Source organism: Streptomyces sp. NPDC058291, assembly GCF_042880855.1.
Lineage (GTDB): Bacteria > Actinomycetota > Actinomycetes > Streptomycetales > Streptomycetaceae > Streptomyces.
This window is the reverse complement of record NZ_JBHVYK010000058.1, coordinates 1-52556: the sequence shown is the minus strand read 5'-3', so window position 1 is coordinate 52556 and position 52556 is coordinate 1. Positions and strand designations below refer to the sequence as shown.

The window sequence follows — 52556 nt, the reverse complement described above, 5'->3', positions numbered from 1 at the left end:
CGTACAGGGCCCGCTCCCGCTCCACCAGCAGGGGCAGCGGCTCCGAAGCGGTGACCAGTTCGCGCAGCGGACGCCGCGCCAGGAGCGAGGTCACCTCCGGCGTCAGCGCCGCGGCGTAGCGCTCGGCCACCGGGGCCGAGTCGTCGAGCAGCCCCTTCGCCGCCTCCCGCAGCAGGGTGCGCTCCGGTCCGCGCGGCGCCCGGGCGGCCGCCCGTTCGTAGAGCCGGCCCCCTTCCTCCAGGACCAGACCGACGTCGATGCCCGCCGGGATCTTGACGTCCGCGTGCCGGCGCCAGGTGGCGATCGGGTCGCTCCAGGCCTCCACGGTGTACGTCCAGCGGCCCATGGCGTCCAGCGTGATGTCGGCGCCCCACCGGTCCGTGCCGGGGGCGAGCTCGCGCATCGGCGTCCAGGGCCCGCGGCCGCCGTCCGGGTTCTTGAGGACCACGTTGGCGCCGATGGCGTCGTGGCCCTCGCGAAACACCGTCGCGGAGATCCGCACCGTCTCCCCGATCACGGCTTTCGCCGGCCGCCGACCGCACTCCACGCGCGGTTCGACGTCCCGGACCGGGATACGGCCGATCGCCCTGGTGGACTTCACCTGTGCACCTCCGCTAGCTGAAACTGGCTTCATGGGACCCGAGCCGGTCGAACGACCCGCTGGACGCGGGGTGCTACATCTCGGCGGGCAGGCGGGGCAGGGACGACGTCACCGAGAGCCGCGTCACGCCGCTCCTGCGGGTCGTTCCCCTGCGTTCCCGCAGCCGGGACTCGGCGGTGGTCCGCAGGTACTGCTCGGCGGCGTCAGCGGCCTCCCGTGCGCAGCGCTTGCCCATCAGCACGCACAGGGTGTAACCGCAGTCCTCGAAGGCGGCCCGTGCCGAGCGGTCGCCCGGGTGCGCGAGCATGGCCCGCTCCCAGGCCCGGTACCCGCGCAGGGTTCTGGCGACTTCGGTCTTCGCTGGTTGCAGCATCGCGCAGTACACCTTTCGGGAGTTCACGAGGTACGCCGCTCACGACGAGCGGACCGGCCCTTTCCGCAGAGGTGCGAAAGCGTCCAACCTCCCGAGGCCTTCACTTATGGTGCACGGCGTATCACCCAACGTCCTGTTGGATCTTGATTGTGGTGCGCTCGTGTTGCACGAATGGCGTAGCAGCCTCACTGTGGTTGTGACTCTGAAGCGATTACCGCTCACGCTTCGTGTCGGGTACCCCCCGGCCCGTCGGGCCGAGGAGGAGTGTGAGCCTCGCCGGTGAGGAGCGAAACGACGATGAAGACCGCAGTCCCCTGCTACTACCACCTCGACGTGGACGTCTGTCCGGAACGGGTGGTTCAGGTCAGGCGCATCCTGGCCGCCCACCTGGCGTACTGGGACCTCGAGACGCTCGTCGAGCCCGTGTGCCGCGGCGTCGAGATGCTGCTGAAGGCCATCGACGAACACGCCGAGGACAAGCACACCTCGATCGAGATGTGGTGGAACGGCCAGCACCTGATCACCGCGGTCGGGGGCGACGACCGCCGGCTGCGCCCCGACCTCGACCTGCGCGCCTGCCTGGAGCGCATCGCCGCCATGAGCGACGGCTGGGGCTGCTGCGCCACCGACACCGGCAGCAAGGTCATCTGGTTCTCCCAGCGGGCCCGCGCCGGCGAGCGCGTGCCCCTGGTGCCGAGGGCGCCGTCGCCCAGCCTGCGGGAGGGGCTTCAGGTGCCCCGCGCGCTCACGATCGCCGAGGTGGCCGCCCGGGCGGACGACGAGCGGGTCCTGGAGGCCGCCCGGTGAGCTCACGCACGAGCCGCGCGCGCCACGGCGCAGGGGTGTCCGTGTGGGGCGGGCACCCCTACCCGCTGGGCGCCGACTTCGACGGACAGGGAACCAACTTCGCGCTGTTCAGCGAGGTCGCCGAACGCGTCGACCTCGTCCTCGTGGACGACGATGGCGCCGCCCGCACCGTCCAGCTGACCGAGGTGGACGGCTTCGTCTGGCACGCCTACCTGCCCGGGATCGGCCCCGGGCAGCGGTACGGCTACCGGGTGCAGGGACCGTGGAACCCGTCCGGCGGCGACCGCTGCAATCCGGCGAAGCTGCTGCTGGACCCCTACGCGCGCGCCGTCGACGGCCAGATCGACAACCACGCCGCCCTCTTCGAGCGGGCCGGCGAGCGGCCCGACCCCGCGGACAGCGCCGGCCACACCCTGCTGGGCGTGGTCACCGACCCCGCCTTCGACTGGGGCGACGACGAGCCGCCGCGCCGCCCGTACGCCGACACGGTGATCTACGAGGCGCATGTGCGGGGCCTGACCCGCACCCACCCCGACGTCCCGCCCGACCTGCGCGGCACCTACGCCGGGCTCGCCCACCCCGCGGTCACCTCGCACCTCACCTCGCTGGGCGTGACGGCGATCGAGCTGATGCCCGTGCACCAGTACGTCCAGGACGGCGTCCTGACCGACCGGGGGCTGTCCAACTACTGGGGCTACAACACCATCGGCTTCTTCGCCCCGCACAACGCCTACGCCGCCCGGGGCGCCCGCGGCGGACAGGTGAGCGAGTTCAAGGCCATGGTGAAGGCGCTGCACGCGGCCGGCCTCGAAGTGATCCTCGACGTGGTCTACAACCACACCGCCGAGGGCAACGAGATGGGCCCGACCCTCTCCTTCCGCGGCATCGACAACGCCTCCTACTACCGGCTCGTGGACGGCGACTGGGCGCACTACTACGACACCACCGGCACCGGCAACAGCCTGCTGATGCGCCACCCGCACGTCCTGCAGCTGATCATGGACTCGCTGCGGTACTGGGTGACGGAGATGCACGTCGACGGCTTCCGTTTCGACCTCGCGGCCACCCTCGCCCGGCAGTTCCACGAGGTGGACCGGCTGTCGGCGTTCTTCGACCTGATCCAGCAGGATCCGGTGATCAACCGCGTCAAACTGATCGCCGAGCCGTGGGACGTCGGCGAGGGCGGCTACCAGGTGGGCAACTTCCCGCCGCTGTGGTCGGAGTGGAACGGCCGCTACCGCGACGCCGTACGCGACTTCTGGCGCGCCGAGCCCGGTTCGCTGGGCGAGTTCGCCTCCCGGCTGACCGGCTCCTCCGACCTGTACGCGCACAGCAGGCGCCGTCCGCGCGCCAGCGTCAACTTCGTCACCGCGCACGACGGTTTCACCCTGCGCGACCTCGTGTCGTACAACGACAAGCACAATGAGGCCAACGGCGAGGACAACCAGGACGGCGAGAGCGACAACCGGTCGTGGAACTGCGGGGTCGAGGGTCCCACCGAGCGTCCCGCCGTCCTCGCGCTGCGGGCCCGCCAGCAGCGCAACCTGCTCGCCACGCTGCTGCTGTCCCAGGGCATCCCGATGCTGTCCCACGGCGACGAACTCGGCCGCACCCAGCTGGGCAACAACAACGCCTACTGCCAGGACAACGAAGTGTCCTGGATCGACTGGCGGTCGGCCGACGAGCAGCGGGAGCTGACCGATTTCTGCCGCCGCCTCGGCGCCCTGCGCGCCGCTCACCCCGTGTTGCGCCGGCGCCGCTTCTTCCGGGGCGAGACCGTCACCAGCGCGGGACAGCCGCTGCCGGACCTGGTGTGGCTGCGGCCGGACGCGGACGAGATGAGGGCCCGTGACTGGCAGCGCTCCGACGCGCACAGCGTCGGCGTGTTCCTCAACGGCGATGCCATCGCCGAACCGGATCCCCGCGGCCGGCCCGTCGTCGACGACTCGTTCCTGCTGCTGTTCAACGGTTTCTGGGAGCCGGTCGTCTTCCGGCTGCCCGACGCGCGTCACGGCGCGCGCTGGACCGTGTGCGTCGACACCGCGGAACCCGACGGCGCTCTGGACGAGAGCGAGTTCAAGGCGGACGCGGAGGTCACGTTGGAGCCCCGGAGCCTGCTGGTGCTCTCCCGGCCCCCGCTGCGCCGGCGCTGAGGCAGGCGGCGCTCGGCGCTGAGGCGGGCGGGCGCTCGGCGCTGAGGCGGGCGGGCGCTCGGCGCTGAGGCGGGCGGGCGCTCAGCGCTGGCGGTGCGACGTCACCGTGAACTGGGCGCCGTCCGGGTCCCGCAGCACGGCCTCGTGGGCGGTCTCGGCGAGCACGCTGCCGCCGTGCTTCTCCGCCGACCGGGCGCACACGGTCACGTCCGCCACGGCGAAGTGGACCTGCCAGTGCGGTCGGATGGTGGGGTCGGGCGCCGCTTCCAGCGCGCCCGACGTGATCCGCGCGACCACGTCGCCCCGGCTGCGCAGCACGACCTCGCCGGCCTCGTAGTGGACCTGGCAACCGCCGGGGCGGTCGGTCGCCCAGTCGAGGATCTCGCCGTAGAAGATGGCCGAGTCGAAGGCGTCACGGGTGTGCAGCCGGACGAACGCGGGGGCCGCCTGCCGCCAGGCCTCCCAGTTGCCGATCAGCTCGCCCTCCCAGATGCCGAAGGTCGCGCCGTCCCGGTCGGCCAGCAGGGCCGCCCGGCCCGGCGGCAGGGAGATGGGGCCCACGGCCACGGTCCCGCCGCGCTCCCGTGTCCGGGACGCCGCGTCGTCGGCGCTGGGGACGGCGAAGTAGGGCGTCCAGGCGACCGCCATCTGCCACATCGAGGCGACCGCGGCCACCCCCGCGACCGGCACGCCGCCCACCAGGGCCGTGCGGAAGTGGTCGCCGAGCGCGCCCCGCAGCCACTTCCAGCCCAGCACCGCCCGGTAGAAGTCCTGGGTGGCCTCCAGGTCACGGCTGGTCAGACTCACCCAGCAGGGGGCGCCGTACACCGAGTGCGTGGAGACCGCCGCACGGGCGCCGTGGGCGGATGTCGAATGGTGTTTCATGGCACTCGCGTTCCTGAGTCTGTCGGCCGGCGGGCGGCGGGGACGAGGGTCGCCCCCAGTGTCCGGCCGCGCCGGCCCGGGCCGCCTGGCGAGGACCGGGTGGTTCGATGGGGAGGCGGCCCGAGTACCGCGTGGGACAGGGGCGAAACGGCCCGGAGCGGCCCGGAGCGACCGGACCGTTCGGGTGACGCGGGACGTGAGCGGGGCGGTCGCCCGGCGGCGGGCGTCAGTCGCTCGCGGGCTCGGCCCCGGTCCCGCTCGCGGCCTCGGCGGTGATCTCCTCGCGCAGCCGCGCGAAACAGCCGCTCAGGAGCCGCGAGACGTGCATCTGCGAGATGCCCAGCTGTTCGGCGATCCGGCTCTGCGTCATGCCGCCGAAGAACCGCAGATACAGGATGGTCCGCTCGCGCTCCGGCAGGGCCCGCAGACAGGGCGCCACGGCCACCCGGTCCACGACGGTGTCGTAGCCGGGGTCGGCGTGGCCGAGGGCGTCCTCCAGCGCGTAGCCGTCCGTGCCGGGCAGCTCGGCCTCCAGCGACAGGGCGGTGAAGCACTCCAGCGCCTCCGCGCCGGTGCGCACCTCGTCCTCGGTGAGCTGCGCGTACGCGGCGATCTCGGCGATGGTCGGCGCTCGGCCGGGAGTGGTCTGGGACAGCTCCTTCGTCGCGTGGCGCACCCGGTTGCGCAGGTCCTGGACCCGGCGCGGCACGTGCAGCGTCCACATGTGGTCGCGGAAGTGCCGCTTGATCTCACCGGTGATCGTCGGCACCGCGTACGCCTCGAAGGCACGCCCGCGCTCGGGGTCGTAGTGGTCCACGGCCTTGACGAGTCCCAGGGCCGCCACCTGGTAAAGATCCTCCAGCGCCTCGCCGCGTCCGCGGAAACGGACGGCGATCCGCTCGGCCATGGGCAGCCAGAGCCGGACGAGTTCGTCCTTGAGCGCCTGTCGCTCGGGACCCGCGGGGAGCCCGGCGAGACGTTCGAAGGACTCGGTCGTGTCCGGGGCGTCGTCATGGGGGTGCTGCTTTGTTCGGACGATGGTACGCATCACGCGCGCCTCCCTCAGGAGGGTTGCCGATGGACGGGGGACACCGTGGGAACCGCTCGACCGGAGGGATTCGGGCACACCCGGGGCCGCCCGATCAGCGGGTCCGACGGACGTGCCTCCTCTCCGAAGCACTTACCTGCTGATGCCCGGAGCAGGGCGTATCGAAACAGTTTCTCCAGATATATCTCGTATCGTCCCTTGACCCGCTCTTGGACCGATCACCTCTCAGCCGGCTCGCCCACGCCTTCGGCGACACGAAGGCCGTCGACGGGCTCGACCTGACCGTCCGGGAAGGCGAGGTGTTCGGCCTGTGAGGACCCAACGGAACGGGCGAGACCACCGCCGTCCGGTGCATCACCACGCTGCTGCTGCCGGTCGCCGTCGGCATGGTGCGCGTCTTCGGCCACCACGCCGCCGGGGACCGCATGGCCGTACGACGGCTGCTCGGCTACGCCCCCCAGCAGCTGTCCGCCGACTCCGGGCTCACCGGCCGCGAGAACGTCTCGCGGTTCGCCCGCGTCTTCGACGTGCCGCGGCGCGAGCGCGCCGAACGCGTCGCCCAGGCCCTGGACGCCCTCGGCCTCACCGACGCCGCCGGCCGACCGGCCGGCACCTGCTCCGGCGGGATGGTCCGCCGGCTCGAGCTGACCCAGGCCCTGGTCAGCGCGCCCCGGGGTGCTCGCCGTGACCGCCGAGCTCGGGGTCACCGCCGGCCTCCTCGCTCCTGGGCCGACTGGCCCGCTGACGCGTCCCGGAGACGTGATGTGCGGCACCCCCCGGACGAGCCCTTTCGGCGTCCGCTCGCCGATTGTGCCTGCGCACGGCTTGATCAGCGATCAAACGGGATGAACACCCTGGCCACCGCTCATTCTGCTCATTTGACAGTGAGATCGGCACACGGATAGGAAGCAGCCGGTAGAAGTCGAGAGGTGGACTGTGCACGAGCCGAACGTGGTCGGGGACTGGCTGGAGTACGACGAGTACGCCGGTCTGCGGGTCCGCGTCCACCGACTGGAACAGAGCGAGCCGCCGCGGGGGCGTGACGACGCGGCGGAGGGGCTGACCTATTTCTGTCTGCGGGTGACCGTGGAGAACCGGGGCGGCCTGCACTCCACGATCCATCTGGAGGACGGTCAGATCGACGTGCGGCTCGGCCCCGACGGGGAGAGCGCGTTCATCGACTGGCGCAACTCGCAGTTCATCGAGGGCTTCGACGTCTATCCGCTGCGCCGGGCGACCGCCGTGCTGTACGCGGCGGGCCCCGAGGCCTGCCTCGGCCAGGTGGACGTCCAGATCCAGTTGCGCGTCGACGACGACTGGGCCGACCGCCGGCTGTGGACCGGCGGCATCGGACTGCACGAGGGCTCCGGCGGCGCCCAGACCGGCGCGGGACGCGACGACAGCCTGGCCCGCCAGGTGAGCAACTTCCTGCGCGACCAGGCCGAAGAGGGCACCGCCTGACGGATTTGGCGCCCTTCGGGAGCGCGTGCGGTCAGTGCGGGATGCCGTCGATGATCTCGCGCGCGCCCTGCCGCAGCAGCGCCACCGCCACCGACGTGCCGAGCGTCGCCGGGTCGAGCCGCCCCGCCCACTCGTGGGCGTTGAGCCGCGTCTTGCCGTCCGGGGTGAACACGCAGGCGCGCAGGGACAGTTCGCCGCTGCGGTCCACCCGCGCGTAGCCCGCGATCGGGCTGTTGCAGTGGCCCTGGAGCACGTGCAGGAACATGCGCTCCGCCGAGGCCTCCCGGTGGGTCGCCGGATCGCCGAGCCCGCTGACCGCGTCGATGAGCTCGCCGTCGCCCTCGCGGCACTGCAGGGCGAGGATGCCCGCGCCGATCGGCGGCATCATCGTCTCCGGGGACAACACCTCGCTGATCACGTCCCGCCGGTCGATGCGCTCCAGCCCGGACACCGCGAGCAGCAGCGCGTCGGCCTCGCCCGCCGCGAGCTTCTCCAGCCGCCGGTTGGCGTTGCCGCGGAACGGCACGCACCGCAGCTGGGGGTGGGTCGCGGCGAGTTGGGCGATCCGGCGCACCGAGGAGGTGCCGATGCGCGTCCCGGCCGGCAACTCGTCCAGAGTGCTGCCACCCGGGTGGACGAGGGCGTCGCGGACGTCGTCGCGCCGCAGGAACGCGGCGAACACCGTGCCCGCGGGCAGCGGCCGGTCTGCGGGGACGTCCTTGACGCAGTGCACCGCGAGGTCGGCGTCGCCGGCCAGCAGCGCCGCGTCGACCTCCTTGGTGAACGCGCCCTTCCCCTCGACCAGGGACAGATCGCCCATCCACTTGTCGCCGGTCGTCCGCACGGGGACGACCTCGGTGCGCACGCCGGGGTGCAGAGCGGCCAACTCCGTGCGTACCCGCTCCACTTGGGCCAGAGCCATGGGCGAGTCGCGGGAGACGATGCGGATGAGTTCCGGAACGGACATGCGGGACACGATAGACCCTCGTGACCCACGCCCCGCGCCGCTCACGGGTTTCGGCCACCGTTCGGCGGTTCAGGTGTCCAGTCGCATGCTGAAGCGCCGCTTGTCCGCTCCGAGAGCGCCGCGCCGGGCGTAGAAGCGGATCGCGCCCTCGTTCCAGACGGGGGTCTGCCACTGCACCTCGGCCAGCCCCAGACGCCGGGCCCGGTCCACCACCGCGTCCATCAGCAGGGCGCCCAGACCCAGGCCGCGATGGTCCGGGGCGAGGAACAGGCAGTCCATATGGAGATATTGGAGGCCCTCCCAGGTGGAGAGCGCCGGGGAACAGGTGGCGTAGCCGACGACCTCGCCCTCGGGCAGTTCGGCGACCAGGCACCCGAGCCGGGGTTCGGGCGCCTCGAACAGGAGCACGGCCAGGCGCTCGGCGAGGTCGGGCACGGGCGGTTCCACGCTCGTAGCGCGCGTGCTGCGCGGCCAGTTCCGCGACGCGCGGCAGGTCGGACCGCTCGGCGGGCCGCACCCGGCCGGCGCTCACCGGACCTCGCCCCCGGCCGCGTGGACACCCCGGACCGCGTCGGCCGGGTCGCGGGGACCGGCCGTGCGGACGACGCGCGGGCGAGGGGCCCCGGCGAGGGGATCCGGCGCCTTCTCCCTTGTCATGGACGGGAGTTCTCGAAGAAGATCCATCCGGTCATCATGCCCCGCGGACGGCCCCGGACGCCGGTCCGGGGCCGAACCCCGCGGCGGGCCTGCGCGGCCGGTCCGCCGGGGACGCCTACGCGTTGGGGTCGAAGGGAATCCCGGAGGGCTTCGCCGACGACAGGTTCCCGGCGAAACTGGCGTCCTTCAGACCGAAGTTGGCGCTGCCGAAGTCGTACGCGCTCAGCTTGTCCCGCAGTCCCGGGGCGTAGCCGTTCCAGCCGACCAGCGGGGGGTACTGCCAGGTGTGCTTGGCGTTCTCCGGCGGCTCGTCGTTGGAGTTGGCGATCCGGAAGCAGTGCGTACGGATGCCGTCCTTGTGGTACACCGCCTTCGCGTGGGTGCCCTCGAAGCGGACCGTGGACGCGGCGTGCACGGTGAACGAGCCGTGGTTGGACGTGGAGACGTACTGGACCTGGCCGTTCTGCACCCAGACCACGACGTGCTCCCAGTCGTTGCGGTGCCCGCCGATGCCGCTGCCCGCCACCGCCTGGTCCTTCTCGAAGTACAGGCTGTACATGTACGCGCACCAGCCGTTGTTGCACTTGTAGCGCGAGTAGCTGTTGGTGTTGTCGAGGTCCGAGGCGTCGTGGCAGTTGCCGTTGAGCGCCCCGCTGGGCTTCAGGCCGCCGTTGACCGTGCCGTCGGGGCCGATGGCGGGCGTGGAGTAGCACCCGTCCGTGTCGTAGTCGAACGCGGGCTGGTACGTCAGCTCCGCGGCCTCCGCGTTCTGCGGAAGCGCCTGGGGAGGAGCGGCGAAGGCGACCGAAGGGACGGCGACGACCAGCGCGGCGGCGCCGACGAGACCGGTGAGCCACCTCCTGCGGTGGACCTTGAACTGGGCTGAGGACACGGGGAGTTCTCCTCGGGCGCGGGCGCAGCCGAACGGCTGTGGGGGAAAAGGGAGTTCAGCTTCCACGCTTTTCCCTCCCGCGCCAAGGGGTCGCAGGCGTATCGGTGGTGAAGGACTGGCCAACACAAGGTCGCCGCGACCCGTCTCAGGCGGAAGTGTCCGGAACGTCGGCCGCCGACTCCTCGGGCCTCAGGTCGGGCCGCAGCCGCAGCCAGGACGGCTGGCGCAGCAGCCCCGCCCTGGTGCGGGTGCTGTAGCGGACCTCGCCGACCAGCCGGGGCGTCACCCAGCGCGCGCCCGCCGACCGCGGCACGGCGTCGAAGGGGCACACCTGCGTCGCGTCGGCCCGCAGCAGCGCCGCGAGTTCGGTCCGTTCGGCCTCGCTCCAGCCGGTGCCCACGCTGCCGACGTAGCGCAGTCCCGTCGTGGCGCGCTGCCCGACGAGGACGGCGCCGGGCAGCCCGGTCAGCCGCCCCTTGCCGGGCAGCCAGCCGCCCACCAGGACGTCCGCGACCCGCATGTTGCGGATCTTGATCCAGGCCCGCGAGCGCACGCCGGGCTCGTACGCCGAGTCCAGCCGCTTGCACACCAGGCCCTCCAGTCCGTGCGCACGGGTCGCCTCCAGGGCCTCGCGCCCGTGACCCACCAGGGCGCCGGGCGTCGACCAGAACGGCCCCTCCAGGCCCAGCTCCTCCAGCCGGGCCCGGCGCCGGGTGTAGGGCAGCGCGAGCAGGGAGCGTCCGGCCAGGTGCATCACGTCGAACAGGACGAGGTGCACCGGCGCCGTCGCGGCCAGCCGTGCCGCCTTGCCCGGCGCCTGGACCAGCCCCATGCGCGACTGCAGCAACTGGAAGTCGGCCCGGCCCTGCGCGTCCAGGGCGAGCACCTCCCCGTCCAGCACCGCCGGCGTGCCGCCGAGCGTGCCGCCCAGCGGCCGAAGCTCCGGGTAGGCGGCGGTGATGTCCTCGCCCGAGCGGGCCCGCAGGGTGACGGCCCCGTCCCCGGCGAGATACACCACGGCGCGCTGCCCGTCCTGCTTGGTCTCGTAGGCCCAGCGCGCGTCCTGGGCCACGGGCGGGAGGGAGCCGGGGGTGGCGAGCATGGGCGCGACGAGCGGGAGGGACATGGGTGAGGTGTCGACGCGCGGGCCCGCCGCCACGCGCGCGGCGCGCTCCTTTCCCCTGAACGGCGGCCACGGGCAGCTCACCGACGCGGGCAGCGCCGCCGTCGACCGCATCCGGGAGGCGGGCGCCAGGGGCATGCGGCCGGCGCTGTCCGACTGGGCCCCGGAGGACCTGCGCCCGCTCGCCACGCTCTTCCACCGCATGGTGGACGGCTTCCTCGCCTGTGCCGTCGAGGACGACGGCGAGCGGCAGGCCGCGGTCCCCGGCGTCTGACGTCCGCGTCCCGGGCGCGCCTCAGCAGCGCAGGTAGCCGCCGGTCCACTCGTCCTCGTCGAGCGTGTGCGCGTCGACCACGAAGCAGTCCGGCTCGTCGGCGAACCCCGGCAGGAGGCGTGCGCGGCGCATGCGCTCCTCGGCCCTCTCGGGCGTGGAGTAGACCCCGAGCAGCTTGACGTCGTCGCCGTCCTGCTCGTCGAGGTGGACCGTCTCCCCGTCGCGGTGCAGGGCCGCCCCGTTCTCGCCGGCCTCGTTGTGGTGCGCGACATGCCACAGCAGATGGACGATCATCGCCGCAGACTATCCGGGCCCGGCAACCGTGGCCACGCAGGGGCGAGTTGGACGTCGCTTCCGTCCCGGGACCCCGCCGGGCCACCCGGCTCTACCCTCCAGTAATGTCGGGCGCCAGCTCATCTGAGGAGGAACCGTGCCCCGGTCCGAACGCTCACCCCTGCTGCTGGCGGGCCTGCTGGCCGCAGCGGGCGCGGCCCACTTCGCCGTGCCGCGCCCGTTCGACGCGATCGTCCCGCGCGCGCTGCCCGGCTCGCCCAGGGCCTGGACGTACGCCGGCGGCGCCGCGGAACTGGCGCTGGCCGCTGGGGTGGCCCTGCCCCGGACCCGGAAGACGGCCGCCCTGGCCGCCGCCGCCCTCTTCGTCGGCGTCTTCCCGGCGAACGTCAAGATGGCGTGGGACTGGCGTCACCGTCCCGCCCCGCTCAGGGCCGCCGCCATCGGCCGTCTCCCCCTGCAGGCGCCTCTCGTGCTGTGGGCGCGCGCCGTCGCCGCGAGCGCCGGCGCTCCGCTGACCGCGGAGGCACGGGCATGAGCAAGGCTCTGGAGGTCGGCGACCTCGTCGAGGACTTCGCCCTGCCGGACGAGACGGGAGCCGTCCGCAGCCTGACCGATCTGCTCGCCGACGGGCCGGTGGTCCTCTTCTTCTACCCCGCCGCGCTCACCCCGGGCTGCACCGCGGAGGCCTGCCACTTCCGCGACCTGGCCGCGGAGTTCGCCGCCGTCGGCGCGCGGCCCGTCGGCATCAGCGGAGACTCCGTCGACCGCCAGCAGGAGTTCGCCGGCCGGCACACGCTCGGCATGCCGCTGCTGTCCGACGAGGACGGCTCGGTGCGCGAGCGGTTCGGCGTGAAGCGCGGCTTCTCCCTGGCCCCCACCAAGCGGGTCACCTTCGTCATCGGGCGCGACCGCACGGTCCTGGAGGTCGTGCGCAGCGAACTGCGCATGAACACCCACGCCGACCGCGCTCTGGACGTGCTGCGCGCCCAGCGTCCCTGAGGGTCGCGGACGGCCGGAGCGGGCGGCCCACCGCCCGCGCACACCTCCGGGCCCCTCGCCCCGACCGGCCGTCGCGGTTGATGCGCCGGGGCAAAGGGACCATTCTGGACGGCATGGAGCATGTCGTCGCTGCGGCGGTCATCGATGCGCAGGGCATCGTGACGGGCTGGAGCGAGGGGGCCCGTGTGCTGACCGGCCACCCGGCCGAGGAGGCCGTGGGCCGCAGGGCGACCGGCCTGCTCGCCGAGCCGCTGTCACGGCGCGCGGACGGCGAGTGGACCGGCCCCGTCGTGGTGCGCCACCGTGACGGCCACCCCATGACCCTGACCGTGACGGCCTGCCCCGTGCTGGGTCCCGACGGCCGGCCCGCCGGGTACGCGCTGAGCGCCGGGCTGCCCGCCTCCTTTGAGCCGACCCTGGCCGGGCGGGCCTTCCAGCAGGCGTCCATGTCGATGTCCGTCTTCGACACCCAGCAGCGCTACCTGCGGCTGAACGAGGTCGCGTGCAAGGTCATGGGCGTCTCCGAGGACGTCCTGCTCGGCCGCCGCTTCCCGGACACCGTCGAGGAGGCCGCGCACAGCCGGGGCTTCGACTGGCACCTCCGCCAGGTCGCGCAGACCGGCCGCCCGATCCGCTACGAGAGTTTCACCGGCGCCCCCTCCCTCAACCGCGAGCACGCCTGGACCACCGAGATGTGGCCCGTGCGGGACGCGTCCGGCGAGGTCGCCGGGGTCGCCCTGGCCGCGTTCGACAGCACCGAGCAGTACCTGGCCCGCCAGCGGCTCGTCCTGCTGAACGAGGCCGCGGCCTCCATCGGGACCACCCTCGACGTGGTGCGCACGGCCGAGGAAGTGGTCGAGCTCCTCGTCCCGAGGTTCGCCGACTTCGTCAGCGTCGACCTGCTGGACTGGGTGCTGGGCGCCGACGAGCCGCCCCCGGGCCCGGGCGGCGAGGTCGTGCTGCGCCGGGTCGCCCACGGCTCCGCGCACGAGGGCACCCCCGAGGCGGCCGTCCGCCTCGGCGAGACCGACGTCCATCCGCCCTTCAGCCCGCCCGCCCGCGCCCTGCGGGAGAGGCGCGCCGTGCGCATCCAGGCGGGCGAGCCCGAGTTCATGCGCTGGCTCGCCGAACGCAACGCGCGCGCTCCCGACGGCCGCCGCTTCCGCAGCGGGGTCCATTCGGTGCTCTCGGTGCCCCTGCGGGCTCGCGGCACCACCCTGGGCGTCCTGGTCGGCGTCCGCATCGCCCACCCCGACGCCTACGAGGCCGACGACGCCGTCTTCGCCGAGGAGCTGGCCAGCAGGGCCGCCGTCTGCATCGACAACGCCCGCCGCTTCGCCCGCGAGCGCACCACCGCCCTCGCCCTGCAGAACAGCCTGCTGCCGCGGGGCCTGTCCGGACAGGCCGCCGTCGAGGTGGCCCACCGCTACCTGCCCAGCGGCTCCACGGCGGGCGTCGGCGGCGACTGGTTCGACGTCATCCCGCTCTCCGGCAGCAGGGTCGCCCTCGTCGTCGGCGACGTCGTCGGACACGGCATCCCCTCCTCGGCGACCATGGGGCGCCTGTGCATGGCCGTGCGCACCCTCGCCGACGTGGACCTCCCGCCCGACGAGCTCCTCACCCACCTCGACGACCTCGTCACCCACCTGGCGGCCTACGACGAGGGCGGCGACGACGCCGCCGAACTCGGCGCCACCTGCCTCTACGCCGTCTACGACCCCGTCGGCCGCCGCCTGACGGCCGCCGCCGCGGGCCACCCGGCACCGGTCCTCGTCCTGCCCGACGGCACGGCGCGACCGATCGCCATGACCCCCGGCCCCCCGCTCGGCGTCGGAGGACTGCCCTTCGAGGCCGTAGAGCTGGAACTGCCCGAGGAGTCGGTCCTCGCCCTCTACACGGACGGTCTGGTCGAGGACCGCGACCGCGACGTCGACCGTGCCACCGGGGAACTGTGCAGCGCCCTCACCGCGCCCGCCGCCTCACTCGACGCCCTCTGCGACAGCGTCCTCAAGGCGGTCCTGCCGGAGGAGCCCGGCGACGACGTCGCTCTGCTGCTGGCCCGCACCCGGGCCCTGGGCGCGGACCGGGTCGCCACCTGGGACGTCGCCCCCGACCCCGCGCTGGTGGCCGCCACCCGGCAGGCGGCCATCGAGCAGCTCGCCGCGTGGGGCATGGCGGAGGCCGCGTTCGTGACCGAACTCGTCGTCAGCGAACTCGTCACCAACGCCATCCGCTACGGCGCGCCGCCCATCCAGCTGCGCCTGATCCGCGACCGGACCCTCATCTGCGAGGTCTCCGACGGCAGCTCCACCTCCCCGCACCTGCGCCGCGCCCACGCCTTCGACGAGGGCGGGCGCGGACTGCTGCTCGTCGCGCAGCTCACCCAGCGCTGGGGGAGCCGGCAGACGAGCCGCGGAAAGACGATCTGGGCGGAGCAGTCGCTGGACCCCGAGTGACCAAGGAGGCGGGGGTCTCCTCGTAGCCGCGGTGCCGGCCGGGCGGCTTCGTGGTCAGCACGATGTCCTCGCGCGCCACCCCGGCGCGGGTCACGCCCCGGCCGACCCCGGTCTCGTCGCGGTAGTCGGTCGCCGTGTCGACGAGCCGGAAGCCCAGGCCGAGCGCCCCGGCCACCGCCTCCTCGGCCTCCGCGTCGTCCATCGGCCAGGTGCCCAGCCCCACGGCGGGGAGCTTCGTGCCGTCGTTCAGCGAGTGCTGCGGGATGTCGATCACGATGAAGCCTTCCCTCGGCTGTGTCGTCCCCCCGGCCTCGGGGAAGAGGAGGCCGTCGACCGAACGGACACCCGGGGCGACGGCGGGAAAGGAGGCGGGGGGGATGAGGGGGATGTCGCGAGGCCGCCGGATCGCTGTCACGATCTTCCCGGTGCCGTGACCCACGACCACCACGAACGCAGACGAGCGGAGAGCCCATGACGACGGACAACCGGCCGGCCGGCCTCGACGACGCGGCGGTTGACGAGGCCGCGCGGGCGGCCGGAGTGCGGGTGCAGCCGGCGGCCGGGCACATCGGCGCCGAGATCGACGGCGTCGACCTGGCCGCCGGCCTCGACGACGCCCAGGTCGAGGCGATCAAGGGGGCGGTACGCCGCTGGAAGGTGGTGTTCTTCCGCGGGCAGCGTCTCGACCACGCCGGACATGTGGCGTTCGCGCGGCGGTTCGGCGAACCCGTCGTGCTGCGCAGGCGCGGCGGCGCCTCGCCGCCCGACTTCCCCGAGATCGAGACGACGGCCGACCGGCTCGAACTGGGCGAGAAGTTCGGCATGGAGCACGAGGAGTGGCTGCGGCGGCGCCGGCACACCCTGCTGCGCGGCTGGCACTGCGACCACGGCGCCCGCGTCGACCCGCCGGCCGCGACGATCCTGCGCGCCGAGACCGTGCCGCCCTACGGAGGCGACACGACCTGGTCCAACCTGGCCGCCGCCTACGCCGGACTGTCCGCGCCGGTAAGGGAGTTCGTGTCGGGGCTGCGCGCCGAGCACCGGCTCGGCGTCGGCTATCAGCCCCGCCCCGGGGACGACGCCTACGTCCGCCACCTCCTCGACCGCCAGGTCGCCTCGGTGCATCCGCTGGTGCGGGTCCACCCCGAGACGGGCGAGCGCGTGCTGTACGTCAACGGCTACTACGTCGAGCAGATCACCGATCTCTCGCGGGCCGAGAGCCGGGCGATCCTGGACATGCTGCTCGACGAGGCGACCCGCGCCGAGTACACGGTCCGCTTCCGCTGGGAACCCGGCAGCGTGGCCTTCTGGGACAACCGCGCCACCATCCATCTCGCGCCGGGCGACACCGCACACCTGGGCTTCCCGCGCACCATGCACCGGGTGATGCTCGCCGGCGAGGTCCCCGTCGGGGTGGACGGCAGGCCGTCCGAGGCGGTGACGGGAACCGAGCCGGGCCGCTGGTGAGGGGCCTCAGACCTCCGCGCCGGGCCGCCATCCCAGCGCCGGGCCGAGCTTCGTCGCCATGTCGGTGAGGATCTGCACGTAGTCCTCGTGTGCGAAGGTGAACGGCAGGGCGAAGGCCACCTCGTCGATCTCGCGGAACGCGACGTGGGCGTGCAGGCGCTCGGCGATCTCGTCCGAGGAGCCGACCAGGTCCGGGGCGAAGAGGAGCCGGGCCGGGCCCTGCGGGGAGGTCGTGCGGGGCAGCCGCCCGGCCGCGAACTCCTCGTACCGCGCGCGCTGTCGAGGCGAGGCGGAGTCCGTGGGGATGACCACGAGTCCCTGGGAGACGCGCGCCGCCTCGCCGTCGGGGTGCGCGGCCCGGAAGGCGCGGACGTGGGAGAGCTGGATCTCGGCGAAGTCCCTCGTGTCGTCCGGCCCCTCGGCCTTGACGACGCTGCTGGTGAGGAAGTTCATGCCGTGTTCCCCGGCCCACCGCGCCGACCTCGGGCTGCCGCCGCCGTACCACAGCCGGCGGCCCAGGCCGGGGGAGTGCGGCTGGACCCGGTCGGAGAACACCTCGAAACCCTCGACCCCGCTGAAGTCGGTGGCGGCCTCGCCCCGCACGAGGTCCAGCAGCCGCCGCACCCGCTCGTAGCCGAAGTCCTCGGCGTCGGCCGTGTCCGGGTACAGGGCCTCCTTGACCTGGTCGTAGTGCATGGGCAGGCCGACGCTGACCCCCGGGTTGAGCCGGCCCCCCGACAGGACGTCGACCGTCGCCAGGTCCTCCGCGAGGCGCAGGGGGTTCTCCCAGCCGAGCGGGATGACGGCGGTGCCGAGCTCGATGCGGCGGGTGCGCTGCGAGGCCGCCGCCAGGACGGCGACCGGTGAGGAGATGCCGTACTGCAGGTGCCGGTGGCGCACCCAGGCGCTGTCGAAGCCGAGTCGCTCGCCCAGTTCGATGATCTCCAGGGTGGTCTCGTGGCCCGGCCCCGGGTCTTCCCCGTCGAACAGCCCGATGGTGAGGAAGCCCAGTCTGCGCAGGGGGCGTGAGGTCGGGGGCACAGCTCCTCCGTCGTTCTCGGTGTGCACGGTCGTACCGTGGTCCTGACCGCATGATCCCAGGCGGGTCAGCCCAACGGGATGACGACCTCGTCCTCGACCGGTGGGTTGAGCTCCTGAGCGAGGTTGCCGGTCGCCGCGTGGCAGCGCAGCCGGATCGACTCCGGCGAGACGTCCAGGCGCAGGAAGCACTTGAAGAACGGCGGGCTGTAGGTGGCCGAGCCGGGCGAGAACAGCTGGGTGTAGATCTTGCGCACGGGCAGCCGGAACCGCTTGCGTCGCTCCGGGCGGCCGCCGGCGCCCAGCAGGGAGGCGATCAGCCGGATCCGTCGCGTCACCCGCACCCGCGGGCCCGGCGTACGGGTGGGCGCGATGCCCAGCCGCTCGGCGACGACCGCCTGGGCCTCCTCCTCGGTGAGGGCGAAGAACCGCCGTAGCCGCAGCCGGCGCCCGTAGAGCCGGCTGTAGAAGGCCAGCGAGTCGCCGCGCAGCGGATAGCAGCGGAAGTCGCCTTCCGTGACGCCGGCGACGGACACCCGGGGGATGGTGTGCGTGGCGTGCATGAAGGCGCCCCCGCCGCCCGCGACGACGTACTGCAGGGTGCGGCCGTCCGGGAGCCGCACCGGGTAGCGCTGGTAGTTGTGGATGTCGCCGCCTATCGCCGCCACGTAGTGGTGTGCGGGCGCGGTGACGATCTCGTCGACGGTGCCGCCGCCCTCGGTGGGGCACGGACGGCGTTCTCCGTCGACGTACAGGGGAGAGCCGGTGATCAGGATCTTCGGGCGCGGGCACCGGGACACCTCGCGCAGCCATGCGCCCTGTTCGGCGTCCAGGACGCCCAGCAGCCCGGTGTCGATGCCGATGATCCGGACGGGACCGGCGTCGATCGCCCAGTACGGGCCCGGCTGGACGGCCTGTTGGCCGGGGTTGCCGCGCAACTCCCGTGCGCGCTCCAGGCCTTGGCCGTCCTCGGGACGCGGCCGGTGCCACAGCAGCGAACGCAGCCAGGCGCGGGTCAGGGGGCGCGGCGCGGGCTCGGCGGGCAGGGGCGCGGCATCGTCGCAGAAGACCCGCATGAACGCGCCGAGGTCCTCGTACCAGTCGTGGTTGCCGGGTATCGCGTAGATCGGGGCGGGGTAGTCGCGGTACGGGCGGAAGAACTTGACCCCGTAGTCGTCGGCGCTGCCGACCGGATAGATGACGTCACTGGCCAGGACGGCGAAGGACGTGCCCTGACCGACCCTCAGGAAACCTGGCACCACGGCGTACTGGGGGTCGTCGCCCTCGCCCGTGTCGCCGATGACCATGAAGGAGAACTCGTCGGGGTCGGTGCGCCGGATCACCTTGTCGTCCGGTGCGCCGGCCGACGCCCGCCGCGCGACCAGGCGGCCGCGGGTGCGGCCCGTCGGGTCGCCGAACCAGGAGGCGAGCACTCCGTTGCGGGCGGCCCACAGCAGCCGGGGGTTCAGCCACGAGATCTTCTCGACCCTGCCCGGCATGAGCTGTCGGTACGCGCCTCGGTCGGCGTCGCCCCAGCCGGCGCCGGCGGCGGTATCGCGTGAGGAGTCAGACACCGGTGAACCGTAGCAATGACCCACCGTGCGGCCGGAGTCGGGTGACCGGCGAGGGCGCCGTGCGCGGCGAGCGCCGTCGCCGCGGTGTCCGGGTGCGCACCGGACAGCGAACGCACAGGTCGTTCACAGCCTGACCGGGGGCGGCGGCGTCGAGGGCGTCCGGCACCGAGGGATAACCCTTGAAGCGCCCCGGTCAGGCTGACATGCCACCGACAAGCCTGTCATTCTCCCACCGACTGCCGTACACCTGCGGCACGTCGCCCCCACCTGTTCACGGTCCCGCACCGCTCAGCTCGTCCCGGACAGCACACCCGTCTGCCCGGTCTGTCACCGGCCGATCCCACCGGCCGCCGCAGTAGGAGAACGAGTGAGACCCAACCCCCGCAAGCGGACCGCGGTCGGAGCAGCCCTGCTCTCCACCGCCGCCCTCCTGGCCCTCGGAGTCCAGTCGATTCCGGCGACCGCGGCCCCCGCGGCCCCCCACCCCGCACCCCTGCGCACCGGCGCCCTGCCCGCCGGCCTCACGCCCGCCCAGCACGCGACGTTGATCAGGGGCGCCGAGGCGAAGACGGCTCAGACGGCGCAGACCCTGGGCCTCGGCGCCCAGGAGAAGCTGGTCGTCAAGGACGTCGTGAAGGACAACGACGGCACCGTGCACACGCGTTACGAGCGCACCTACGCCGGGCTGCCCGTCCTCGGCGGCGACCTCGTCGTGCACACGCCCCCGGCCTCCCTGGCCGCGGGCACCGTGAGCACGACCTTCAACAACAACCGTCGTACCGTCTCGGTCCCGTCCACGACCGCCGCGTACAGCCAGGCGGCCGCCCGGACCAAGGCCCTCGCGGCCGCCAGGGCCCTCGACGCGAAGGACCCGGCCGCCCGCAGCGCCCGCAAGGTGGTCTGGGCCGGCTCGGGCGCCCCCAAGCTGGCCTGGGAGACCGTGGTCAGCGGTCTGCAGGACGACGGCACGCCGAGCAGACTGCACGTCGTCACCGACGCCACCACCGGCGCCGAGCTGTCCCGGTACGAGGGCGTGGAGACCGGCACCGGCAACACCCAGTACAGCGGCTCGGTCAGCCTGTCCACCACGCTGTCGGGGTCGACGTACCAGCTGTACGACACCACGCGCGGCGGTCACAAGACGTACAGCCTCAACAACGGCACCTCCGGTACCGGGACCCTGATGACGGACTCGGACGACGTGTGGGGCACCGGCTCCGGCTCCAACACCCAGACGGCCGGCGCGGACGCCGCCTACGGCGCCCAGGCCACCTGGGACTTCTACAAGAACACGTTCGGCCGCAGCGGCATCAAGAACGACGGCGTCGCCGCCTACTCGCGCGTCCACTACAGCACGGCGTACGTCAACGCGTTCTGGGACGACGACTGCTTCTGCATGACGTACGGCGACGGCACCGGCAGCACGCACGCGCTGACCTCGCTGGACGTGGCCGGCCACGAGATGAGCCACGGCGTCACGTCCAACACGGCGGGCCTGAACTACACCGGTGAGTCCGGCGGTCTGAACGAGGCCACCTCCGACATCTTCGGCACCGGCGTGGAGTTCTCCGCCAACAACTCCTCCGACGCGGGCGACTACCTCATCGGCGAGAAGATCGACATCAACGGCGACGGCACCCCGCTGCGCTACATGGACAAGCCCAGCAAGGACGGCGGCTCCGCCGACAGCTGGTACTCCGGCGTCGGAAACCTCGACGTGCACTACTCCTCGGGCCCGGCGAACCACATGTTCTACCTGCTCTCCGAGGGCAGCGGCAGCAAGACCATCAACGGCGTCACCTACAACAGCCCCACCTCCGACGGCGTCGCCGTCGCGGGCATCGGCCGGGCCGCCGCGCTGCAGATCTGGTACAAGGCGCTGACGACGTACATGACGTCCAGCACCGACTACGCGGGCGCGCGCACCGCCGCGCTCAACGCCGCCGCCGCGCTGTACGGCTCCGGCTCCGCCCAGTACGCCGGCGTGGGCAACGCGTTCGCCGGGATCAACGTCGGCAGCCACATCACGGTCCCGTCGACGGGCGTCTCGGTCACCAACCCGGGCAGCCGGACCGCCACGGTCGGCACCGCGGTGAGCCTGCAGATCTCGGCGAGCAGCACGAACAGCGGCGCCCTGACCTACGCGGCGACTGGTCTGCCCGCCGGCCTGTCGATCAACTCCTCCACCGGTCTGATCTCCGGGACTCCGACCACGGCCGGCTCGTCCAGCACCACCGTGACGGTGACCGACTCGACCGGCGCGACCGGCACCGCGGCCTTCACCTGGACGGTCAACGCATCCGGCGGCGGCTCCTGCACGGCCACACAGCTCCTGGGCAACGCGGGCTTCGAGTCGGGCAGCACCGTCTGGACCGCCTCCAGCGGTGTCATCACCAACTCCAGTGGCGAGGCGGCCCGCACCGGCTCCTACAAGGCGTGGCTCGACGGCTACGGCTCGACCCACACCGAAACGCTCTCGCAGTCGGTGGCGGTCCCGAGCGGCTGCACCAACACCACGTTCACCTTCTACCTGCACGTCGACACGGCCGAGACCACCAGCAGCTCCCAGTACGACAAGCTGACGGTCACCGCCGGTTCGACGACGCTGGCCACGTACTCCAACCTGAACGCGGCCTCCGGCTACGTGCAGAAGTCCTTCAGTCTCGGGTCCTTCGCGGGCTCGACCGTGACGCTGAAGTTCTCCGGCGTCGAGGACTCCTCGCTGCAGACCAGCTTCGTGGTGGACGACACCGCCGTCACCACCGGCTGATCCGCACCGCCCGACGACGTCCCGCACACGGGCTCTCTCCGTGTGCGGGACGTCGCCGTGTGCGCTCAGCTCAACGGGTCGAGCGTCAGGTACGCCTGGCGCGGGGATCCGTCGTGCACGAGCGACTCCTGGTGTCCGACGTCGTCGAAGGCGAAGGCGTAGGCCTTCCCGTCGGCCATCTGCGCGTGGATCTTGCGGGCGTAGTGGTTGGTCACCGCGTCCTCGTAGAAGCCGGCCGTCGTGGTGTCCGGCTGGGCCGGGTTCACCAGCAGGGTGGAGCGGTTGAAGCCCGCGCACAGGGTCCGGGAGATCGGCCCGCGCACGGTGTCGTTGGGGGCGTCCAGCAGTCGGTGACAGCCGAAGACGCTGGAGGCGTCAGGCTTCTGGAAGCTGGTGACCACCGCTCCGGAGGCGTTGGTGAAGTTCATGACCCCGCCCGAGACCCGGCCGTAGTACTTCGTGCCCGGCTGGTCGGCGAACGGCGTCACGGTCAGCGTCGTCGTCGTGTACTTCTGCCACACGCGGTTGACGTAGTCGTCCATGACGCCGGCCGGGAGCGCCCCGGTCTCCACTCCGTACAGGGGGGAGAGTGCGCGCAGCACGGTGCCGTCGGACCGGGTCTGGATCAGGTTCGCCCAGCCGCCGGGCTGGCCGCGCAGGGCGTCGAAGAAGCCGCTGTAGCCGCCTGGCCTGAGGTGCCCGGTGCTGACGGTGGCGCCGTCGGAGCGCTGCACCCCGACCGCGTACGGCGCGGAGAACATGTCGACCTGCGTGCTGTTGAGCCACAGCCCCGAGTCGTCGAGCGTGTACTCCGACCAGTTGAAGAGGATGTTGCGGTTGGGGTCGCTCGGGTTCTGCACGGCGGGCTGCACCAGCCCGCCGGTGGTCAGCCGGAAGTCGAGTTTCCGACCGTAGGAGAAGTAGATCCGGCCGGAGAACTCGGGCACCCGGATCGTGGTCGACTGCCCGGCGGCTGGGCCGGTGATCGACGCGTCCGGCGCCGGCGTGGGCGGGTTGCCGCCGGCGGGCCAGGCGTGGAAGCCGCCGTTGGCGTCCGCCCAGCCCTGGCGGCCGGACGACAGCTGGGTGCCGAGGTTGTACACGTAGACGGGTTCGCCGCGGCCCGAACTGTTGGTGATCTTCAGCGGGACGGTGTCCGGGACGGCGGCCCGGGCGGTCGTCGGTGGACCGAGGGTGAGCAGTGCGCCGACGAGCGCGCCTGCGCCCAGCAGTCTGAAGGTGATCCTGGTGAGCACTCTCCACCTCCGTGCGGGTAGGCCTGTGGGGTTGGTCCGTACCATCGTGAGAGCGCTCTCAAAGTCGCATCGGGGGGTGCTCATGTCAACAATTTCAACGAAAGCGACGTCAAGGCCGTCGAGGGACGTCGAGGGACGTCGAGGGACGTCAAGGGCCGTCGAGGGACGTCGAGGAGCGTCGAGGAGCGTCGAGGAGCGTCGAGGGACGTCGAGGAGCGTCGAGGAGCGTCGAGGGACGTCGAGGAGCGTCGAGGAACGTGGAGGAAGAAGGACGCCCGCGGCCTCTCCGGCCACGGGCGTCCCGGTCGTCGGCCGACCCGCTCAGAAGGTCCGCTTCAGCAGCTCCAGCAGTGCCGCCCAGTGCCGCTCGGAAGCCGCCTCGTCGTACGCGGACGTGTCGGCCTGCGTGTAACCGTGCGGGGCGCCGGAGTAGACCTCGCAGGTGTGCCGGACGCCGGCCGCGGTGAGCGCCTCCTCGAAGCGTTCGATCTGCTCGGGCGGCAGCCCCGGGTCGTCGTCGGCGTGGCCGAAGTAGACCTCGGCCGTGATGTGCTCGGCGGCCAGGTGAGGGCTGTCCGGCGCGTCGGTCACCAGACGGCTGCCGTGGAAACCGGCCGCAGCCGCGACCCGGTCCGGATGGGCCCCGGCGGTCGGCAGGACGAGCCGGGCGCCCATGCAGTAGCCGGTCACCGCGACCGGACCGTCCGCGACCAGCGCGTGCTCCTCCAGCCACCGCAGATACGCGGCGGCGTCCCGGACGATCAGTTCGGGCGTGAGGGCCAGCACGAGCGGGTACAGCCTCTCGAAGATCTCCGGCCGCGCGGCCGGGTCGATGAAGTCGGGCAACTCCATGACGGGCGCGCGTCCGTGGCGGTAGAACAGGTTGGGAACCAGCACCGCGTAGCCGGCCGCGGCGAGCCGGTCGGCCATCGCCCGCAGTTGCGGACGCAGTCCGAAGGCGTCCTGGTAGAGCAGTACGCCCGGGCGGGGCGCGCCGTCGCCGGGATGCGCCAGATAGGCGTCGGCGACGCCGTCCTCGGTGGGGATGTCCACTGCTGTTCCCTGTACGGAGGTCATGGGGGAGCTCCTAAGCACGGTGCATGGCGACGAGCGAACGTTCGGCCCGGCCGGGCCGGGCAGCGCCCATCGTTGCATGCGCCATTGATCTCCTCTCGACGACCCCGGCGCGGGCGGCGCTACTCGAACCGTGAGGTGTCGCCCGCCCCGTGCCGCACGATCTGCGCCTCGCCCTCGGAGAAGTCGATCACCGTCGTCGGCTCGGTTCCGCAGTCCCCGGAGTCGAGCACGCCGTCCACCACGTGGTCCAGCGTGTCCTTGATCTCCCAGCCCTGGGTCATCGGCTCCTCCTCGCCGGGCAGCAGCAGCGTGCTGGACAGCAGCGGTTCGCCGAGCTCGGCCAGCAGGGCCTGGGTGACGGCATGGTCCGGGATGCGCACGCCCACCGTCTTCTTCTTCGGGTGCTGGAGCATGCGCGGCACCTCCTTCGTCGCCGGGAGGATGAAGGTGTAACTGCCGGGCGTCGACGCCTTGATCGCCCGGAACACGTCCTTGTCGACCCGGACGAACTGGCCGAGCTGCGCGAAGTCCTGGCAGACCAGGGTGAAATGGTGCCGGTCGTCGAGATTGCGGATCGACCGGATCCGGTCGATGCCGTCCTTGCTGCCGAGCCGGCAGCCGAGGGCGTAGCAGGAATCCGTCGGATACGCGATCAGCGCGCCCGCCCGGATGGCGGCCGCGACCTGGGAGATGGTGCGCGGCTGGGGGTTGTCGGGGTGCACGTCGTAGTACTTCGCCATTGCCTGAGCTTATGCCGTGCCGAGGGGCGCGACCGCGCCGGACCGCCCCGCGGCGCCCTTCCGGAGCCTCGACCACGTGGCCGGGGGCTCGCGGCCCGCCTCCCCGCGCCGCACCGGGAGCCTCGACGCCGACGGCCTGGATCTTGTGCGGCGGTGCGAGTGCCCGGACCGCCGCGGCCGGCGACGCCGAGCCCGCCACGGAGGCGTCGACCGCCCACGCGCCGGGCGTGCGCGCGCCGACCGTCCGTGGAAAACGTCCGCAGCGGCGAACCGGTCCTCGAACGCCGACCCCTCGCGTCCGGCGGCGACCGCTGCGAGGCGGTCCTCGCCGATCCGGCGGCTCGGGGAACCGCGGGGGGCACGACCAGGACGCGGGCCGGTCACCTCTCCGTGTGCGCTCAGCCGCGCAGCCGGACCGGGATCTCCTGCCAGCCGCTCGCGATGAACGAGGGCACCTGCCGCAGCTCCCCGTCCCCGGTGTCCAGCCGCAGGCCGGGGAACCGGTCGAACAGCGCGGGCAGCGCCGTCAGAGCCTCCATGCGGGCCAGCGGCGCTCCGATGCACCGGTGCACGCCGATCCCGAAGGCCAGATGGTCCTCCGCGCCGCGGGCCGCGTCGAACTCCTCCGCGTCCGGCCCGTAATGGGCCGGGTCCGCGTTCGCGGCCGCGTAGGTCGTGATGATGGCGTCGCCGGCCGGGATCGTCACGTCGCCGATCGTGAGGTCGCTGACGGCGAAGCGCAGCGGCAGCGTGGCGATCGACGGGTACAGCCGCAGCGTCTCGTCCACGACGGCGTCCCAGCCGATCTCGCCCCGGCGCACCGCCGCCAGCTGCTCGGGCCGGCGCAGCAGCGCAACCGCCGCGTTCCCGACGAGGTTCACGGTCGTCTCGAAGCCGGCTCCGATGACCAGCAGCAGCGTGTAGAGCAGCTCCTCGTCGCTGAGCCGGTCGCCCTCCTCGTCGCGCACCCGGATCAGCTCGGTCGTCAGGTCGTCGCCGGGCTGCTCGCTCTTGACCGCGATGAGCGAGCCCAGCACCGTGCCGATCTGCTCCTGCACGAACGCGGCGTGCTCCGGACTCGGGTCCGAGGTGTCCATGATCGCCGCGATGAGCCGGCCGGTGGCCGGCCTCAACTCCTCGGGTACGCCGAAGAGTTCGCAGATGATCCGCATCGGCAGCGGGTGCGCGAACGCGGCCTTGAGATCCACCGCCTCCTCGTCACCGCCCTGGTCGAGGGCGTCGAGCAGCTCCGTGGTGATGGCCTCCACCCGCTCGCGCAGCGCCTCGGTGCGCCGGTGCGTGAAGCTCGGCGCCACCAGCTTGCGCAGCCGCGCGTGGTCGGCGCCGTAGGTCGAGAGCATGTTGATCACGCCGACCCAGCCCAGTATCCAGCCCCAGGAGGGATGGGCGGCCAGCTCAGGCCAGTGCCGCCAGTGCCGTCGCGGGTCCTTGCTGACCTGCGGGTCCAGGATCAGCGCCTTGAGGGTGTCGTAGCCGGTGGGAGCCCAGGCCGGAATGCCGCCGGGCAGTTCGACGGGCACGATCGGGCCGAGGGCGCGCAGCCGGGCGCTCTCGGCGTGCACATCCGCGCCGAACGGGTCGAGGGCGATGCGGTCGGTCACGGTCACGTACGGACTCCTTGTGAGGGGGAGGAGGCGCCGGAGGCGATGGCGGGGGAACGGGGGCTGAAACGGACGGGCAGCGCGCTCAGCGAACGGTGGAACGGGCCCGGCCGCCAGGCCAGCTGATCGCGCGGCACCACGGGCTCCAGGTCGGGGAGCCACAGGGTGAGTTGCTCGATCGCCTCGGTGACGAGCAGCAGGGTGTGCTGCTTGACCGGACAGGCGTGCGCCCCGGCGCCCCAGGACAGGTGGGAGGCGTCGTTGGGATGCCGGCCGGCGGCGTCCTCCCGCTCGGCGAACCGCCCCAGCGCCCCGTACGACACCACGACCGGCACCGCCTCGCGCAGCCACACCCCGTGGAACGAGACGGGCCTGCGGACGTAGTAGACGCCGTAGTTCGCCAACGGCGTCTCGTGGTGCAGCACCTCCACCACCGCGTCCATGACCGGACGGGCGCCGCTGGTGAGCGTGGAGTAGTAGGCCGGGTTGCCCAGGATCCTGGACAGCGTGTTCGACAGGAGATTGGCGGTCGGCTCGTACCCGGCGCCGAGGGTGAGGAACACCTGCCAGGTGACCTCCTCGCGGGTCAGCCCGGCCGGATGGTCCAGCAGATGGCTGGGGAGGTCGTCGCCTCGCCGGCCGGCCTTGGCCGCGATGAGCTCCAGCACGTACTGGGCGAACTGCGCCTCCCCCTCGGCGGCCTGCGCCCCGCCCTCCATCATCTTGCCCAGGCCCTCGTTGAGCCGCTCGCCCTGGCTGTCGGGCAGCCCGAACAGGTCGTTGAGCACCAGCGCGATCAGCGGCCGCGCGAAGTCCCCGACCAGGTCGGCCTCGCCGCGCGGACCGATGCGTTCGGCCAGCAGCCGCACCGCCCGGTGCACGCGCCCGCGCAGGTCGTGCGGCTCCACCAGGTCGAAGACGTCGATGAGGGTCGTCCGGTAGCGCACATGCTCCGCGCCGTCGGCGAACAGGGCGTTGGGCCGCCACCGCATCATGCCCAGCACCGGCGAGTCGGCGGGCACGGTGGCCTCCCAGGCCCGCGGGTCGTGCGAGAACGTCTCCTGGTCGTGCAGCACGTCCAGCGCCGCCCGCCGGTCGGTGACCACGTAGGCGGGCACCCCGGGCGCCAACTCGGCCCAGCCGACGACCCCCTGGGAGCGCAGCGCGGCGTAGTAGCGGTGCGGATCCGAGGCGAAGCCGTCCTCCCACAGCCGCACCGGCGCGGTCCGGGCGAAGTCCCGCCGGTCGGCGGGAAAGGCGCTCACCGGGCCTCCGCCGGGAAGCGTCCGACGAGATGGTCGACCAGGGCGAGCAACGCGTCCACGGAGGAGTTCGCGTCACGCGCGTCGCAGGTCACCATCGGCGTCCCCGGCTCCAGGTCCAGCGCCCGCCGCAGCCGGTCCTCGCCGTGGTGCCGCGGCGCGTCGGGGAAGGCGTTGAAGGCCACCGCGTACGGCAGTCCGCTCTCCTCCACCAGCCCCAGCACGTCGAACGAGGCGTCGAGCCGGCGGCTGTCGACCAGGACGAGCGCCCCCAGCGCCCCGTAGGCGATGTCGTCCCACAGCGCCCGGAAGCGCTCCTGTCCGGGTGTGCCGAACAGGTACAGCACGACGTCGCCGGGCAGGCTGATGCGGCCGAAGTCGATGGCGACGGTGGTCGTGGACTTGTCCCGCACCCCGGCCAGGTCGTCCACCCGCGCGGACTCCTCGGACAGGGGTTCCTCGGTGTGCAGCGGGCGGATCTCGGACACCGAGTCGATGAGCGTCGTCTTGCCCACCCCGAACGGCCCCGCGACCAGGATCTTCACCAGGTCGCGGGCGGTGTCGGGCAGGTGCACGGCGCCGGTCGCGCCGGCGCTACGGGCGGAGCTTGAGGGCGCGCAGGCCATCGGCCACTCTTTTCAGCAGGTCGGGGTCGAACCGTTGGGCGGGTGGGATCGGGGCGCGGGCGAGGACCAGGTCCCGGTCGACGAGATCGGCCGCCAGCACCCGCACCGCGGACACCGGCAGCCGGAGCAGCGCCGCCGCCTCCACCACGGCGAGCGATCCGCCCTCCAGGGAGTCCAGCAGGGCGAGTTCGGCGGCGGTGAGGCCCGCGGGCGGCGGCTCGCCGCTGCGGGCGAGCACCGACAGCCGCTCCAGGTGGGGGCGGCTGGGCCGGGCCACGCCGCCGGTCGACAGGTACGCGGGAACCAGGGGACGGCCGGCCGGGCGGCCGGTCATGCCGGAGCGTTGTCGTCGGCTCCCCGGGGCGCGGCCGCCATGGCCTTCTCGCCCAGTCGCGCCACCTGCGAGTGCACCCGGTGCGCCAGCAGGTCCAGCCGGGTCTCCGCGTCGCCGTACGCGGCCACGCAGGTGCCGTGGTCGGTCGGCACGATGAGCACGTACCCGTGGTCGGACTCGATCACGATCTGCCGTACCTCGGCGCGGTCCCGGTCGGCGAACGCGGCCGCCGCCGTACGGCAGGCGCCCTGCACGGTGCTGGTGATGGCGGCCACCCGCTCGGCCGAGGGCTGGGACAGGGCGTCGGTGTACCCCGTCACCAGCCCGTCCCGGGTCAGCATGACGGCGGCCAGCACGTGCGGCACCTGCAGGATCGGCTCCAGCACCCATGCCGTGTCGCCCGTGTTGCGGCTGGTCATCGGGCCGCGCCCCCTTCGTCGTCGTCGATCTGGTCGGTGTCGTCGGCTGCGGTGTCCGGGTGGGCGCTCGCGCCGGGTCTTCCGGCCGCGGCGCGAGCCGCCGCGGTGCCGGACTGCAGCGCGCCGAGCGCGGCCGCGGCCTCCTCCGGGCGGCGGGCGGGAGCGTGCGTCGGCGTCGGAGCCGGCGCGGCGGTCTTGCTGCGGCGCCGGCGCTGCGGCAGCCCGTCGGCGTCCGGCGGTTCCTGGTGCCCCGGCGGCGCCTCCGGGCCGGCGGCCTCCGTTCCGTAGGCGTGGGCCGCGGTGGGAGCGGGTGCGGTGGGAGCGGGTGCCGGGCGGTCGGGGGCGGGGCGGTCGGGGGCGGCCCGGCGCGTGGTGCGCGGAGCGCTCGCGGCCGGCGGCCGGTCGGCCGGGTCGAGGCGGCTGAGGAGGTGGCTGTCGACCCGCAGCACCGCGCGCACCCCGCCGTAGGGGGAGATCGAGGAGACGTCGACGCTCAGGTCGAACTGCCTGGTCAGACGGCCGATCGCGGCCAGGCCCATACGCGGCGGGTCGCCGAGGTCGGTCAGCAGGATGGGATCGTCGCCGGCCACCAGCCGCTGAGCGCGGTCCCGTTCGTCGCGCGTCATGCCGAGGCCCGCGTCGTCGACGGTGACGCACACCCCGTGATGGACGTGCTCCAGGCCGACGACGACGTCGGTGTCCGGGGCCGAGTGGCGCAGCGCGTTGTCGAGCAGCTCGGCGACGATGACGGCCACCGGCTCGACGGCGTGCGAGACCAGGGCCGTTCCGGGTTCGAGGTGGTTGTGGACCCGGACCCGGTGGTAGCCGGCGAGCCGGGCCTGGCCGCCGGTCACCGCGTCCACCAGGTGCGACTCCTCGCGCGCGAGACCGACCCAGGCGCCGCACACCACGGCCGCGACCTGGGCGCGGCGCAGCGACTGCTCGTTCTCGTGGTCGAGCCGGAACAGGGTCTGTGCCAACTCCGGTTCGTCGTAGCGCTGTTGAAGGCCGCGCAGGCCGTCCTGCAGTCGGTACAGGGCCGCCTGGATCTCGCGGACGGCGCCCCGCATGCCGGCCTGCGCCGCGGCGTCGACCCGGGTGCGCTGGGCGGCGGCCTCGGACTGCAGCGCCAGCACCACGTTCTCCAGGGCGATACCCAGCGGGGTGCCCGCGGTGAGCGGCTGGAGGGGTCCCGGCACGGGCAGGTGCGGATGGGCCACCTGGCGGGCGGCGGCGGGCACGCGCTGCGTCGCCAGATGCTCGACCTCGGCGGTGAACGCCCGTGCGGTGCCGTCGAGTCGGGTGCGCAGCGCGGTGATCTCCGCCAGCTGCCGGGTCTGCCGCCGCCGCGCTCGCAGCAGCCCGCCGCCCAGGGCGAACGCGGACAGGGCGCCGGCGGCCAGGGCGCCGGCCACGAGGTCCGGTAGTTCGATCATGGATGTGGTTCCAGGGAGGTCGGCGGCGTCGCGGGGGCGTGGGCAGGGGTGGTCCGGCGGGCTCGGACCGGGCACTCGCAGCACAGTACACACCGTCATCGATCGATCCCGCACGGTGGAGCGGAACTTCGCTCCGAAAGTGCCCGGTATCTGTTCACTTCTGCGTCGAGTGTCGGAATTGCCTTTCGCCGCAAGCGAATTGGACGACCGTGCGGACGCGATGGGACGGGCGGACCGGTCGGGGGCGCGCGGCCGACGACGGCCGACGACGGCCGACGACGGCCGACGACGGCCGAAGTGGAGGGCCGGGGCGCCGGCCCGGCGCCCGGAGGGGCGAGGCCTCCGAACGGGGCCGGGCCCGCCCGCATCGGTGAGCCCGCGATGTCCGCGCGTACCACCGGCGTGACCGGCGCGTTGCCCCGGCATGGACCGCGCTTCTCCCGCTCCGCCCCGTGACGACTGCCCCTCCGGCCTCCTGCACGCCCGGTGGGCCGGCCGGCCCGGATGCCGCGTGCCGGTCTACGCCCGGCTCGTCGCGCAGTGGCGCGCCCGTGGCCGCAGCGTGCCGGCCCGCCCGGACGTGCCGTGGCTGCTCCCGGCCGCGCCGTCGCGATGTTCCGGATCCGCCGAGGGCGACGGCCCGCGCCCCTGACGGATCACACCCCGACCACCGGCCACAGCACGGCCAGCGTGCCGGCCCGCCCGGACGTGCCGTGGCTGCCCCCGGCCGCGCCGTCGCGATGTTCCGGATCCGCCGAGGGCGACGGCCGCGCCCCCGACGGATCACACCCCGACCACCGGCGACAGCACGGCCAGCGTGCCGTTGGCCTGTCTCAGCGCCAGTTCCAGCGTCCCGGGCGCGTGCAGGGCGCCCGTCCCGTCCGGCGGCACCAGCCACTCCACGAACCGGGCGGCCCGGTAGGGGGGAGGCACCGCCACCCAGGAACCCCGGCTTGCGCGCCGCAGCCCGGCCCCGATCCACCGGCTGCCGGGGTCGGGCGGGAGGAAGAAGCCCACCCGGTGCGCGGCGGTGTCGACGAGCGTCGGCCCCGGCATGGGGCGCGAGGCCTGCCACAGCAGGTCCAGGGTGAGCAGCCCGAGCCGGTCGGGCACGCTGAGCACGTCCCAGTAGCGGCCCGCCTCCAGCAACGCCACCCCGTCGCCCTGGTCCCACTCCCGCTTGCACAGGCGTGGGTCCGTCGCGGCGGCGGCTAGCCACTCCACGCCGCGCATCCACATCGCATCGCTCATGTCGGCTCCGTGTGACGTCCGCCGGTGGCCGCTTGCCGACCGGGCATATGCATGCTGGTAGATATCTGCGGGTGGCGGAAGGGGTGGCGAACCGTGGCGTTTCGGTCTGTTCCGTTCGAGGCTCGCATCCCTGTTCGGCACCGCTCACGGCCCGTCGGCGGGCGGTGCGGCCGGGAGGGCGGAGGATGCCCGGCCCAGCGGTCAACACCCCGAGGTGGCGGACCTGTTCCGCAAGGCGCGGGTGGACAGCCGCAAGGGCGCCGAACCCGGCGACAAGCTGCTGCGCGCCCGTCTCGACGGCGGCTGACCGCAGCGGCCGGAACGTCGGCGCCGCCTCGCGCGATGCGAGACGGCGTGGACGCGCTGTTCCTGTCAGTGCGGTCCCGCGCCGCGCTGCGGCACCGGCAGCGCGGGCTCGGCCTGGCGCAGTTCGGCCAGCAACTCGTTCTGCCCCGCGAGGAGTTCGGTGAGGATGCGACGGGCGGCGCGCAGCAGTTCGGCCACGTCACCGCCCGCCAGCGCATAGCTGACCGTCGAGCCCTCCCGGATCGAGACGACGATCCCGGAGCGTCGCAGCACCGCCAACTGCTGGGACAGACTGGAGGGTTCGATCTCGATCTCGGCCAGCAGGTCCCGCACGGCGACGGGACCGCCCTGCAGCAGTTCGAGGACCCGGATGCGCACCGGGTGCCCGAGCATGCGGAAGAACTCGGCCTTGGCCTGGTAGAGGGGAACCTGCATGGTCAATGGCTCGCTCCCTGCCGCGTTCGGTGCGTGGTCCTGGCCGGCGCGGCGGCCCGCCCCGCCGGCCGTACGCCGCCGCGCACCTGCTGCGTCCCGATCCTGACGGCTGCCGGCTCCGCACACCCGTGTGATGCGCTGATCTGGATGTGTCGAGATGAAGAAATCTTCATGTCAAGGGCGTGCGAAGTCCCGGTCCGCCCGGCCGTCTACACCTCGAGTTCGGCCTCGATCCGCTTGAGCTGGTGGCGGGCCATGGCCAGGTTGGACCGGCCCCGGTCGAGCACCAGGTAGATGAACAGCCCGCTGCCGGTGCGGCCCTTGAGCAGCCGGATGAGGTGGTACTGCGTCGCGAGCGTGATCAGGATGTCCTCGATCTCCCCCTTCAGGCCCAGGTGTTCCATGGTGCGGACCTTGGCGCGGATCACATCGGTGTTGCCGGCCGCGGCGACGTTCAGGTCGAGGTCCTTGCCGCCGCCGAGCGTGCCGAGTGCCATACCGCTGGTGTAGTCCACGACGGCGACCCCCAGCGCCCCCTCCACCGCGGTCATCGTCTCCTTCATCGAGATCTCCACATTCGCCACGACGCTGCTCCCGCCGGTTGCACGGGCCCGGTCTCCTCCGGCCCCGCTGGTCCCCCCGACCGTACGGAGGCCGTCCCCCGGGAGGGTGACGTGCTCCGGGACTGGAGCAAGGAACTCCGGAACGCGGAGATCTCCGACTGCTTGTGATCGCGGAGGGGCGGAATCTGAGCAGATGGCGGAGCGAGGACCGCGGCCGGCGGGGCGCCGCGCGGCACGCCTACCGGACGAGCCTCCAGTCCTGCGAACCGTCCGTGAGCGCGTTCTGCAGGGTCAGCTGCGCGTCGGCGGCCGCGCCGGTCAGATACAGGCTCGTGTTCTTGACGGCCTGGAGCCGGTAGAACCCGTCGGCGGTCCGCATCAGGTTCCAGCTTCCCGTGGCGCTGTCGTCGACCCACTGGCCGATCCTCTGGCCCGCGGTGGCGCTGCCGGTCCAGATGGCCGCCGCCCGGCCGCCCGACTTGTTCAACAGGGTCACTCCGCCGTTCGGCTCGGTCGTCACGTGCCAGAACTGGGTGTCCGCGATCGCCGCCGCGCCGGAGTCCTCCAGCACCACGTCGGGCACGTCCGCGTTGCCGAGGTCCGCGTCGTTGGTCCGGTTGCCGGTGCCGATCACCTGATCGGTCCTGCGGTTCACCAGCCGGTAGTAGGCGCCGGCCGAGTCGCCGAGGTCGACCTCGGCGTGGGCGATCGTGGACGTCCCCTGATTGTCGAGGATCGCGATCCGTCCGGTCCCGTCGACGTACTGCAGGTCGCGGCTGTACGCGGCGGGCGAGGTGGTCCGGTACTCCTTCCACACGCCGTCGCCGCGGCCGCTGTCGTCGACCCAGACGTCCCCGCTGCCGGCCGCGTTGTAGACCAGACGGCCGTCGGGCAGCGCGATGATCACCGGACTGCCGCCGGTGGCGAGCGGCCGGGACCCGGCGACGACCGGCAGCGAGGTGACGGCCATGCCCGTGGCGGAGCCCCGGAAGAACGTCAGCGGGTCGTCCGCGAGCAGGTACCTGGTGCTGGCGCCCCCGCCCCAGTACTCGAAGGTGAGCAGCCACCGTCCGTCCGTCGTCCGTACGACGTTCGTCATGCCCGGCCTGCCGCCGCCGATCTCCTTCTTCCCGCCGCCCATGTCCTGGACCGAGCCGGCGACGTCGACGACGGGCGCGCTCCAGTCCTCGCTGCTCCCGTTCCACGTCCGGTGCACGAGGATCTGACCCTGCGAGTCCGCGGCGGTGCCGTCGGCGGGGTCCCTGGTCGGCACGCCGGTGACCGGGTCGAAACCCGTGTAGTCGTTCTCGTCGGAGTAGTAGCAGACGAGTCTGCCCTTGTAGACCATCAGGTACGGTTCCCAGACGGGATCGACCTGCTTGGCCGTGTTGGCGACGGCGACGTTCCGCCCGATCGCGCCCGCGCTGCCGCCCTGCCAGCCACCGGTGGCGACGACGTTGACGACCTTCCAGGTGACGCCGTCGTCCTCACTCGCGTACAGGGCGATCGCCAGGTCGCTGCGGTCGCCGTCGTTGTCCGGCGTCCAGGCGGGGTCGGCCGCCTTGTGCTCCTTGTAGTAGGCGTCGTCGCCCGACACGACGCCGGCCAGGAGCAGCGTGCCCTTCTTCAGGGCGCCGACCTTCTGCGGGAGGACGTAGAGGTAGGGGTTGGTCCAGTTGCTCGTGTACTTCGCGTAGCGCGGGTCATCGGAGAGGTGGGCCGGCGCCTTGACCTCCGACAGCGGCTGCCACGACGTGCCGTCGTCGTCGCTCTTGTAGACCGGGAGGGTCTGACCGTCGGCGCCGCCCGACGCGGGGACGACCGTGGACCTCTCGAAGGACGCGACCAGACGGCCGCTCGGCAGTTGCGCGGACTTCGGGTAGACCGCGCAGTTGCCGCGCCCCTTCAGGCACGGCTCGTCGCCGAGCCGGTACAGCGTTCCCCCCGTCGGGTCGTACGCCTGCGCGCCGGTCATGGGGATCGCCAGCATCGCGGCCGCCGCGACGGCGGTTCCCAGCGTCCGGCTCAGTGTTCTGTTCTGCACAGCCCCTCCTCGGGTTCGGTCAGGTCGATGGCTTCGGGGTGGGGCCGGGTCAGGAGACGAGGACGCGTACGTCCCAGGGGCCGAGGTCCAGGGCGGCCCCGGCGGGGACGGCGGCGCCGTCCAGCACGTCCGAGAGGTCCACGGGGGCGGGGACCCGCACCGGCTCCCAGCTCCAGTTGTGGACGATGTGCACCCGGCGCCCGTCGGGTGCGGTGCCGGTCGTCGCGGTGACCGGGGCCGGCAGGTCCCCCCAGGCGTGCCGCGCGGCGGGGGCCAGCCACTCCGCCAGCGTCCGGGCGAGGGCGCGCCCGGGCACGGTGCCCACGTAGGTGACCCGGCCCGCGCCGTGCCGGCGGCTGGTGATCGCGGGCCAGCGCCCGAAGTGGGGATGGTCGTAGGTCGCGAGCACCTCGGCGTCGGTGACCGTCAGAGCGTCGGCCCAACGGGTCGCCGCCGCGCCCTCGGGCACGTCGAGCGCACTCCCGGACGCCGACCGCACGGGGACCGGGCCGACGAGGTTGCTGAACTCGTCGTAGCGGACGCCCGCGACGTCGGTCAGACGGCCGGGGGCCGCTTCCTGCCGGGCCCGCGCCTCGTGGTCGGCGTAACCGGTGCGCGGGCCGAGGACGAGGTGGCCGCCGGCCTCGGCGTAGGCCGCGAACCAGTCGAGCGTCGAGTCGGCCACGAGGTACAACGCCGGCGCCACGAGCACGGGATGGCGGCGGACGGCCTCCTGTGGCGTCAGCGGCTCCCTCCCCGGAACCCCCACGCCGCGCGGGTCGTGCAGCCGGCGGGCGTGCACGATGCGCACCTGTCGGCCGGCGTCGAACGCGCCCCGGTAGAAGGGGTCGAAGAAGCGGTGGTAGGCGGCCGGGTCGGGTTCGCCGTCCGGTGTGGCCAGCGGCGGGTACTTCTGCATCAGCCATTTGCTGGGCGTCGAGTACACCATCGTGATGTCCGCGTCCGGCCGCAGACCGGCGACGAGTTCTCCCGCCGTCTCGAACTCCGCGCCCAGTCGCACGAGTTCGGCGTAGGTGCGGCCGGGCCGGCCGGTGTGCGGGAGAACGCCGCCCCAATAGGTCTCCGCACCGAAGTGCAGCGTGTTCCAGTGCCAGTACTCGATCATGCGGGCCCCGCGCGCGACGAGCGCCCAGGCCGCCTGTCGCCACTGGCCGTCGTAGGCGGGCCGGTTGTCCCAGGGGAAGCCGATGGAGCCGGCGTTGGTCTCGGTGACCAGGAACGGCTCCTGACGCGAGGAGAACATCCAGTCGGCGGTCTGGTACAGCGACCACACACCCGTCGTCTGCCACTTCTGCTCATGGCCGTCGGGCGTGGGGTCGGGCAGCAGCAGGCCGTCCTGCATGGCGTAGTACGGGTTGCCGGAGGCGATGTCGAGGCCGTCGGTCAGCTCGTCGTCCTCCACGGCGGGCCGGGTGTAGGAGACGCAGGTGGTGACGAACTGCTCGGGCCGGGCGTACTCGCGGACGATGTCGGCCTGCCAGCCGATGAACTCGGTGACCTGGCGGGCCTGGAACGCCCGCCAGGCGACGTCGTACTGCGGCTGCGCGTTGCCGTCCGGGGTCCACAGGTCGGCCCAGGTCGACAGCCGGTGCGACCAGTACACCAGCCCCCAGGCGCGGTTGAGGTTCTCGACGTCGCCGTAACGCTCGCGCAGATCGTCCACGAAGCGCTGGAAGACGCCGTGATTGTGCAGGAGTTCGTTGCCCGGCTCGTTGTCCACCTGGAAGCCGATCACCGCGGGATGGCCCGCGTAACGGGCGATGACCTTGCGGATGATCCGCTCGGCGTGGAAGCGGAAGGCGGGGTGGGTGAAGTCGGCCTCCTGCCGGGCGCCCCAGCCGATGCGCTCCCCGGTGCGCCGCTCACCCGCGATCTCGGGGTACTGGCGGGCCAGCCACGGCGGGACGGCGTAGGTCGGCGTCCCGAGGACGACGTGGATGCCCCGCTCGTGCGCGCCGTCGAGGACCGGCTGGAGCCAGTCGAGGTCGAAACGCCCGTTCTCCGGCTCCCACGTCGACCACACCGACTCGCCGACCCGGATGACCGTGACGTGCGCGTCGGCCATCAGGTCGAGGTCGGTCTCGAGCCGGTCGTCGGCGCGTTCGGCGCCGTAGGGGGGCCGGTACTCGTGGTAGTACGCGGCGCCGAAGAGGACGCGGGCAGGCAGAGCCGCCATGAGGGAAACCTCCGCAGGAGCAAGGGGGGAAGGGGTCACTGCTTGACGCCACCGGCGGCCAGGCCGCTCTGCCAGTACCGCTGGAGCAGCAGGAACGCCACGACGAGCGGCACGATCGAGATGAGCGAGCCGGTCACCACCAGGGCGAGCATGTCGCTGCTGGAGCCGGCCCCGCCGTTCTGCGCCCGCGCGGCCCAGGAGGACAGACCGACGGTGACGGGGTACAGATCCGGGTCGTTCAGCATGATCAGCGGCAGGAAGTAGTTGTTCCAGGTCGCCACCAGCGTGAACAGCAGGACCGTCACCAGGCCGGGGGCGAGCAGCCGCAGGGCGATCCGGAAGAAGATCCGGGCCTCGCCGGCCCCGTCGATCCGGGCCGCCTCCAGCACACTGTCCGGGACGGCGTCCTGTGCGTAGACGCGCATCAGGTAGAGGCCGAAGGGGTTGACCAGCGAGGGCAGGATGATCGCCCAGGGCGTGTTGACCAGGCCCGCCTCGGCGAAGAGCAGATAGGTCGGGATCGCCAGCGCGGTGGTGGGGACCATGACGGCGCCGAGCACCAGATTGAAGGCGGCCCGGTCGCAGCGGAAACGGAACTTGGCGAAGCCGTACCCGCCCGCCGCCGCGAGCAGCGCGGCCCCGACCGCGCTGACGCCCGCGTACAGCACCGTGTTGAGCAGCCAGTGCGCGAAGACGCCGTCGTCCTGGGTGAAGGTCTCCCGGACGTTCGTCAGCAGCTGCGGGGCGTGCGAGAACCACAGGCCGAAGCTGTCGAACAGGTCCTGGGTGCTCTTGGTCGAGGCGACCAGCAGCCAGAACAGGGGGAGCAGGAAGTACGCCAGGGCGGCCAGCATGGCGATCGTCAGCGGGGTGCTGCGGCGCCGGGAGGCGGATCCGCGCCGCGACGGTGCAGGGGAGCGCGGCTTCGCCGGCGGCTCGGCGATCGTGGTCGTGGGGGTCGTGGTCGTGGGGGTCGTGGTCGTCACGGGGTCCTCCTGCGGTTCGCGGTGAGCAGGACGGCGTAGGAGGCGATCACGATGACGAGGCCGAGGAGGAAGGACACCGTGGCCGCGTAGTTGACCTGCTGTCCGGTGAAGGCGAGCGTGTAGGCGTAGAGGTTGGCGGTGTAGGAACTGCTGATCACGTCCGGGGCGATGGTCGTCAGCAGCTTCGGCTCGTTGAACAGCTGGAAGCTCCCGATCACCGAGAACAGCAGGGTGAGCAGCAGCGCCGGGCGCAGGGCCGGCAGCTTGATCGACCAGGCGGTCCGCCAGGCGCCGGCCCCGTCCACCGCGGCCGCCTCGTACAGCTCCCCGGGGACGGTGCGCAGGGCGGCGTACAGGATGATCATGTTGTAGCCGACGAACTCCCAGGTCACGATGTTCGCCAGGCTGGCGAGCATCCAGCCGTCGCTGAGGAAGTCCGGGACGGGCAGGCTCATTTCCCGGCTGAGCTGGGCGAACGGCCCGAAGTCCGGTCCGTACAGATAGCCCCACATGAGCGCGGCGACCACGCTCGGGACGGCGTACGGGACGAAGACGCCCAGCCGGATGACGCGCGCGAACCGGAGCAGTCCGCTGTCCAGGGCCAGGGCGAACACCAGCGCCAGCACCAGCATCACCGGCACCTGGATCACGAAGAACAGCGCGACGCGGCCGATGCCGTGCAGGAACTGGTCGTCCTTCAGGGCCTGGACGTAGTTGTCGAGTCCGACGAAGGCCGTGCCGCCGATGAGCCGTTCCTGGAACAGGCTGAGATAGGCCGCGTAGCCGAGCGGGGCGAGGAACAGCAGCAGGAACAGCACCATGAACGGCGCGACGAACAGGGGTCCTGCCGTCCGGCGACGGCGTGTGGCGGCCATCTCAGCTTCCCTTGACGGTGAAGCCCTGGCCCTTGGCGTAGGCGGTGAGCCGGGACTGCCAGGCGCCCAGCGCCGTGACCGTGTCGCCCTTGTCGGCCAGGGACTTGCCGACCGTCTCGGTCCAGTCGGTGGCCGCCTGGTCGAGGAACGGAGGCCACTGGAAAGAGGAGTTGACCGTGGAGCTGATGTCGGCGAAGACCTGGTTGACCTTCTGGCCGCCGTAGAACGACGGGGCGTCGGAGACGAACGCGGCGTCCGTGAGCAGGGCCTTGGTCGCAGGGAAGAAGAACTGCTCGGTGGCGAACATCCTCGCGCTCGCCGGGTCGCTGTTGAGGAACTGCGCGAACAGGGCCGCGGCGACGGGATTCTCGGTGCCGCGGAGGACGGCGGTGGTCGAGCCGCCCCAGTTGCCCGAGCGGGGCTTGGCCGCGTCCCACTGCGGCAGCGGGGCGGCGCGCCACTTGCCGGCGGTGGTCTTGGCGGAACCGGAGAGGAAGACCGGGCCCCAGGCCGCGGTGATCCAGGTGGCGTACCTGCCCTTGTCGAGGGCCGCGTACCAGGAGTCGGTGAAGTCGGGCTCCACGCCGATGACCCCCTCCTTCGCGAGCCCGCCCCAGTAGGCGCCGAGCTTCTGGGAGACGGCGTCGTCGACGCTGATGTCGATGTCGCTCCTGCTGGAGCTGGCATACGGCTTCGCGCCCGCCTGCCAGAGCAGACCGTGCCAGGCGGCGACCTGGTTGGCCGCGAGGTTGGTGAGGTAGACGTCCGGGTCGGCCCGGTGCAGTCTGCGCGCCGCCGCGGCGAACTCGTCCCAGGTCCTCGGCACGTCGATGCCGTGCTCGTCGAAGATGTCCTGCCGGTACAGCATGCCCATCGGGCCGGTGTCCTGGGGGATCGCCCACACCTCGCCGTCGCTGCCGCTGACCTGGCCCCAGGTCCAGTCCACGAAGGTGGACCTGAGGGCTGACGCACCGTAAGGGCGCAGGTCCAGCAGGCTGTTGGTGATCGTGAAGGTGGGAATGGCCTGGTACTCGATCTGCACCAGGTCCGGGGCGCCGCTGCCGGCCTTCAGCGCGGTGCGCAGCTTGGTGTACTGGGGGGTGCCCTGGCCCGCGTTGACGACCTTGACCTTGATCGCCGGGTAGCGCTTCTCGAAGAGGGCCACCTCCTTGCCGATGTTCGGCACCCAGGTCCAGAACGTCAGCTCGGTCGGCGTCTTCATCGCCTTGTCGATGTCGGCCCGGCTCACCGGCTCGGCGGACGCCGAGGATCCGCCGCCGGAGTCGCCTCCGCAGGCGGTGAGGGCCGCGCCGAGCGACAGCGCGCCCGTCGTGGTGAGGAACAGGCGCCGGCTCATCGAGGAGCGGCCGGGCAGGGGTGTGAAGGGGTTCTGGGGCATGGTGAGCTCCCGCCGGAGGCGATGGTCACGGCACGCCTGACGACGGCGTGCGCGGGCATGGTGGAGGAAGGCGTGAACGCGAGGACCGGGGCTGCGGGCCCGTGCGGTCGAGGGGGCGAAACGGGTGCGGAGATCGCACACCCACCCGGCTGGGGCACTTCCGCGGTCGGCGGCGGTGCGGGTGTGGGTGCGGCTCCGCCGACGGGGCGGCGGCGAGGGGCGCGGACGGTGCAGCGGCTCGTCTGCGGATCACGCGCGGGGCCGTCAGCGCGGACACGGGTGCGGACAGGAGGGCGGACCTGAGGGTGGGCATACCGGCGGCCGGTGGGCCGGTCGGGCTGGTCAGCGCGGTGTCGAGCGGCCTCCGTTCGCGAGCGGCGGAACGGGGGCGGCGCGCCGGGGCCGCGCGGCGGCGGGCCGGCCGCGATCCGGGGTCGTCCGGTTCGGCGGGGGCGCGGTCGAGGCGCGGACGACGAGGTCGACGGGCGGGTCGCTCGCCGGCAACGGGGTCGCGTCGGGGTTCTCGATGGCGTGCACGAGTCGCTTGAGTCCCTCCTGCGCCACGGCGTCGAACCGTTGCGGCACCGTGGTCAGCGGAGGAGTCACGTAGGCGGCGACCGGGACGTCGTCGAAACCGACGACGCTGACGTCGTGCGGCACCCGGCGTCCGGCCTCGGTCAGCGCGCGGATGAGACCGATCGCCATGTCGTCGTTGGCGGCGAACACGGCGGTGACGTCGCCGTCCGCGGCCAGGGCGCGGCCGGCGGTGTAGCCGGACGCGGCCGACCAGTCGCCCTCCACGACCGGCGGCGCCGGCCTGCCGTGGGCGGCCAGCGTCGTCCGCCAGCCTTCCAGCCGGTCCCGGGCCGCGTACCAGGCCTGCGGACCCGCGAGGTGGTGGACCGTTTCGTGGCCCAGCCCCAACAGGTGTTCCGTGGCTGCCCGGGCCATGAGGTCGGCTCCGTCGCCGGCCGTCAGCACGGTGGGCGCCGCGACGGGCGACGGGGCGCCGAGGACGAGGACGGGGACGTCGACGCGCAGCGCGACGTCGCGGCCGGCCGCCTGCTCGTCGATCGGTTCCGAGACGACGATGCCGTCGACGCCCTGGTCCAGGAGCGAGTCCACGGCGCCCGCGATGCCCGCGGGGTCGCCTTCCACCGTGTTGACGACCCGCAGCGCGTACCCCGTGTCCCGCACGGCCCGTTCGATGCCCATGAGCAGGGAGGCGGGGCCGTACAGGGCGGTGCCCAGCGTGACCACGCCGATGGAGCGGGTGCGTCCGGAGGCGAGGGCCCGGGCGGCGTTGTTGCGCCGGTAGCCGAGTTCCTCCGCGGCTTCGAGGACCCGTCGGCGCACCTCGGCGGAGACGTACTGCTCGTCGTTGAAGACCCGCGAGACCGTCTTCTGCGAGACGCCGGCCAGCCGGGCCACGTCCACGCTGCGCGGCGCGGCGGAGTTCCCGCTGCGTCCTGTTCCTCGCGTCATGGTGTCTCCCGGTGGCCGTGCGTCCGAACGATGGTGCCAGACGTCCTCCGCATGACTGCGCAGTCATGTCTGCGCAGTCATGTTCGCGGTGACATGTCTACGCAGTCATAAGACGGCCGTCAAGAGGTGGGACCGCATCTGGGCCGCGGCGTGGCGCGCGGGGGCCTGGCCGCCAGGGCGCGGGGTCACTTCCCGGGCAGCAGCTTCTCCAGGGCGTCGATGAGACGGTCCAGCGCCGGCTCGTGCGCGGAGCGGTCCGTCGTGACGGTGCGGCCGTCGAACTGGAGCGTGTACCGGAACGTGTCGGCGGCCCCACCGTCGAGCGAGAACGCAGGGACGTCGGCGAGCGCCGGATCCGCGAGCAGCGTGCGCAGCCTCGTGAGCTGGCCCGCGCTCGTGCGGCGCGTCCCGGACGCCCCCCGGTCGATGGTGCGGACCGTGCCGTCGCCGCGCACGATCACCTCGCGGTTCACGCCGGCGAAGCCCCCGGTGACCGTCATCGCCACCAGGTTGCCGTCGTGCCCGGTGGCAGGCGCCGAGGGGCTCGCCCCCGTCGCCGGAACGGAGGCGGTGGGGGAGGCGGAGGGCGAGGAAGGGGCGGGCGAGGAAGGGGCGGGCGAGGCGGACGGCGGGGCGTCCGAGACCGTCACCGCGGCGGTGGCCCCGTCCGTCGGCTCCGCCGCCTTTCCGTCGTCCTCCACGGCACAGCCGGCCAGGGCCAGCACGCCCACGGCCGCGCACACGATCGCCGAGCTCCGAGTGGGCACCTCGTCCTCCCCTGCGTGTCGTGTGCCTCTGAGTGTCGTGTGCCTCTGAGTACCCGTCATGTCCCTGTGCCATGCCCCCTGTTCGCGGTCCGGAGGTCCTCGCCCCTGTCGCACCGCCGGATCGGCCACGCCGTCCCCGGCCCCGGGCGCGGTGGCGTCGCTTGCGGCCGGCCCCCGGAAGCGGGCAGGGTTTCGTGCCGTGGCCACCCTGCTGATCGTTCATCACACGCCCTCGCCTCATTGCCAGGCCCTGCTCGAAGCGGTCCTCTCGGGCGCGACGGCGCCGGAGATCGAGGGGGTGCGCGTCGAGCGGCGCGCGGCCCTCGCCGCGACCGCCTCCGACGTCCTGGCCGCCGACGCCTGTCTGCTGGGCACGCCGGCCAACCTCGGCTACATGTCCGGCGCGCTCAAGCACTTCTTCGACCAGATCTACTACCCGTGCCTCGACGCCACCCGCGGCCGGCCCTTCGGCTACTACGTGCACGGCGGCAACGACGTCACGGGGGCGGTGCGCTCCATCGAGACCGTCACCACGGGCCTGGGCTGGCGGCGCGCGGCCGATGCGGTCACCGTGACCGGGGAGCCGGCCCGAGGCGACGTGGAGGCCTGCTGGGAGCTGGGGGCGACCCTGGCGGCCGGTCTCATGGACTGAGCCCGTCCCATGGGCTGACCCGTCCCGGCCGGGCGTCGGCCCTCACCCCGCCCGGGCGGCCGGGCGTCGGCCCTCACCCCGCCCGGGCGGCCGGGCGTCGGCCCTCACCCGCCCGGGCGGCCGGGCTCAGTTCCCCAACGGGTACGTCACGACCCGCCCGAAGTGCGCCGGCCTGTCCTTCGGGTAGAAGAGCGTGATCCTGGTGTAGTGCTGCACATGGGGGCGCTTCTTCCACTGCTGCGGCCGGTCCAGTTTGACCACGACGGGGTAGCGGTGGAAGCGGCCGGCCGCACAGTAGGGCACGCAGTCGTTGACCACGTTGACCCCCGTGGCCCGCGCCGAGCGGGCGCCCCAGCTGTACCAGTGCAGGGACACGAGACGGCTGTTGCCGTCGCCGCAGGCCAGGATGAAGCGCCCGGGGCGCACCTGAGCGTGTCCGAAGCAGTCGACCAGCACCGGTGGCGCGGGCTGGCGCACCGCGGCGGGACGCGCCGCGGGGGGCGCCGCGGCCGGCGCGGCCGCGGCCGAGCCGACCGTCGCCGTGAGGCCCAGCGCCGCACAGATCGTGACCACTGTTCGCGTCTTGTGTCGCATGTCGGCTCCCGCCCGTCCGGACCGTCGCGCGTCGTTGTGCCGCGCGCCCGCCGGGGTTCTCTCCCGACGCTACGACCAGGCGCGGGCGCGGACCACTCGAACGGCCCAGGGCCGCGATCTGCGGTCCCGGCCGTGACCTGCCGTGACACGAGCGCTACGGGACGTCCACCCGCTCGCCGTGGCACGTCGGCGGCCCTCCGCCTTCGGCGGCGCCTGCGGTCGGGCCGTCCGTCACGATCACGACGATGCCGTCCGCGTCGCTCCAGACCCGTGCGTCGGTCTTGGCGGGGTTGAGCCTGACCCGGTGGGCGGCGGGCGCGGTGGGGTCGCGACAGCGATAGCCGATCGCGCACTCCCCGCGCTCGCGCGCGGCCGCCACGACGGTGGCGAAGGACGCGGGCCGCTCCGCCGCCACATAGCGACGCGCCGGACGCAGCCGCAGCGCGCTGCCCCCGGCGGCGAACAGCTCCTCGAACACCGCGGCGAGGTGGCCGTTCTGCGCGACCTGCGCCATGAGCAGTCCCGTCAGCCGGCCGCCGACGACCGCTTCGGAGTCCGGTCCGAGCGGGGCCAGGGCCCGGTTGCGCTCGTCGGCGAGTTCCGCGACCACCGGCACCTCCCTTCCGGCCTCCTGGGCCAGCGACCTCAGGAGCAGCAGGACGACCAGCGTGTGGTCGTCCGGCCGGTCGGCGTGCTCCCCGTGGGCCGGCCCGAGCACGATGACGCGGTCGTAGGACGCCGGGTCGAGCGCGCGCAGCGACGCGGGGTCGGTCGGGTCGGCGGCGCCGAAGGTCACGACGAGGCCGTCGGCGTGTTCCGGGGGCCGGCGCGGCTCCGGCAGCGTCAGGGGCGGCGCCTGCTCGCACGGGTCGGTGACGACGTGGAGCACCGATCCCGGCCGTCCGGCGCGGCGCAACTGGTCCACGAGGTGTGGCGCCCGGCGGTTCCAGCCCAGCAGCAGAAGACGCGACGGCTCGTCGGCGAAGCCGCCGCCGGAGATCGCCGACGGGTCCACGTGCCGTCCGCCGTCGTCCCACCGCACGGCGGCGTCGTCCGGCGCGACGACGACCAGACGGTCCCCCGCGGCGAGCACGGTGTGCGGCGGCGGGTTGAGCACGGGCGTGCCGTCGGCTCGTACCACCCCCGCCACGGCGGCCGTCGCGCAGTCGAGGAGGACGTCGCCGAAACGACGCCCCGCCGGCTCGGGCGCGGCGACGAGGTGGAACTCGTCGCCGTCGAAGTCGAGGAGTTCGCGCAGCGCCGGTGTGAGTCCGGGGTGGAGCGCCGAGTGCGCGATGAGCCCCGCCGCCGTCCGGTCGGACTCCAGCACGACGCCCCGCGGGCCCGCGGCCAGCCGGGCCGCGGTGCGGTGGCGCTCGTCGCGGACACAGGCGACCACGGGCGGGCCCGGGTGCGTGCCGAGGACCGCGCGCAGGGCCAGCAGGGTCCGCACCGTCTCGGCGTCCCGCGCGGCCGGCAGGACGAGCACCGAGTGCGCCGATCCGGGACTGACCAGCCGCAGGGCGTCGGGGTCGGCCGTGGACCCGCTGCGGCAGATCAGCCGCGTGGTCCCGGCGGGCCCGAGAACGGCGGCGAGCGCCTCCTCCATCTCCGTCCTGTCCCGGTCGGCCAGCACGACCACCGCGCCCCAGCGCTGGTCGGCGCGCGCCGTGACCAGTTCGCCGACCACCGTGAAGATCTGCTCCGACCAGCCGAGCACCACCGAATGGTCCGTCTCCACCACCGTGGAGCGCCCCCGGCGCAGTTCGGTGAGCCGGTCGGTGAGCGCGGTGGTGATCAGCCCGATGAGGGTCGACACGTACAGCAGCGCCACCAGACCCAGCAGCACGGACAGCAGCATCCTCAGCGGGGCGCCGCTCACCGCGCCCAGCCGCAGGGTCTCCGCGCTGATCCGCCAGACCGCGGTCAGCCGGCCCGCCAGCGAACGGGGCGAGGAAGGGTCCGTCCACACCATCGCCGCGCTCGCCGGGACGACGATGCCCAGACACGTCACGGCGAGCCATGCGACCAGCCTGCCGGTGCTGCGGGCCAGCGTGCTGTCGAAGCGGTAACGCAACCGGTCGCGCAGCGAAACCGGCCCCCGCCGCTGTCCTTCCACTACGCCCCCCGCACTTCCGCCGCCGATGATTTCCCGTCGACGTCCGAACTCGCAGGGTGCTGTCCGACGTGCCGCGACACGCCGTGCGGGCACCGGCATTCACCCTTTCGGGGCGACGGGGCCGGGCCTCGCGGCTGAAAATGTGCGCCGAGCAGGCCGAATGCGCAGACCGCCATGGTCATTTCCGGCCGATGTCTTGGCATTCCCATGACAAAACTGTGCACTGAGTGCCACTCTGCTGCCGAAGTTCACCATTCCTTCACGCCCGCATCATGCGGCGCTCCGTTCACCCACCCCCCACCTCCTTCCACCCGCCTGTCGTGCAGCGCTCCGGACCGGCCCCATCCCGCCGGTCCGCCCCACCTCGGTCCCCATCACGGGCCGACCGTCGCACAGAAGGAGAACCCGTTGCCCCGGCGACACAGCCCCACTCTCCCGCGCAGACGCGCCACCGCCCTCGCGTTGACGGCCATCGGCACCCTGCTGGCCCTGGGCGCCCCCTCGGCCCCCGCCGGCGCGGCCCCCGCCGATCCCGGCACCTCCCGGATCACCGCCACGCCGCGGGCCGGCGCCGCCGCGACGCCCTTGTCGCCCGCCCGCCGGGCCTCACTCGTCAAGGCGGCGCAGACCGCCGCCGGCGCCACAGCCCAGCGGCTCGCCCTCGGCGCGCAGGAGAAGCTCCTCGTCAAGGACGTCCTCCGGGACGCCGACGGCGCCACCCACACCCGCTACGAGCGCACCTACGCCGGACTTCCGGTGCTCGGCGGCGACCTGGTCGTCCACTCCGCCGGCGGCCGGACCACCGTGTCCCGGGCGACCGAGGCCACCGTCAAGGTCGCCTCCCTCGCTCCGAAGCTCTCGGCGTCGAACGCGGCCGGCCAGGCGCTCGCCGCCGCGAAGGGCGCCGACGTCACCGGCGCCTCGGCCGGACGCGCGCCCCGCCTCGTCGTCTGGGCCGCAGCGGGCAACCCCGTGCTGGCCTGGGAGACCGTCGTCACCGGCGTCCAGGACGACGGCACGCCCAGCGAGCTCCAGGTGGTCACCGACGCGACGACGGGCAAGCGGATCCTGGCCGCCGAGAAGGTCCACACCGGGACCGGCACCGGCCAGTACGCCGGCGAGGTCCCCGTCGGCAGCACCCCGGCGGGATCGACGTACCAGCTCACCGACCCGGACCGCGCCGGGCACAGGACCTACGACCTGAACCAGGGCACCTCGGGCACCGGAACCCTCTTCACGGACGACAACGATGTCTGGGGCACCGGTCTGCCCGCCGACCGTCAGACCGCCGGCGTCGACGTGGCGTTCGGCGCCGCGGCCACCTGGGATTACTACAAGGACGAGTTCGGCCGCAACGGCATCCGCAACGACGGCGTCGCCGCCTACAGCCGCGCCCACTACGGCAACAACTACGTCAACGCCTTCTGGCAGGACAGCTGCTTCTGCATGACCTACGGCGACGGCGCGGGCAACACCCATCCGCTGACCGCCCTGGACGTGGCCGCCCACGAGATGAGCCACGGCGTCACCGCGGCCACCGCCGGCCTCACCTACTCCGGCGAGTCCGGCGGCCTCAACGAGGCGACCTCCGACATCTTCGCCGCCGCCGTCGAGTTCCACTCCCACCTCGCCGCCGACCCCGGCGACTACCTCGTCGGCGAGAAGATCGACATCAACGGCGACGGCACGCCGCTGCGGTACATGGACAAGCCCTCCCGGGACGGCTCCTCGCGCGACAGCTGGAGTCCCTCCCTCGGCGGCCTCGACGTCCACTACTCCTCGGGCCCCGCGAACCACTTCTTCTACCTGCTCTCCGAGGGCAGCGGCGCCAAGACGGTCAACGGCGTCGCCTACGACAGCCCCACCTCCGACGGGCGGCCCGTCACCGGCATCGGCGTCGAGAACGCCGCCGCCGTCTGGTACCGGGCCCTGACGACGTACATGACCTCGTCGACCGACTACGCCGGCGCGCGCACCGCCACCCTCCAGGCGGCCGGCGACCTGTTCGGCGCGTACAGCCCCACCTACCTCGCCGTCGCGGACGCGTGGGCCGCCATCGACGTCGGCGACCGCATAGCCCTCGGCGTCAACGTCGCCCCGATCGCCGACCAGACCAGCGGCGTCGGCCAGGCGGTCAGCCTGCAGGTGAACGCCTACACCACCAACTCCGGCGCCGGCCTGACCTACGAGGCGACCGGACTGCCCGACGGACTGAGCATCAGCGCGAGCGGACTGATCTCCGGCACGCCGACCACCGTCGGCAGCAGCGACGTCTCCCTCACGGTGACCGACAGCACCGGCGCGTCCGTCACGGACGCCTTCGCCTGGCGGATCGCCCACATCTACGCCAACGGGGCCCGCGTCGACATCCCGGACAACGGCGCCGCCGTGGAGTCCCCGGTCACCATCACGGGCCGCGACGGCAACGCCTCGGCCACCACCTCCGTCCACGTCGACATCGTCCACACCTACCGCGGCGACCTGACCGTCGACCTCGTCGGCCCCGACGGCGCCGTCTACTCCCTGCTCAACCGCACAGGCGGCTCCGCCGACAACGTCGACCAGACCTTCACCGTCGACGCCTCCGCGCAGCCCGTCAACGGCACCTGGAAACTGCGCGTCCAGGACCGCGCGTCGATCGACGTCGGCTACATCCAGGGCTGGCAGCTCACCCCCTGACCGACGGCGGACCATGCCGCCGCCCGGGGCCCCGCGAGGCCCGGGCGGCGGTGCGCGCGGCCGCGCGCACCGCGTCGCCTCGCCCGAGGCGCCGGCCCGACTCGCCGCTGTGCCGCGTCTGTCAGGCTCCCAGGGCCTGCCGCGGGGGAAGTCCGGTGAGAGTCCGGCGCCGACCCGCAACGGTGTGCGCGACGCCCTGACGGTCCGTCGCGTGAGCCCGATCGCCCGTGGTGGGCACGCGACCCGTTCGACTGCTCGCCGCGGACCGCGGGCCTGTGGGCGCTGTCGGTGTCGGCGTTCGGATCGGCGCTCGCGGCGATGGCGCTGGTGTACGCGGTGGCCCGTTCCCCGCGCGGACCGACCCCCCTGCGGCTCGTGGGCGCCGCGTCGGCGTACGGCTTCGAGGCCGTGACCACCGTGATGGTGCTCGGCGCGGCACGCGGCGAGGCGGCGCGCTCGGCGGTGAGGTGGCTGCTCGGCAGCCTGGGCGGGGCCACCCGGGCGCAGGTGCGCAGGTGCCCATCGCCGCCGTCACGGTCGTCGCCGGTCGGCCCGGCGGTGCTCAAGGCGCTTGCCGGTGAGGGCCTTCTTCGGGGAGGCGATGCGACGGATGACGGAGACGGACACGGAGAACCTTTTCTTCGGGGACTCACGGGCGGGGTCGGCCCGTGGATGCCGTTCCAGATGCTGGCGATGGGCTATGGGCGTGGCTGCGGCGGCGCGCGGAGGCGCTCAACGCGCTCGCCCTGGGCGACGAGACGTCCGCCGCGCTCGGCGTCCGGTCGAGCCCCCGCAACCCGTCGGCCGTCGCCCGCCTCGGCGCGTACCTGCGCACGGTCGGGCGGTAGGCAGGCCCGGACGGGTCTCACGTCCGCCGGGGCGCGGGGGCGGCGACGGCCGTGAGCTGGGCCAGGGGCGTGCCGCGCGCCCACAGGCGCAGCCGGGCGCCGTCGATCAGATACGTGTGACCGTCCCTCGCCGCCCACACCTCGTCCCGGTGCGTGAACGTTCCCCGGTGCACGACGAGTCGCAGCGGGGGACCGGTCCGGCCCGTCGACCGCGGCCGTGCCCGGCAGGAGCAGGCCGCCTCCTCGTCGGGCAGCGGTTCGGCCACGGGACGGAACGCCACGTCGAGCCGCCGTCCCCGGTGGTCGCGGGCGGCGAGGTGGAGGGCGTCGTGCCGAGCGGGCGACGACACCCGCCAGCCGTCCCGCCGGAGCATCCGCGCCACGGCGAGCACCAGCGCGGGCATGTCCAGCTCCGCCAACTCCTGGGCCGTGTAGTACCCGCCCCGCAGCCGGGCCGGCCGACGCGAGCGACGGCGTACGACGGCGCCCACGACGGCGAGCGGCGCCAGGGCCGGCGCACCGGCCGGCCAGCCGGCGGCACGGAAGAGCAGCGCCAGTCCCGCGAGCCCCGCGCCGGTGACGGCGAGCAGGAGGACCAAGGCGGGCAACACCTCACGCAGCCGTGGCCCGTAGCGGCCGGACGCACGCAGCTCCCGCACGGTCCGACGGCGGCGCGCACACGCCGACTCGCCGGCCCGCGCCCGGGCCCGCTCCGGCTTCCGTGCCCGTGCCCGCGCCCGCTCCCGCTCCCGCTTCCGTGCCCGTGTCCGTGTCCGTGCCATCAGGGTCGGCCCCCACCCCACGCACCACGATGTGTAAGGGGTCGATACCCGGCTCGTCGGCGGATTGTGCCCGAAAGCCGCTTTTCCGCCACACCTTGGCCGGAGAGCGCCCAGTCGTCCGGCCCCGAAGCCCCCCGGTCGGGCCGACCGTTGTCAGTGGCGGGTGGCAAGCTGCCGGTCATGGACGAGGTTGAGTTCTTGCGGGGCCGGGTCTACGGAGCCGACCACGAGGACGCGGGCCCCCGCTCGGACCGCGCGTACGCCCAGCTGGTGGGCGGCCCGCTGGACGGGCTGCTGCTGGACGTCACGGACCGCACGGAGCAGGAGCTGCGCGAGGTGGCGCTCACCACGGAGATAGGCCGCTACGGGCCGGGCGGCCGCGCCCTGTACGCGCGTCGCGAGAGCGACGGCGGCCGCCTCGACTGGCGGGGCGACGCCCCGGGCGTTCCCTGACACGAGCGCCCCCGTCGGAGCGTCCGGTCGGCGGAACGATGGCTTCCATCGCGTGCGGGTGATCAAATGTGCGAATGTCGACAGGATCCACCTCCGCCCCACGCACGACCGCCGCGCCGACGGCCCGTCACGGCTGGCACAAGCTCCTCATCGGACTCATCGTGCTGGGGCGCGTGACTCGCGTCCCGGCCGCGGTCGACGCCCCCACAGGGTCGACGCCCTCCAGCTGGTGGCTCGTGGTGTGGGAGGTGCTCGCCCTGGTGCTGGCCGCCTTCGCCGTGAGCGAGTGGGAGATCCTCGCGGCCTCGTCCTGGCGCATGTCGGTGTCGCAGTGGATCTGGCTGGTCCTCTTCCACGTCGGTCTGACCGGGTTCCTGGTCTCCGTGCTGCTCCAGCTTCTCTAGCCGCTCCCGGCCGCTGCCGCCCGCCGGTCGGGCGGCAGCGGTGCGTGAATCATTTGTTCGATCGTACGAACATGGCTTCGGCAGGGTTACTTCCGCGCCCCGCACTTGATAGGAAACTTTCCTGTCAGTCGCAACGCAGGAACACCCCACCCCCCACTCCTCACCTGGAGCCACTGTGGTGCACACATCCCGGCCGGGCGACGGCCCCGCCCCCGCCTCCCGCCGCCTCTTCCTCGCCCTCGCGGGCGTCGCGGCGGCCGCCCCGCTCCTCGGCGCCCCGCAGGCGACGGCGGCCCCCGCCGCGAAGGGACTCGACGACCCGGCGACGAAGGAGATCGCCATGAAGCTGGTGTCGAGCGCGGAGAACTCCTCGCTCGACTGGAAGGCCCAGTACAAGTACATCGAGGACATCGGCGACGGACGCGGCTACACGGCCGGCATCATCGGCTTCTGCTCGGGCACCCACGACATGCTCGACCTCGTGGAGCTCTACACCGCCCGCAAGCCCGGCAACGTCCTCGCGAAGTACCTGCCCGCGCTGCGGGCGGTCGACGGCACCGACTTGCACGCGGGCCTCGACCCGAACTACCCGAAGGACTGGCGCAAGGCCGCCCAGGACAGCGCGTTCCAGCAGGCCCAGAACGACGAACGCGACCGGGTCTACTTCGACCCGGCGGTCCGCCAGGGCAAGACCGACGGCCTGCGCGCCCTCGGGCAGTTCGCCTACTACGACGCCATCGTCATGCACGGCGACGGCAGCGACCCCACCAGCTTCCGCAACATCCGCAAGCGTGCGCTCGCCAAGGCGAAGCCGCCGGCCCAGGGCGGGGACGAGTCGGCGTACATGAACGCCTTCCTCGACGCCCGGGTCTGGGCCATGAAACAGGAGGAGGCGCACAGCGACACCAGCCGCGTCGACACCGCCCAGCGCGTCTTCCTGCGCAAGGGCAACTTCGACCTGGAACCGCCGCTGGACTGGAAGGTGTACGGGGACAGCTACCACCTCGGCTGACACGGGCTCGGCTGACACGGGCCGGTCGCAGCCGTCTCGTGCCCTGGTCCGGCCGTCGCCCCGTCCGAGCCGCGCGCCCGTCGCCCGGCCGGAC

General features: G+C 73.1%; 47 protein-coding genes, 3 pseudogenes and 1 riboswitch. Of the genes and pseudogenes, 16 read left to right on the top strand and 34 right to left on the bottom strand.

Translation table 11 applies throughout. The features are described from left to right. Both ACFVYK_RS26035 and ACFVYK_RS26030 read right to left on the bottom strand, forming a co-directional pair. Positions 1–634, bottom strand: a 634-nt coding sequence (locus ACFVYK_RS26035; protein WP_389778156.1) for a maltotransferase domain-containing protein, incomplete at its 3' end; no start/stop codon positions are given. Between the two features lie 40 nt (positions 635–674). After that, positions 675–974, bottom strand: a complete 300-nt coding sequence (locus tag ACFVYK_RS26030) for a DUF5133 domain-containing protein (RefSeq protein WP_389778155.1) — start codon at positions 972–974, stop codon at positions 675–677. A gap of 297 nt (positions 975–1271) precedes the next feature. Here ACFVYK_RS26030 and ACFVYK_RS26025 point away from each other — a divergent pair, with 297 nt between their 5' ends. Both ACFVYK_RS26025 and glgX read left to right on the top strand, forming a co-directional pair. Then, positions 1272–1781: a pep a2 gene (locus ACFVYK_RS26025; RefSeq protein WP_389778153.1), complete on the top strand. Its 510-nt coding sequence runs from the start codon at positions 1272–1274 to the stop codon at positions 1779–1781. A gap of 35 nt (positions 1782–1816) precedes the next feature. Then, entirely contained in the window at positions 1817–3934 is a 2118-nt protein-coding gene (gene glgX / locus ACFVYK_RS26020) for a glycogen debranching protein GlgX (RefSeq protein ID WP_389778163.1), read from the top strand. Positions 3935–4015: 81 nt separating this feature from the next. Here the strand turns inward: glgX and ACFVYK_RS26015 are convergent, their stop codons facing one another. Then, entirely contained in the window at positions 4016–4819 is an 804-nt protein-coding gene (locus tag ACFVYK_RS26015; RefSeq protein WP_389778151.1) for a VOC family protein, read from the bottom strand. Between the two features lie 226 nt (positions 4820–5045). Next, entirely contained in the window at positions 5046–5867 is an 822-nt protein-coding gene (locus ACFVYK_RS26010) for an RNA polymerase sigma factor SigF (protein WP_389778161.1), read from the bottom strand. A gap of 209 nt (positions 5868–6076) precedes the next feature. Here ACFVYK_RS26010 and ACFVYK_RS26005 point away from each other — a divergent pair. Together ACFVYK_RS26005 and ACFVYK_RS26000 are read left to right on the top strand one after the other, a co-directional pair. Next, a pseudogene (locus ACFVYK_RS26005) lies at positions 6077–6541 on the top strand (ATP-binding cassette domain-containing protein); the annotation flags it as partial. Positions 6542–6803: 262 nt separating this feature from the next. Next, complete coding sequence (locus ACFVYK_RS26000; protein ID WP_389778149.1) at positions 6804–7328, top strand: hypothetical protein; 525 nt, start codon at positions 6804–6806, stop codon at positions 7326–7328. A gap of 31 nt (positions 7329–7359) precedes the next feature. Here the strand turns inward: ACFVYK_RS26000 and hemC are convergent, their stop codons facing one another. The 4 genes from hemC to ACFVYK_RS25980 form a co-directional block, all read right to left on the bottom strand. Beyond that, positions 7360–8295: a hydroxymethylbilane synthase gene (gene hemC, locus ACFVYK_RS25995; RefSeq protein WP_389778148.1), complete on the bottom strand. Its 936-nt coding sequence runs from the start codon at positions 8293–8295 to the stop codon at positions 7360–7362. A 69-nt stretch (positions 8296–8364) separates the two neighbouring features. Next, on the bottom strand, positions 8365–8742 hold the full coding sequence (locus ACFVYK_RS25990; protein ID WP_389778146.1) for a GNAT family N-acetyltransferase: 378 nt from the start codon (positions 8740–8742) through the stop codon (positions 8365–8367). Positions 8743–9067: 325 nt separating this feature from the next. Further along, positions 9068–9844 (bottom strand): NPP1 family protein, encoded by a 777-nt coding sequence (locus ACFVYK_RS25985; RefSeq protein ID WP_389778145.1) that lies wholly within the window; start codon positions 9842–9844, stop codon positions 9068–9070. Positions 9845–9989: 145 nt separating this feature from the next. Then, the gene (locus tag ACFVYK_RS25980) at positions 9990–10970 is read right to left on the bottom strand and encodes an ATP-dependent DNA ligase (RefSeq protein WP_389778143.1); all 981 of its coding nucleotides are present in this window, start codon (positions 10968–10970) and stop codon (positions 9990–9992) included. On the opposite strand from ACFVYK_RS25980, the gene ACFVYK_RS25975 reads away from it, so the two are divergent. Continuing rightward, positions 10969–11241: a hypothetical protein gene (locus tag ACFVYK_RS25975; protein ID WP_389778141.1), complete on the top strand. Its 273-nt coding sequence runs from the start codon at positions 10969–10971 to the stop codon at positions 11239–11241. The genes ACFVYK_RS25980 and ACFVYK_RS25975 overlap by 2 nt on opposite strands. A gap of 21 nt (positions 11242–11262) precedes the next feature. Here ACFVYK_RS25975 and ACFVYK_RS25970 read toward each other — a convergent pair whose 3' ends face one another. Beyond that, positions 11263–11535, bottom strand: coding sequence for a hypothetical protein (locus ACFVYK_RS25970; protein WP_389778140.1), 273 nt, complete (start codon positions 11533–11535; stop codon positions 11263–11265). A gap of 136 nt (positions 11536–11671) precedes the next feature. On the opposite strand from ACFVYK_RS25970, the gene ACFVYK_RS25965 reads away from it, so the two are divergent. The 3 genes from ACFVYK_RS25965 (at position 11672) to ACFVYK_RS25955 (ending at position 14990) form a co-directional block, all read left to right on the top strand. Then, on the top strand, positions 11672–12070 hold the full coding sequence (locus ACFVYK_RS25965; RefSeq protein WP_389778138.1) for a hypothetical protein: 399 nt from the start codon (positions 11672–11674) through the stop codon (positions 12068–12070). Further along, positions 12067–12534, top strand: coding sequence for a peroxiredoxin (locus ACFVYK_RS25960; protein WP_389778136.1), 468 nt, complete (start codon positions 12067–12069; stop codon positions 12532–12534). The genes ACFVYK_RS25965 and ACFVYK_RS25960 overlap by 4 nt, the downstream gene beginning before the upstream one ends. Positions 12535–12647: 113 nt before the next feature. Beyond that, on the top strand, positions 12648–14990 hold the full coding sequence (locus ACFVYK_RS25955) for a SpoIIE family protein phosphatase (protein WP_389778135.1): 2343 nt from the start codon (positions 12648–12650) through the stop codon (positions 14988–14990). Positions 14991–14994: 4 nt separating this feature from the next. On the opposite strand, the pseudogene ACFVYK_RS25950 reads toward ACFVYK_RS25955, so the two are convergent. Further along, a pseudogene (locus ACFVYK_RS25950) lies at positions 14995–15264 on the bottom strand (aldo/keto reductase); the annotation flags it as partial. Positions 15265–15461: 197 nt separating this feature from the next. On the opposite strand from ACFVYK_RS25950, the gene ACFVYK_RS25945 reads away from it, so the two are divergent. After that, positions 15462–16457 (top strand): TauD/TfdA dioxygenase family protein, encoded by a 996-nt coding sequence (locus tag ACFVYK_RS25945; RefSeq protein ID WP_389778134.1) that lies wholly within the window; start codon positions 15462–15464, stop codon positions 16455–16457. A 6-nt stretch (positions 16458–16463) separates the two neighbouring features. Here ACFVYK_RS25945 and ACFVYK_RS25940 read toward each other — a convergent pair whose 3' ends face one another. Further along, positions 16464–17498, bottom strand: a complete 1035-nt coding sequence (locus ACFVYK_RS25940) for an LLM class flavin-dependent oxidoreductase (protein ID WP_389778160.1) — start codon at positions 17496–17498, stop codon at positions 16464–16466. 65 nt (positions 17499–17563) lie between these two features. Beyond that, positions 17564–19069, bottom strand: coding sequence for a metallophosphoesterase family protein (locus ACFVYK_RS25935; RefSeq protein WP_389778132.1), 1506 nt, complete (start codon positions 19067–19069; stop codon positions 17564–17566). Positions 19070–19436: 367 nt separating this feature from the next. On the opposite strand from ACFVYK_RS25935, the gene ACFVYK_RS25930 reads away from it, so the two are divergent. Further along, the gene (locus ACFVYK_RS25930) at positions 19437–21839 is read left to right on the top strand and encodes a M4 family metallopeptidase (RefSeq protein ID WP_389778131.1); all 2403 of its coding nucleotides are present in this window, start codon (positions 19437–19439) and stop codon (positions 21837–21839) included. A gap of 65 nt (positions 21840–21904) precedes the next feature. Here the strand turns inward: ACFVYK_RS25930 and ACFVYK_RS25925 are convergent, their stop codons facing one another. The 19 genes from ACFVYK_RS25925 to ACFVYK_RS25835 form a co-directional block, all read right to left on the bottom strand. Continuing rightward, the gene (locus tag ACFVYK_RS25925; protein ID WP_389778129.1) at positions 21905–23095 is read right to left on the bottom strand and encodes a glycoside hydrolase family 64 protein; all 1191 of its coding nucleotides are present in this window, start codon (positions 23093–23095) and stop codon (positions 21905–21907) included. A 321-nt stretch (positions 23096–23416) separates the two neighbouring features. Beyond that, positions 23417–24172: a dienelactone hydrolase family protein gene (locus ACFVYK_RS25920; RefSeq protein ID WP_389778127.1), complete on the bottom strand. Its 756-nt coding sequence runs from the start codon at positions 24170–24172 to the stop codon at positions 23417–23419. 119 nt (positions 24173–24291) lie between these two features. Continuing rightward, entirely contained in the window at positions 24292–24912 is a 621-nt protein-coding gene (locus tag ACFVYK_RS25915; RefSeq protein WP_389778126.1) for an L-threonylcarbamoyladenylate synthase, read from the bottom strand. A gap of 398 nt (positions 24913–25310) precedes the next feature. Then, positions 25311–26540 carry a cytochrome P450 gene (locus tag ACFVYK_RS25910; RefSeq protein ID WP_389778125.1) on the bottom strand — a complete coding sequence of 410 codons (1230 nt, stop codon included), beginning with the start codon at positions 26538–26540 and terminating at the stop codon, positions 25311–25313. Then, complete coding sequence (locus ACFVYK_RS25905) at positions 26537–27799, bottom strand: cytochrome P450 (RefSeq protein ID WP_389778124.1); 1263 nt, start codon at positions 27797–27799, stop codon at positions 26537–26539. The genes ACFVYK_RS25910 and ACFVYK_RS25905 overlap by 4 nt, the downstream gene beginning before the upstream one ends. Further along, positions 27796–28422, bottom strand: a complete 627-nt coding sequence (locus tag ACFVYK_RS25900; protein ID WP_389778123.1) for an ATP/GTP-binding protein — start codon at positions 28420–28422, stop codon at positions 27796–27798. Before ACFVYK_RS25900 ends, ACFVYK_RS25905 begins: the two co-directional genes overlap by 4 nt. Continuing rightward, on the bottom strand, positions 28391–28756 hold the full coding sequence (locus tag ACFVYK_RS25895) for a DUF742 domain-containing protein (protein WP_389778121.1): 366 nt from the start codon (positions 28754–28756) through the stop codon (positions 28391–28393). Before ACFVYK_RS25895 ends, ACFVYK_RS25900 begins: the two co-directional genes overlap by 32 nt. Next, positions 28753–29175, bottom strand: a complete 423-nt coding sequence (locus tag ACFVYK_RS25890; protein WP_389778119.1) for a roadblock/LC7 domain-containing protein — start codon at positions 29173–29175, stop codon at positions 28753–28755. The genes ACFVYK_RS25895 and ACFVYK_RS25890 overlap by 4 nt, the downstream gene beginning before the upstream one ends. After that, a complete protein-coding gene (locus ACFVYK_RS25885; RefSeq protein ID WP_389778118.1) occupies positions 29172–30611 on the bottom strand; it encodes a sensor histidine kinase in 1440 nt (479 codons plus the stop codon). The genes ACFVYK_RS25890 and ACFVYK_RS25885 overlap by 4 nt, the downstream gene beginning before the upstream one ends. Before the next feature lie 783 nt (positions 30612–31394). After that, complete coding sequence (locus ACFVYK_RS25880) at positions 31395–31862, bottom strand: hypothetical protein (protein WP_389778116.1); 468 nt, start codon at positions 31860–31862, stop codon at positions 31395–31397. Positions 31863–32234: 372 nt separating this feature from the next. Then, the gene (locus tag ACFVYK_RS25875) at positions 32235–32603 is read right to left on the bottom strand and encodes an ArsR/SmtB family transcription factor (RefSeq protein ID WP_389778158.1); all 369 of its coding nucleotides are present in this window, start codon (positions 32601–32603) and stop codon (positions 32235–32237) included. A 209-nt stretch (positions 32604–32812) separates the two neighbouring features. Further along, a complete protein-coding gene (locus ACFVYK_RS25870; RefSeq protein ID WP_069770265.1) occupies positions 32813–33187 on the bottom strand; it encodes a hypothetical protein in 375 nt (124 codons plus the stop codon). Between the two features lie 217 nt (positions 33188–33404). Continuing rightward, complete coding sequence (locus ACFVYK_RS25865) at positions 33405–35141, bottom strand: RICIN domain-containing protein (RefSeq protein ID WP_389778157.1); 1737 nt, start codon at positions 35139–35141, stop codon at positions 33405–33407. Positions 35142–35259: 118 nt separating this feature from the next. Continuing rightward, on the bottom strand, positions 35260–37407 hold the full coding sequence (locus tag ACFVYK_RS25860) for a beta-galactosidase (RefSeq protein ID WP_389778114.1): 2148 nt from the start codon (positions 37405–37407) through the stop codon (positions 35260–35262). 35 nt (positions 37408–37442) lie between these two features. Further along, positions 37443–38393, bottom strand: a complete 951-nt coding sequence (locus tag ACFVYK_RS25855) for a carbohydrate ABC transporter permease (protein WP_389778113.1) — start codon at positions 38391–38393, stop codon at positions 37443–37445. Continuing rightward, a complete protein-coding gene (locus ACFVYK_RS25850; RefSeq protein WP_389778111.1) occupies positions 38390–39268 on the bottom strand; it encodes a carbohydrate ABC transporter permease in 879 nt (292 codons plus the stop codon). Before ACFVYK_RS25850 ends, ACFVYK_RS25855 begins: the two co-directional genes overlap by 4 nt. Position 39269: 1 nt before the next feature. Then, complete coding sequence (locus ACFVYK_RS25845; protein WP_389778110.1) at positions 39270–40667, bottom strand: ABC transporter substrate-binding protein; 1398 nt, start codon at positions 40665–40667, stop codon at positions 39270–39272. A 342-nt stretch (positions 40668–41009) separates the two neighbouring features. After that, entirely contained in the window at positions 41010–42152 is a 1143-nt protein-coding gene (locus tag ACFVYK_RS25840; protein WP_389778108.1) for a LacI family DNA-binding transcriptional regulator, read from the bottom strand. 185 nt (positions 42153–42337) lie between these two features. Then, positions 42338–42919, bottom strand: a complete 582-nt coding sequence (locus ACFVYK_RS25835) for a hypothetical protein (RefSeq protein ID WP_389778106.1) — start codon at positions 42917–42919, stop codon at positions 42338–42340. Positions 42920–43118: 199 nt separating this feature from the next. Between ACFVYK_RS25835 and ACFVYK_RS25830 the strand changes: the two genes are divergently transcribed. Further along, a complete protein-coding gene (locus tag ACFVYK_RS25830) occupies positions 43119–43571 on the top strand; it encodes a flavodoxin family protein (RefSeq protein ID WP_389778105.1) in 453 nt (150 codons plus the stop codon). A 126-nt stretch (positions 43572–43697) separates the two neighbouring features. On the opposite strand, the gene ACFVYK_RS25825 is transcribed toward ACFVYK_RS25830, so the two are convergent. Further along, positions 43698–44165 carry a hypothetical protein gene (locus tag ACFVYK_RS25825; protein ID WP_389778103.1) on the bottom strand — a complete coding sequence of 156 codons (468 nt, stop codon included), beginning with the start codon at positions 44163–44165 and terminating at the stop codon, positions 43698–43700. Positions 44166–44319: 154 nt separating this feature from the next. Next, on the bottom strand, positions 44320–46284 hold the full coding sequence (locus ACFVYK_RS25820; RefSeq protein WP_389778101.1) for an NAD-binding lipoprotein: 1965 nt from the start codon (positions 46282–46284) through the stop codon (positions 44320–44322). A gap of 408 nt (positions 46285–46692) precedes the next feature. Here ACFVYK_RS25820 and ACFVYK_RS25815 point away from each other — a divergent pair, with 408 nt between their 5' ends. Together ACFVYK_RS25815 and ACFVYK_RS25810 are read left to right on the top strand one after the other, a co-directional pair. Continuing rightward, positions 46693–48963, top strand: a complete 2271-nt coding sequence (locus ACFVYK_RS25815) for a M4 family metallopeptidase (protein WP_389778100.1) — start codon at positions 46693–46695, stop codon at positions 48961–48963. 144 nt (positions 48964–49107) lie between these two features. Beyond that, positions 49108–49190: riboswitch (cobalamin riboswitch) on the top strand. A 43-nt stretch (positions 49191–49233) separates the two neighbouring features. Beyond that, positions 49234–49745 (top strand): annotated as a pseudogene (locus tag ACFVYK_RS25810) (iron chelate uptake ABC transporter family permease subunit); the annotation flags it as partial. 83 nt (positions 49746–49828) lie between these two features. Here the strand turns inward: ACFVYK_RS25810 and ACFVYK_RS25805 are convergent. After that, the gene (locus ACFVYK_RS25805; RefSeq protein WP_389778098.1) at positions 49829–50470 is read right to left on the bottom strand and encodes a hypothetical protein; all 642 of its coding nucleotides are present in this window, start codon (positions 50468–50470) and stop codon (positions 49829–49831) included. Between the two features lie 303 nt (positions 50471–50773). Here ACFVYK_RS25805 and ACFVYK_RS25800 point away from each other — a divergent pair, with 303 nt between their 5' ends. The 3 genes from ACFVYK_RS25800 to ACFVYK_RS25790 all read left to right on the top strand — a co-directional run bounded on the left by ACFVYK_RS25800 (position 50774) and on the right by ACFVYK_RS25790 (position 52462). Next, on the top strand, positions 50774–51046 hold the full coding sequence (locus ACFVYK_RS25800; RefSeq protein WP_389778096.1) for a hypothetical protein: 273 nt from the start codon (positions 50774–50776) through the stop codon (positions 51044–51046). Positions 51047–51120: 74 nt separating this feature from the next. Continuing rightward, the gene (locus ACFVYK_RS25795) at positions 51121–51450 is read left to right on the top strand and encodes a hypothetical protein (protein WP_389778094.1); all 330 of its coding nucleotides are present in this window, start codon (positions 51121–51123) and stop codon (positions 51448–51450) included. A gap of 175 nt (positions 51451–51625) precedes the next feature. After that, complete coding sequence (locus ACFVYK_RS25790) at positions 51626–52462, top strand: chitosanase (RefSeq protein WP_389778092.1); 837 nt, start codon at positions 51626–51628, stop codon at positions 52460–52462. Positions 52463–52556: the final 94 nt, after the last annotated feature.

What these genes read in the sequence shown, in the direction of transcription:
- ACFVYK_RS26030 (WP_389778155.1), bottom strand. Translation starts at nt 974, where the DNA reads ATGCTGCAACCAGCGAAGACCGAAGTCGCCAGAACCCTGCGCGGGTAC.
- ACFVYK_RS26025 (WP_389778153.1), top strand. Translation starts at nt 1,272, where the DNA reads ATGAAGACCGCAGTCCCCTGCTACTACCACCTCGACGTGGACGTCTGT.
- ACFVYK_RS26015 (WP_389778151.1), bottom strand. Translation starts at nt 4,819, where the DNA reads ATGAAACACCATTCGACATCCGCCCACGGCGCCCGTGCGGCGGTCTCC.
- ACFVYK_RS26010 (WP_389778161.1), bottom strand. Translation starts at nt 5,867, where the DNA reads ATGCGTACCATCGTCCGAACAAAGCAGCACCCCCATGACGACGCCCCG.
- hemC (WP_389778148.1), bottom strand. Translation starts at nt 8,295, where the DNA reads ATGTCCGTTCCGGAACTCATCCGCATCGTCTCCCGCGACTCGCCCATG.
- ACFVYK_RS25975 (WP_389778141.1), top strand. Translation starts at nt 10,969, where the DNA reads ATGGGTGAGGTGTCGACGCGCGGGCCCGCCGCCACGCGCGCGGCGCGC.
- ACFVYK_RS25980 (WP_389778143.1), bottom strand. Translation starts at nt 10,970, where the DNA reads ATGTCCCTCCCGCTCGTCGCGCCCATGCTCGCCACCCCCGGCTCCCTC.
- ACFVYK_RS25970 (WP_389778140.1), bottom strand. Translation starts at nt 11,535, where the DNA reads ATGATCGTCCATCTGCTGTGGCATGTCGCGCACCACAACGAGGCCGGC.
- ACFVYK_RS25960 (WP_389778136.1), top strand. Translation starts at nt 12,067, where the DNA reads ATGAGCAAGGCTCTGGAGGTCGGCGACCTCGTCGAGGACTTCGCCCTG.
- ACFVYK_RS25955 (WP_389778135.1), top strand. Translation starts at nt 12,648, where the DNA reads ATGGAGCATGTCGTCGCTGCGGCGGTCATCGATGCGCAGGGCATCGTG.
- ACFVYK_RS25945 (WP_389778134.1), top strand. Translation starts at nt 15,462, where the DNA reads ATGACGACGGACAACCGGCCGGCCGGCCTCGACGACGCGGCGGTTGAC.
- ACFVYK_RS25920 (WP_389778127.1), bottom strand. Translation starts at nt 24,172, where the DNA reads ATGACCTCCGTACAGGGAACAGCAGTGGACATCCCCACCGAGGACGGC.
- ACFVYK_RS25915 (WP_389778126.1), bottom strand. Translation starts at nt 24,912, where the DNA reads ATGGCGAAGTACTACGACGTGCACCCCGACAACCCCCAGCCGCGCACC.
- ACFVYK_RS25900 (WP_389778123.1), bottom strand. Translation starts at nt 28,422, where the DNA reads ATGGCCTGCGCGCCCTCAAGCTCCGCCCGTAGCGCCGGCGCGACCGGC.
- ACFVYK_RS25895 (WP_389778121.1), bottom strand. Translation starts at nt 28,756, where the DNA reads ATGACCGGCCGCCCGGCCGGCCGTCCCCTGGTTCCCGCGTACCTGTCG.
- ACFVYK_RS25890 (WP_389778119.1), bottom strand. Translation starts at nt 29,175, where the DNA reads ATGACCAGCCGCAACACGGGCGACACGGCATGGGTGCTGGAGCCGATC.
- ACFVYK_RS25885 (WP_389778118.1), bottom strand. Translation starts at nt 30,611, where the DNA reads ATGATCGAACTACCGGACCTCGTGGCCGGCGCCCTGGCCGCCGGCGCC.
- ACFVYK_RS25880 (WP_389778116.1), bottom strand. Translation starts at nt 31,862, where the DNA reads ATGAGCGATGCGATGTGGATGCGCGGCGTGGAGTGGCTAGCCGCCGCC.
- ACFVYK_RS25875 (WP_389778158.1), bottom strand. Translation starts at nt 32,603, where the DNA reads ATGCAGGTTCCCCTCTACCAGGCCAAGGCCGAGTTCTTCCGCATGCTC.
- ACFVYK_RS25865 (WP_389778157.1), bottom strand. Translation starts at nt 35,141, where the DNA reads ATGACCGGCGCGCAGGCGTACGACCCGACGGGGGGAACGCTGTACCGG.
- ACFVYK_RS25860 (WP_389778114.1), bottom strand. Translation starts at nt 37,407, where the DNA reads ATGGCGGCTCTGCCTGCCCGCGTCCTCTTCGGCGCCGCGTACTACCAC.
- ACFVYK_RS25850 (WP_389778111.1), bottom strand. Translation starts at nt 39,268, where the DNA reads ATGGCCGCCACACGCCGTCGCCGGACGGCAGGACCCCTGTTCGTCGCG.
- ACFVYK_RS25845 (WP_389778110.1), bottom strand. Translation starts at nt 40,667, where the DNA reads ATGCCCCAGAACCCCTTCACACCCCTGCCCGGCCGCTCCTCGATGAGC.
- ACFVYK_RS25840 (WP_389778108.1), bottom strand. Translation starts at nt 42,152, where the DNA reads ATGACGCGAGGAACAGGACGCAGCGGGAACTCCGCCGCGCCGCGCAGC.
- ACFVYK_RS25825 (WP_389778103.1), bottom strand. Translation starts at nt 44,165, where the DNA reads ATGCGACACAAGACGCGAACAGTGGTCACGATCTGTGCGGCGCTGGGC.
- ACFVYK_RS25800 (WP_389778096.1), top strand. Translation starts at nt 50,774, where the DNA reads ATGGACGAGGTTGAGTTCTTGCGGGGCCGGGTCTACGGAGCCGACCAC.
- ACFVYK_RS25795 (WP_389778094.1), top strand. Translation starts at nt 51,121, where the DNA reads ATGTCGACAGGATCCACCTCCGCCCCACGCACGACCGCCGCGCCGACG.